43 protein-coding genes (1 of these 43 only partly in view) are annotated in these 45,792 nt (G+C 69.8%); 29 read left to right on the forward strand and 14 right to left on the reverse strand.

What is annotated here, in order from left to right; translation table 11 throughout:
- Nucleotides 1–625, reverse strand: the 5' portion of a protein-coding gene (locus MHN80_RS17235; protein ID WP_239402784.1) for an MFS transporter. 962 nt of this gene lie to the left of the window's left edge; the window shows 625 of its 1,587 coding nt (coding positions 1–625); it begins with the start codon at nt 623–625; the stop codon falls past the left edge of the window.
- Between the two features lie 95 nt (nt 626–720).
- A complete protein-coding gene (locus MHN80_RS17240; protein WP_239402759.1) occupies nt 721–2,142 on the reverse strand; it encodes a condensation domain-containing protein in 1,422 nt (473 codons plus the stop codon).
- Between the two features lie 300 nt (nt 2,143–2,442).
- On the opposite strand from MHN80_RS17240, the gene MHN80_RS17245 reads away from it, so the two are divergent.
- From MHN80_RS17245 to MHN80_RS17260, 4 genes are all read left to right on the forward strand, one after another.
- Nucleotides 2,443–3,474: an alpha/beta hydrolase family protein gene (locus tag MHN80_RS17245; protein ID WP_004572278.1), complete on the forward strand. Its 1,032-nt coding sequence runs from the start codon at nt 2,443–2,445 to the stop codon at nt 3,472–3,474.
- A gap of 101 nt (nt 3,475–3,575) precedes the next feature.
- A complete protein-coding gene (gene pyrH / locus MHN80_RS17250; RefSeq protein ID WP_004572277.1) occupies nt 3,576–4,310 on the forward strand; it encodes a UMP kinase in 735 nt (244 codons plus the stop codon).
- Between the two features lie 57 nt (nt 4,311–4,367).
- Nucleotides 4,368–4,925, forward strand: a complete 558-nt coding sequence (gene frr, locus MHN80_RS17255; protein ID WP_004572276.1) for a ribosome recycling factor — start codon at nt 4,368–4,370, stop codon at nt 4,923–4,925.
- Nucleotides 4,922–5,773 carry a phosphatidate cytidylyltransferase gene (locus MHN80_RS17260; protein ID WP_004572275.1) on the forward strand — a complete coding sequence of 284 codons (852 nt, stop codon included), beginning with the start codon at nt 4,922–4,924 and terminating at the stop codon, nt 5,771–5,773. The genes frr and MHN80_RS17260 overlap by 4 nt, the downstream gene beginning before the upstream one ends.
- Nucleotides 5,774–5,780: 7 nt before the next feature.
- On the opposite strand, the gene MHN80_RS17265 is transcribed toward MHN80_RS17260, so the two are convergent.
- Nucleotides 5,781–6,188: a lipopolysaccharide assembly LapA domain-containing protein gene (locus MHN80_RS17265; RefSeq protein ID WP_004572274.1), complete on the reverse strand. Its 408-nt coding sequence runs from the start codon at nt 6,186–6,188 to the stop codon at nt 5,781–5,783.
- 30 nt (nt 6,189–6,218) lie between these two features.
- Here MHN80_RS17265 and rlmN point away from each other — a divergent pair, with 30 nt between their 5' ends.
- Nucleotides 6,219–7,325, forward strand: coding sequence for a 23S rRNA (adenine(2503)-C(2))-methyltransferase RlmN (gene rlmN / locus MHN80_RS17270; RefSeq protein WP_064571074.1), 1,107 nt, complete (start codon nt 6,219–6,221; stop codon nt 7,323–7,325).
- A 77-nt stretch (nt 7,326–7,402) separates the two neighbouring features.
- On the opposite strand, the gene MHN80_RS17275 is transcribed toward rlmN, so the two are convergent.
- Nucleotides 7,403–7,705 (reverse strand): DUF2631 domain-containing protein, encoded by a 303-nt coding sequence (locus tag MHN80_RS17275; RefSeq protein ID WP_064571075.1) that lies wholly within the window; start codon nt 7,703–7,705, stop codon nt 7,403–7,405.
- Between the two features lie 125 nt (nt 7,706–7,830).
- Here MHN80_RS17275 and dxr point away from each other — a divergent pair, with 125 nt between their 5' ends.
- From dxr to MHN80_RS17300, 5 genes are all read left to right on the forward strand, one after another.
- Nucleotides 7,831–9,024, forward strand: coding sequence for a 1-deoxy-D-xylulose-5-phosphate reductoisomerase (dxr, locus tag MHN80_RS17280; RefSeq protein WP_033203492.1), 1,194 nt, complete (start codon nt 7,831–7,833; stop codon nt 9,022–9,024).
- A gap of 51 nt (nt 9,025–9,075) precedes the next feature.
- Nucleotides 9,076–10,302, forward strand: coding sequence for an RIP metalloprotease (locus tag MHN80_RS17285; protein WP_239402760.1), 1,227 nt, complete (start codon nt 9,076–9,078; stop codon nt 10,300–10,302).
- An 85-nt stretch (nt 10,303–10,387) separates the two neighbouring features.
- On the forward strand, nt 10,388–11,575 hold the full coding sequence (gene ispG, locus MHN80_RS17290; protein WP_239402761.1) for a flavodoxin-dependent (E)-4-hydroxy-3-methylbut-2-enyl-diphosphate synthase: 1,188 nt from the start codon (nt 10,388–10,390) through the stop codon (nt 11,573–11,575).
- Nucleotides 11,576–11,608: 33 nt separating this feature from the next.
- On the forward strand, nt 11,609–12,445 hold the full coding sequence (locus MHN80_RS17295) for a GNAT family N-acetyltransferase (RefSeq protein ID WP_004572268.1): 837 nt from the start codon (nt 11,609–11,611) through the stop codon (nt 12,443–12,445).
- Between the two features lie 57 nt (nt 12,446–12,502).
- On the forward strand, nt 12,503–14,344 hold the full coding sequence (locus tag MHN80_RS17300) for a penicillin-binding transpeptidase domain-containing protein (protein ID WP_239402762.1): 1,842 nt from the start codon (nt 12,503–12,505) through the stop codon (nt 14,342–14,344).
- On the opposite strand, the gene MHN80_RS17305 is transcribed toward MHN80_RS17300, so the two are convergent.
- The 3 genes from MHN80_RS17305 to MHN80_RS17315 are packed head-to-tail and all read right to left on the reverse strand — an operon-like array spanning nt 14,286 to nt 17,277.
- The gene (locus tag MHN80_RS17305) at nt 14,286–15,128 is read right to left on the reverse strand and encodes a heme ABC transporter ATP-binding protein (protein ID WP_239402763.1); all 843 of its coding nucleotides are present in this window, start codon (nt 15,126–15,128) and stop codon (nt 14,286–14,288) included. The two genes, MHN80_RS17300 and MHN80_RS17305, sit on opposite strands and share 59 nt — an antisense overlap.
- Nucleotides 15,122–16,258 carry an iron ABC transporter permease gene (locus MHN80_RS17310; protein WP_064571080.1) on the reverse strand — a complete coding sequence of 379 codons (1,137 nt, stop codon included), beginning with the start codon at nt 16,256–16,258 and terminating at the stop codon, nt 15,122–15,124. The genes MHN80_RS17305 and MHN80_RS17310 overlap by 7 nt, the downstream gene beginning before the upstream one ends.
- Nucleotides 16,255–17,277: an ABC transporter substrate-binding protein gene (locus tag MHN80_RS17315; RefSeq protein WP_239402764.1), complete on the reverse strand. Its 1,023-nt coding sequence runs from the start codon at nt 17,275–17,277 to the stop codon at nt 16,255–16,257. Before MHN80_RS17315 ends, MHN80_RS17310 begins: the two co-directional genes overlap by 4 nt.
- Nucleotides 17,278–17,399: 122 nt before the next feature.
- Here MHN80_RS17315 and map point away from each other — a divergent pair, with 122 nt between their 5' ends.
- On the forward strand, nt 17,400–18,263 hold the full coding sequence (gene map / locus MHN80_RS17320) for a type I methionyl aminopeptidase (RefSeq protein WP_033203484.1): 864 nt from the start codon (nt 17,400–17,402) through the stop codon (nt 18,261–18,263).
- A gap of 39 nt (nt 18,264–18,302) precedes the next feature.
- On the opposite strand, the gene MHN80_RS17325 is transcribed toward map, so the two are convergent.
- Complete coding sequence (locus MHN80_RS17325; RefSeq protein WP_374206382.1) at nt 18,303–20,576, reverse strand: protein kinase; 2,274 nt, start codon at nt 20,574–20,576, stop codon at nt 18,303–18,305.
- Between the two features lie 162 nt (nt 20,577–20,738).
- Between MHN80_RS17325 and MHN80_RS17330 the strand changes: the two genes are divergently transcribed.
- Entirely contained in the window at nt 20,739–22,286 is a 1,548-nt protein-coding gene (locus MHN80_RS17330; protein ID WP_239402766.1) for a cobyric acid synthase, read from the forward strand.
- 68 nt (nt 22,287–22,354) lie between these two features.
- Complete coding sequence (locus tag MHN80_RS17335; RefSeq protein WP_064571096.1) at nt 22,355–23,158, forward strand: alpha/beta fold hydrolase; 804 nt, start codon at nt 22,355–22,357, stop codon at nt 23,156–23,158.
- Between the two features lie 23 nt (nt 23,159–23,181).
- Here MHN80_RS17335 and mtr read toward each other — a convergent pair whose 3' ends face one another.
- Together mtr and MHN80_RS17345 are read right to left on the reverse strand one after the other, a co-directional pair.
- Nucleotides 23,182–24,579, reverse strand: a complete 1,398-nt coding sequence (mtr, locus tag MHN80_RS17340) for a mycothione reductase (protein WP_101818696.1) — start codon at nt 24,577–24,579, stop codon at nt 23,182–23,184.
- Entirely contained in the window at nt 24,576–25,604 is a 1,029-nt protein-coding gene (locus tag MHN80_RS17345) for an alpha/beta hydrolase (RefSeq protein ID WP_239402767.1), read from the reverse strand. Before MHN80_RS17345 ends, mtr begins: the two co-directional genes overlap by 4 nt.
- A gap of 198 nt (nt 25,605–25,802) precedes the next feature.
- On the opposite strand from MHN80_RS17345, the gene mqo reads away from it, so the two are divergent.
- From mqo to MHN80_RS17375, 6 genes are read left to right on the forward strand one after another with little or no spacing between them, the layout of a single operon-like run.
- Nucleotides 25,803–27,329, forward strand: a complete 1,527-nt coding sequence (gene mqo / locus MHN80_RS17350) for a malate dehydrogenase (quinone) (protein ID WP_064571083.1) — start codon at nt 25,803–25,805, stop codon at nt 27,327–27,329.
- A 47-nt stretch (nt 27,330–27,376) separates the two neighbouring features.
- Complete coding sequence (locus MHN80_RS17355) at nt 27,377–27,856, forward strand: GNAT family N-acetyltransferase (RefSeq protein WP_239402768.1); 480 nt, start codon at nt 27,377–27,379, stop codon at nt 27,854–27,856.
- On the forward strand, nt 27,853–29,841 hold the full coding sequence (locus MHN80_RS17360; RefSeq protein ID WP_239402769.1) for a VWA domain-containing protein: 1,989 nt from the start codon (nt 27,853–27,855) through the stop codon (nt 29,839–29,841). The genes MHN80_RS17355 and MHN80_RS17360 overlap by 4 nt, the downstream gene beginning before the upstream one ends.
- 42 nt (nt 29,842–29,883) lie before the next feature.
- Nucleotides 29,884–30,501: a cob(I)yrinic acid a,c-diamide adenosyltransferase gene (cobO, locus tag MHN80_RS17365; protein WP_064571085.1), complete on the forward strand. Its 618-nt coding sequence runs from the start codon at nt 29,884–29,886 to the stop codon at nt 30,499–30,501.
- On the forward strand, nt 30,495–31,976 hold the full coding sequence (locus MHN80_RS17370) for a cobyrinate a,c-diamide synthase (protein ID WP_239402770.1): 1,482 nt from the start codon (nt 30,495–30,497) through the stop codon (nt 31,974–31,976). Before cobO ends, MHN80_RS17370 begins: the two co-directional genes overlap by 7 nt.
- Nucleotides 31,976–33,589 (forward strand): GAF domain-containing protein, encoded by a 1,614-nt coding sequence (locus MHN80_RS17375; RefSeq protein ID WP_239402785.1) that lies wholly within the window; start codon nt 31,976–31,978, stop codon nt 33,587–33,589. The genes MHN80_RS17370 and MHN80_RS17375 overlap by 1 nt, the downstream gene beginning before the upstream one ends.
- 13 nt (nt 33,590–33,602) lie before the next feature.
- Here the strand turns inward: MHN80_RS17375 and MHN80_RS17380 are convergent, their stop codons facing one another.
- The gene (locus tag MHN80_RS17380; protein ID WP_004572251.1) at nt 33,603–34,298 is read right to left on the reverse strand and encodes a response regulator transcription factor; all 696 of its coding nucleotides are present in this window, start codon (nt 34,296–34,298) and stop codon (nt 33,603–33,605) included.
- A gap of 141 nt (nt 34,299–34,439) precedes the next feature.
- On the opposite strand from MHN80_RS17380, the gene MHN80_RS17385 reads away from it, so the two are divergent.
- From MHN80_RS17385 to MHN80_RS17405, 5 genes are all read left to right on the forward strand, one after another.
- On the forward strand, nt 34,440–35,447 hold the full coding sequence (locus MHN80_RS17385; protein ID WP_239402771.1) for an acyl-ACP desaturase: 1,008 nt from the start codon (nt 34,440–34,442) through the stop codon (nt 35,445–35,447).
- A 41-nt stretch (nt 35,448–35,488) separates the two neighbouring features.
- Nucleotides 35,489–35,755, forward strand: a complete 267-nt coding sequence (locus MHN80_RS17390; protein WP_239402786.1) for a hypothetical protein — start codon at nt 35,489–35,491, stop codon at nt 35,753–35,755.
- A gap of 28 nt (nt 35,756–35,783) precedes the next feature.
- Nucleotides 35,784–37,073: a uroporphyrinogen-III C-methyltransferase gene (gene cobA / locus MHN80_RS17395; protein WP_004572248.1), complete on the forward strand. Its 1,290-nt coding sequence runs from the start codon at nt 35,784–35,786 to the stop codon at nt 37,071–37,073.
- Between the two features lie 86 nt (nt 37,074–37,159).
- The gene (locus MHN80_RS17400) at nt 37,160–38,710 is read left to right on the forward strand and encodes a DHA2 family efflux MFS transporter permease subunit (protein WP_239402772.1); all 1,551 of its coding nucleotides are present in this window, start codon (nt 37,160–37,162) and stop codon (nt 38,708–38,710) included.
- 30 nt (nt 38,711–38,740) lie between these two features.
- Nucleotides 38,741–39,280 carry a pyridoxamine 5'-phosphate oxidase family protein gene (locus MHN80_RS17405; protein WP_239402773.1) on the forward strand — a complete coding sequence of 180 codons (540 nt, stop codon included), beginning with the start codon at nt 38,741–38,743 and terminating at the stop codon, nt 39,278–39,280.
- A gap of 18 nt (nt 39,281–39,298) precedes the next feature.
- On the opposite strand, the gene yaaA is transcribed toward MHN80_RS17405, so the two are convergent.
- Nucleotides 39,299–40,081, reverse strand: coding sequence for a peroxide stress protein YaaA (yaaA, locus tag MHN80_RS17410; RefSeq protein ID WP_180819256.1), 783 nt, complete (start codon nt 40,079–40,081; stop codon nt 39,299–39,301).
- Between yaaA and MHN80_RS17415 the strand changes: the two genes are divergently transcribed.
- Nucleotides 40,080–41,810 carry a proline--tRNA ligase gene (locus MHN80_RS17415; protein WP_064571101.1) on the forward strand — a complete coding sequence of 577 codons (1,731 nt, stop codon included), beginning with the start codon at nt 40,080–40,082 and terminating at the stop codon, nt 41,808–41,810. The genes yaaA and MHN80_RS17415 overlap by 2 nt on opposite strands.
- A gap of 7 nt (nt 41,811–41,817) precedes the next feature.
- Here MHN80_RS17415 and MHN80_RS17420 read toward each other — a convergent pair whose 3' ends face one another.
- Both MHN80_RS17420 and MHN80_RS17425 read right to left on the reverse strand, forming a co-directional pair.
- Complete coding sequence (locus tag MHN80_RS17420; protein ID WP_004572242.1) at nt 41,818–42,300, reverse strand: ferritin-like domain-containing protein; 483 nt, start codon at nt 42,298–42,300, stop codon at nt 41,818–41,820.
- On the reverse strand, nt 42,297–42,860 hold the full coding sequence (locus MHN80_RS17425) for a hypothetical protein (protein ID WP_308219785.1): 564 nt from the start codon (nt 42,858–42,860) through the stop codon (nt 42,297–42,299). Before MHN80_RS17425 ends, MHN80_RS17420 begins: the two co-directional genes overlap by 4 nt.
- A gap of 96 nt (nt 42,861–42,956) precedes the next feature.
- On the opposite strand from MHN80_RS17425, the gene rimP reads away from it, so the two are divergent.
- The 4 genes from rimP to MHN80_RS17445 all read left to right on the forward strand — a co-directional run.
- Nucleotides 42,957–43,553: a ribosome maturation factor RimP gene (gene rimP, locus MHN80_RS17430; protein ID WP_239402774.1), complete on the forward strand. Its 597-nt coding sequence runs from the start codon at nt 42,957–42,959 to the stop codon at nt 43,551–43,553.
- A gap of 16 nt (nt 43,554–43,569) precedes the next feature.
- Nucleotides 43,570–44,580: a transcription termination factor NusA gene (nusA, locus tag MHN80_RS17435; RefSeq protein ID WP_239402775.1), complete on the forward strand. Its 1,011-nt coding sequence runs from the start codon at nt 43,570–43,572 to the stop codon at nt 44,578–44,580.
- A gap of 103 nt (nt 44,581–44,683) precedes the next feature.
- A complete protein-coding gene (locus MHN80_RS17440) occupies nt 44,684–44,968 on the forward strand; it encodes a YlxR family protein (protein WP_308219786.1) in 285 nt (94 codons plus the stop codon).
- 99 nt (nt 44,969–45,067) lie between these two features.
- Nucleotides 45,068–45,792, forward strand: a 725-nt coding sequence (locus tag MHN80_RS17445) for a translation initiation factor IF-2 N-terminal domain-containing protein (RefSeq protein WP_239402777.1), incomplete at its 3' end; no start/stop codon positions are given.

Raw genomic sequence — 45,792 nt, forward strand, 5'->3', positions numbered from 1 at the left:
GGGGCCACCCCATCTCGCGTCCGAGGGCCAGTGGGTACAGCAGCAGGAACAGCGCCGTCGCCGACAGAACCACGCCCGGGACGTCCACGCGTCCCGGCGCCGGCTCGCGCGCGTCGGGTAGGCGGCGGTGGGCGAGCAGACAGGAGAGCAGGCCGAGCGGGACGTTGACGAAAAAGATCGCGCGCCAGCCCCATCCGAGGACGTCGGCGTCGACGAGCACGCCGCCGATCACCGGTCCGAGGATGGCGGCGAGACCGGCGACGGCCCCGTAGACGCCGAAGACGAGTCCGTGACGCCTCTTGTCGAACAGGGCCGCGATGAGCGCCAGGGTCTGTGCGGACATGAGTGCCGCACTGACGCCCTGTATCCCGCGGAGGGCGATGAGCTCACCAGGGCCGGTCGCCGCCCCGCACAGGACCGACGTCAGCGTGAAGGCCACCATCCCGGCGACGAACATCCGGCGGCGTCCGACTCGCGCCCCGAGCGTTGCCGCGGTCAGCAGGGTGCAGGCGAACGACAGTGTGTACACGGTCAGCACCAGGAGTTGCTGCGAGGTCGACGCGCCGAGATCCCGGGCGAGATCGGGCAGAGCGATGTTGACGATGGTGGTGTCCAGCATCTGCATGAACACACCGAGCAGGCATCCCGCGAGGGCCGCCCATGCGCCCGGACGATCGCGCAGAGCGCCGGCGGTCTCCCGGCCCGCCGCGGGACCGGCGGTCACGGAGCGAGAGCCGGCAGCGATGGTCGGTAATCGCCGAGGTCGGCGACCGCCGACATCACCGCGACGAATCGGTCGACGTACTGCGCCACGGAGTCGTGCGCGATCTCGGTGTCGGGGTACAGCAACGTGATCGAGGTCTGGCCGGAGAACCGGTTGACCCACATGTACACCTCTTCGCTGCTCCCGCGATTGCCGAAGAGGCACCCGTTCCCGGCCTCGAAGATCTCGACGCCGGGCAGTTTGCGGACGTCGATGTAGGACACCATCGGTACCGCCCAGCCGGACCGGACCGCGATCTCGTCACCGGGTTCCACGAGTTCGAGCACCCGGTGAAACGAGATGTCGGTCAGCTCTTTTCCGGATTCGTAGCTGCGCGCGGCCGCCGGCGCGAGGGAGCGGAACGTGGTGTCGTCGCCGACGGTGAGCGGAACGGGGATCAGGCTCGTGAACCAGCCGACCGACTTCAGTTCCGCGGCACCCGATCTCGTGCTCTTCGGGGTCATCCCGAAATACTCGGTCCGACCGGTGAACTCGGCATACACGAGGGCGGCCGCCGTCATGATCCCGGCGATCATGTTGGCGCCCAGATCGCGACAGTTCTGCTCGAAGCGCGCGGCCGTGGGCTCGTCGAACAGGGTCGAGTTCACGATTGCGCTGCGGGTGTAGGTCTGCGCGCCGGTGCCGAGCGGCAGCGGAAAGCCGGGCAGGTGCCCACCGTTGGCCTGCACCAGGTCGATCCAGCGTTGGACGTGCGGTGATCGACGGGTCAGCCGGCGCGACACGGCGCGCTCGCGCACGCAGTAGTCGAGGTAGCTGCCGACCGGGGGTAGCTCGGCGTCGCCGCCGAAGGCCTCGTTCATATAGAGCGTCAACAGGTCCACGCAGGTGATGGCCTGGGAGATCCCGTCGGTGTTGAGATGGTCGGCCGCGGCGTAGAGGGTGAACCCGCCCTCCCACTCGATGGCCCCGAAGGTGAAACAGTCCCAGTTGAACGGCCCGGAGGTCTCGTCCTGCACGTGCGTCCGCAGTTGCGACGCGTCGCGGTCGCCGTGTGCGACCGGAACCAGTTCGACGACCTCCGGGGGCACGAGATGGCGGAGGACCGAACCGTCGTCCTCCATCGAGAACCACGACCGAAAACTGTCGTGGCGCTTCACGAACTCGTTGACCGCCTTCGTCATCGCGGACACGTCGAGCGGTGCCGAGACGTCGAAGGCCATCAGGCAGAGCCGCGCGAAGCGGAACCCCGCGGACTCGTTGCGCCACGCCACCCGCAGGTACTCCTCCTGCTGGTGGGACGGCGGGGAGGGATGCACAGGAGCCCGATCGGCATTCGTCACCGAAGCGAGGGAGGCGACCCAGCTGGTCAGGTGACCGGGACGGGGCTCCCATTGCTCGATGAGGCCGAACTTCATCATGTGTGTTCCTCGATTCGCCTGTGGGAAAGTGGATCCGGCGACCGCTCGCTCGAGAGGCGTCCGAGGTCTCCCGGACGGAGCGGCCGACCGGGACGCACCCTACCGCACGGTAACCTCGACGGTCGGGGAAACGGGACAACCTCGATGCGATGAGACGGTGTATCGGTTCGTGTATCTCTGTGTCATCGAATGCCGTTGCGGTGCTGGACGATTGACCCATGTGGACATCGGGCGGTGCGTCGGGCACACTGCCGGGGTTGCGCGTGTGACGCCGGTCGCACCCGAATGAAGGCGAGGGGTATGGACGACGGGTCTGTCAACGAGGACCGACCACGGCACCGGCACACGCCGGTGCGACCGGCCGTGCTCGTGATCGCGCTGGTCGCTGCGACTCTCGGGCTGGCGGTGCCCGCCGCCGCGACACCCGCGCCCGCTCGCATCGTCGGCGAGACGGTTCAGCGCGGTGGTGAGATCGACGTCGCCGTCCGGTCGGCGGCGATGCGCCGGGTGGTCCCGGTCAAGGTGTGGCCCGCCCGCGGGAACCGGCCCGCGCCGACGCTCTATCTCCTCAACGGCGCGGCCGGCGGCGAAGGTGGGAGCAGTTGGTTCGACCGGACCGACATCCGGACCTTCTTCGCCGACGAGAACGTCAACGTCGTCGTCCCGATGGGCGGTGCGGCGAGCTACTTCACCGACTGGCACCGCCCCGATCCCGTGTTGGGGAGGCAGAAATGGGCGACCTTCCTCACCGAGGAACTGCCCGGGACGATCGACGACCGATTCGGCGGCACCGGGCGCAACGCGATCGCCGGGATCTCGATGGCGGGCACGTCGGTGTTTCAGTTGGCCTTGCACGCGCCGTCGGTGTACCGGGCGATCGGCTCGTTCAGCGGCTGCGCCCAGACCAGCGATCCGCTCGGCCAGGCTGTCGTCCGGATGGTCGTCGAGGGGCGTGGCGGCGCCAACACCCTGAACATGTGGGGACCCCCCGACGATCCCGCCTGGCGTGCCAACGACCCCTATCTGCATGCCGAGGCGTTCCGGGGGATGTCGATCTATGTCTCGAACGGGTCCGGGATGCCGGGACGGTACGACACCCTCGACGGCCCCGGCATCGACGGCAACGGCTCCAAGCTGTTCGACCAGATCGCGGTCGGGGCGGTGATCGAGACCGCCACGGCTCAGTGCACGCGGAATCTCCAGCGCCGGATGCGCGACATCGGGGTGCCTGCGACGTTCCACCTCTACGAGGGCGGCACGCATGCGTGGCCGTACTGGCAGGACGAACTGCATCGCGCCTGGCCGCAGTTCGAGGCGGCGCTGCGCGGCTGACCTCGCGCGAGGCGGTTTCCCGAGGCGCGCACGACGCGTGTCGCGGGTCGGTTCCGGTGACGACGTACGATAGTTCACCGAACCGACGAGTGAGGAAGCCGATGAGTGAAGCGTCCGACCCCATCCGGCGGGATGGATTCCGTAGGGTCTTGCTGAAGTTGGGCGGCGAGATGTTCGGTGGCGGCGAGGTCGGGCTCGATCCCGACGTCGTGGGCACCGTCGCCGACCAGATCGCCGACGTCGTCAATTCCGGTGTCCAGGTCGCTGTCGTGATCGGCGGCGGAAACTTCTTCCGCGGCGCCGAGCTGCAGCAACGAGGCCTCGACCGGAGCCGCTCGGACTACATGGGCATGCTCGGCACGGTCATGAATTGCCTTGCACTGCAGGACTTCCTGGAGAAGCGGGGAGTCTCGACCCGCGTGCAGACAGCCATCACGATGGGACAGGTCGCCGAGCCGTATCTGCCGCTGCGCGCGCAGCGGCATCTGGAGAAGGGGCGCGTGGTCATCTTCGGCGCCGGCATGGGCATGCCGTACTTCTCCACCGACACCACCGCCGCCCAGCGTGCGCTGGAGATCAAGGCCGAGGTGGTCCTGATGGCCAAGGCGGTCGACGGTGTGTACGACGCCGACCCGCGCACCAACCCCGATGCCACCCTCTTCACCGAGATCACCCATCGCGAGGTGCTCGACAAGGAACTCAAGGTCGCCGACGCGACGGCCTTCAGCCTGTGTATGGACAACAAGATGCCGATCTTGGTGTTCAATTTGCTCCAACAGGGCAATATCGCCCGTGCGGTCGCAGGCGATCGCATCGGCACCCTGGTCAGCACCTGACCCGGCGCCCCACCCCGAGATCGACGAGAACCCCGACCGAACGGAACAAGGACGAACATGATCGACGACGCGTTGCTCGACGCCGAGGAGAAGATGGAGAAGGCGGTCAACGTCGCCAAGGAGGACATGGGTTCGATCCGGACCGGGCGCGCCAACCCGGCCATGTTCAACAAGGTCAACATCGAGTACTACGGCTCGTTGACCCCCGTCACGCAGGTCGCCAGCATCAACACGCCCGAACCGCGCCTCGTCGTGATCAAGCCGTACGAGGCGTCCACGCTGCGCGACATCGAGACCGCGATCCGCAACTCCGACCTCGGGGTGAATCCGACCAACGACGGCACGATCATCCGGGTGGCCGTCCCGCAGCTCACCGAGGAGCGACGCCGCGACCTCGTCAAGCAGGCCAAGGGCAAGGGTGAGGACGCGAAGGTCGCGATCCGCAACGTGCGCCGCAAGGCCGCCGACGAGCTCAAGCGCATCCAGAAGGACGGCGAGGCCGGCGAGGACGAGGTCACCCGCGCCGAGAAGGAACTGGACAAGACCACGGCGACCTACGTGCATCAGATCGACGAGTTGGTCAAGCACAAAGAAGACGAATTGCTCGAGGTGTGAACGAGGTTCCGCAACGAGGCGGTGAGAAGAAGTCGCGCGCGGGGCGCGACCTGCCGGCCGCCATCGCGGTCGGCGGCACACTCGGCATCAGCATCATCGCGATACTGATCTTCGTACCGAAGGTCTGGTACGGCCTCGTGGCGGTTGCCTTCGCGATCGCCACCTGGGAGGTCGTCAAACGCCTCCGCACCGGGGGTTACGAGGTTGCGCTCTGGCCGCTGCTCATCGGCGGGCAGGCCATCATCTGGGCGAGCTGGCCCTGGGGTCCGACCGGCGCGCTCGTCGCGTTCGTCGCGACGGTCCTGGTGGCCATGGTGTGGAAGCTCCTCGGGCAGGGCATCAACCATGCGCCGGTCAACTACCTGCGCGACCTCGCGGTCACCGTCTTCGTGCTCGCGTGGCTGCCGCTGCTCGCCTCCTTCGGCGCACATCTGGTGGTGCAGGACGACGGAGCCGCGCGGGTCGCCACGCTGATGGTGGTCGTGGTGTGCTCCGATGTCGGCGGTTACGCCGCGGGCGTGCTGTTCGGCAAACACCCGATGGCACCGGCCATCAGCCCGAAGAAGTCCTGGGAAGGCATGGTGGGGTCGCTGGTCGTCGGCACGGTCGGTGCCGTCGGCTGCGTGGTGTATCTGCTCGGGAGCCACTGGTGGATCGGCATCATCCTCGGACCGGTCCTGGTTGTCTGTGCGACCCTCGGCGACCTGGTCGAGTCGCAGGTGAAGCGCGACCTCGGGATCAAGGACATGGGCACGCTGCTGCCCGGGCACGGCGGGATCATGGACCGGCTCGACAGCCTGCTGCCGTCGGCGTTCGTGGTGTGGGTCGTGCTGACCGGATTGCTCTGACCGGGCGCTACTTCGCGGCTTTCTTCAGCGCACGCCGCAGTTGCAACATGCGCAGGCCACCCACCAGTGCGACGATCAGCGCGCCGGCGATCGCCGCGATGAGCAGGCTCACCCCGAGTGGCAGATTCACCTCCCAGAACAGCAGCTCGATGGTCTGCGAGCCGAGGTTCTGGACGATGAAGACCAGCAGCAGGACGAGGATGATCGCACCGATCACCACTCCGAACCAGGTGGCTCTGGTGCGTGTGTGCTCCACGTCGGCGACCGTGCGACGGAGACGATCGCGGGGGTCGGGCTCGGGGGAGTGCTGCTCGGGGGTGTGCGGGTGGCCGGCCGCCGGGACCGGCGACCCGGCGGGTTGTTCGCCCCACGCTGGTACCGAACCCGTGTGCGGTCGGTCCTCGGGTGTCGTCATCGCTTCATCATGACATGCGACAATGGCGAAATGACCTCATTGCCACTTGTGTTCGACGCGCCCCGACGCGGGCGTCCGCCGACACACTTCGCCGACCTCGACGCCGCCGGTCGCGTCGCGGCGCTGGCCGAGCTGGGGCTGCCGAAGTTCCGGGCCGACCAGTTGGCCCGGCAGTACTACGCGCGTCTCAACGGGAACGTCGACGAGATGACGGACCTGCCGGCCACCTCTCGCGAAGCGGTGCGGGACAAGCTCTTCCCGCAACTGCTCACCCCGGTCCGGCACATCTCGTGCGACGACGACTCGACACGCAAGACGCTGTGGCGCCTGCACGACGGCACTCTCCTGGAGAGCGTCCTCATGCGCTACACCGAACGCAACACCCTGTGTATCTCGAGCCAGGCCGGGTGCGGCATGGCCTGCCCGTTCTGCGCGACCGGGCAGGGCGGGCTCGACCGCAACCTGTCGACCGCGGAGATCGTCGACCAGGTCCGGGCCGCGGCGCGCGCGCTGCGGGACGGCGAGCTCGGCGAACCAGGGCGCTTGTCGAATGTCGTGTTCATGGGCATGGGCGAGCCGCTGGCCAACTACAAGCGGGTCGTGAGCGCGGTCCGGCAGATCACCTCGCCCGCGCCGGACGGACTCGGCATCTCGGCGCGCTCGGTGACCGTCTCGACCGTCGGTCTCGCGCCGTCGATCCGTCGGCTCGCCGACGAGGGGCTCGCGGTCACGCTCGCCGTGTCGCTCCACACGCCCGACGACGAACTCCGCGACACCCTCGTCCCGGTCAACAACCGGTGGTCGGTCGCGGAGGTGCTCGAGGCGGCGCGGTACTACGCCGACACCACCGGGCGGCGCGTCTCGATCGAGTACGCCCTCATCCGGGACGTCAACGACCAGCCCTGGCGCGCCGATCTGCTGGGGGAGAAGCTGCACCGCGCGCTCGGATCGTTGGTGCACGTGAATCTCATCCCGCTGAATCCGACCCCGGGCTCGGAATGGGACGCCAGTCCCAAACCGGTCGAGCGCGAATTCGTCCGGCGGGTCCGCGAGCAGGGAGTCTCCTGCACCGTCCGCGATACGCGCGGTCAGGAGATCGCCGCCGCATGTGGCCAGCTCGCGGCCGAAGAGCGCTGAGTCTCGACGAGGCAGACACGAGAAACGCCGAGCGGATCACCGCTCGGCGTTTTCTTTGGGTCTGGCGAGGTGGTCGGTCAGGACCACTTTCCGCGGTTCATCCACCAACCGCGGACCGCGAAGAACAGCGTGCCCACGGCGAAGGCGATGAGGTAGAGGTCCTCGATGTGGCCGGTGTGGTTGCCGATGATCATCGCGAGCAGGAACAGCGCGAAGAAGATGGCCGCACCGTAGAAGGTCTTGGTCGCCGCGCCGTGCCAGCCGAACCGGGCGGACGGGGCATCGGCGGGCTCGCGGCGCCAGCCGGTGTCGATGACCTCGACTTCGCCATGCCCCCCATCGCCGTGCCCCACAGTGTGCTCCACATCGGTGCTTGCCACAGCCACTCCTCACAGCGCGGACGTCAGATGTCTGACGATCGGTAGTAGTTCTCCGAGCAGCATAGCGGCACGCCCCGCCCGCGGGTCGGTCCGGTGTCGCCGGCCACGGTGGGCCGCGCGACCCGATGGTCCAGAATGGGTGCGTGCCCACACGTGTGCTGATCCTCGGTTCCACCGGTTCCATCGGCGTCCAGGCGCTCGAGGTGATCGCCGAGCATCCCGACCTCTTCGAGGTCGCCGGTCTCGGTGCCGGCGGGTCGAACCCCGATCTCCTCGCCGACCAGGCCGCCGCGTTCGGCGTTCCGGCCGCGCGGATCGCCGTCGCGGACACCGCGCGGGCGCAGGAGCTCGCGGACCGTCTCGGCGGCCGGGTCCTCGGCGGACCCGACGCCATGTGCGACCTCATCGACGCGGTTGTCGCGGACACCGGTGTGGATGTGATCCTCAACGCGGTCGTCGGCTCGATCGGGCTCGCACCCAGTCTCGCCGCGCTCCGCTCGGGTGCCCGGCTCGCGCTGGCGAACAAGGAGTCGCTCGTCGCCGGCGGCGCCCTCGTCCTCGACGCCGCGGCGCCCGGGCAGATCGTGCCGGTCGATTCCGAACACTCCGCCATCGCCCAGTGCCTGCGCGCCGGGACGGCCGCCGAGGTCGACCGGCTGGTCCTCACCGCGTCGGGCGGCCCGTTCCGCGGGTGGTCCCGCGCACAGCTCGAGGACGTCACCCCCGAGCAGGCCGGCCGACACCCCACCTGGTCGATGGGTCCGATGATCACCCTCAACTCGGCGACCCTGGTCAACAAGGCTCTCGAGGTCATCGAGGCGCACCTGCTGTTCGACGTCGACTACGACCGCATCGACGTCACCGTCCATCCGCAGTCCATCGTCCACTCGATGGTGACCTTCGTCGACGGCGCGACGGTGGCGAAGGCCTCGCCGCCGTCGATGAAGCTGCCCATCGCGCTGGCGCTGGGCTGGCCGGACCGGGTGCCCGGTTCGTCGGCGGCGTGCGACTTCTCGACCGCGTCGTCGTGGACCTTCGAGCCGGTCGACGACGCGGTGTTCCCCGCGATCGATCTGGCGCGGCGCGCCGGCAGTGCGGGGGGCAGCCTGACGGCGGTCTACAACGCGGCCAACGAGGCCGCCGCGGCCGGGTTCTTCGCAGGTGCGATCCGGTTCCCGCGCATCGTCGAGGTGATCGAGGAGGTGCTCGGCGAGGCCGATCAGTGGCGCCGGACGCCAGGTACTGTGGAAGAGGTCTTCGCCGCCGATCGGTGGGCCCGGGATCGCGCCGCGCAGCTGGTCGCGGCGGCATCCCGCTGATCGGCGGCCCTCGTGAGCGGGTGCGTCCCGTGATCCGGATGGAGTAGGTACGTGAGTTTCGCGATCGGCGTCACGCTGTTCGCCGTGGCGCTGTTGCTGTCGGTCGCCTGGCATGAGTGTGGTCACATGTGGGCCGCCCAGGCGACGGGCATGAAGGTCCGACGCTACTTCGTCGGCTTCGGTCCCACGATCTGGTCCACCCGCCGCGGCGAGACCGAGTACGGGATCAAGGCGCTGCCGCTGGGCGGTTTCTGCGACATCGCGGGGATGACCCCGCACGAGGAGCTCGCCTGGGACGAGAAAGACCGGGCGATGTACAAGCAGAAGGCGTGGAAGCGCCTCGTCGTGCTGTTCGCCGGTCCGGCCCAGAACTTCATCCTCGGTTTCGTCCTCATCATCATCGTCGGATTGAGCTTCGGGCTGCCCGACCTCAGTCCGCCGCCGGTGCCCGCGCGGGTCGCCGAGACACAGTGCGTGTCGTCGACCATCACCATCGCCGGAAACGAACAGACCGACTCGCCCTGCACCGGCACCGGTCCCGCGGGCGCCGCCGGACTGCTCCCCGGTGACGACATCGTGGCGATCGACGGCCGGCCGGTCGGCCAGGCCTCGGACCTGACCCCGGTGATCCGCGAGTCCACCGGCCCGGTCGCCCTGACCGTCGACCGCGACGGTCGGCGACTCGACCTGACGATGACCCCCGAGCCGGTCACGGTCACGGCGACGCGTGCCGACGGCACCAGCGAGACCCAGACCTACAACATGGTCGGCATCGCCTACGACGTCCCGCCCGGGATCATCCAGTACGGCGTGACCGACATCGTGCCCGGCGCGTTCGCCTTCACCGGCGACCTGATCGTCGAGACCTGGAACGCGCTGCTGTCGCTGCCGTCGAAGATCGGTGACCTGTGGACGGCGGTCACCGGCGGGGAGCGCGCGCTCGACACCCCGGTCAGCGTGTACGGCGCGTCGGTGCTCGGCGGGCAGGCCGTCGAGCGCGGTCTCTGGGACATGTTCTGGATGCTGCTGATCAGCATCAACTTCTTCCTGGGCCTGTTCAACCTCGTGCCGCTGCTCCCGCTCGACGGCGGGCACATGGCCATCGTCGGCTACGAGAAGGGCCGCGACACGATCCGCCGCTGGTTCGGCCGCGCGCCCGGCGGAGCCGTCGACTACTACAAGCTGCTCCCGATCACCTACGCGGCGGTGGTGGTGATGGCGGGCTTCATGGTCCTCACGTTGACCGCCGACATCGTCAACCCGATCAACCCGTGGTGAACACATCCGAGGTGAGCCCGCATGACGAACACCTTGTGACCCAGCCCGAACACACCGACACTCCGATTCCCCAGAGGTGAACGAGATGAACGCCCCGACTTCCGCGAACGCCGTGCCGATCGGACTCGGCATGCCCGCCGGACCGCCGCCGGTGCTCGCTCCGCGCCGCAAGACCCGCCAGCTGTTCGTCGGCTCGGTCGGGGTCGGCAGCGACCACCCGATCTCGGTGCAGTCGATGACGACCACCAAGACCCACGACATCAACGCGACGCTGCAGCAGATCGCCGAGTTGACCGCCTCCGGCTGCGACATCGTGCGGGTCGCGTGCCCGCGTCCGGAGGACGCCGAGGCGCTGCCGATCATCGCCAAGAAGTCCAAGATCCCGGTGATCGCCGACATCCACTTCCAGCCGAAGTACATCTTCTCCGCGATCGACGCCGGCTGCGCCGCCGTGCGCGTCAACCCCGGCAACATCAAGGAGTTCGACGGACGCGTCAAAGAGGTCGCCAAGGCAGCCGGTGATGCGGGTATCCCGATCCGCATCGGCGTGAACGCCGGCTCCCTCGACAAGCGCATCCTGCAGAAGTACGGCAAGGCGACGCCCGAGGCGCTGGTCGAGTCGGCCCTGTGGGAGGCGAGCCTGTTCGAGGAACACGGCTTCGGCGACATCAAGATCTCGGTGAAGCACAACGACCCGGTGATCATGGTCGAGGCCTACCGGCAGCTCGCCGCCGCCAGCGACTACCCGCTGCATCTCGGCGTCACCGAGGCCGGCCCGGCATTCCAGGGCACCATCAAGTCCGCGGTCGCCTTCGGCGCGCTGCTGAGCGAGGGCATCGGCGACACCATCCGGGTCTCGCTCTCGGCGCCGCCCGCCGAGGAGATCAAGGTCGGCGACCAGATCCTGCAGTCGCTGAACCTCCGCCCGCGCAAGCTCGAGATCGTCTCGTGCCCGTCGTGCGGCCGCGCCCAGGTCGACGTCTACAAACTCGCCGACGAGGTCACCGCGGGACTCGAGGGCATGGAGGTCCCGCTGCGCGTCGCCGTGATGGGCTGCGTGGTCAACGGTCCCGGTGAGGCCCGGGAAGCCGACCTCGGGGTCGCGTCCGGCAACGGCAAGGGACAGATCTTCGTCAAGGGTGAGGTCATCAAGACCGTCCCCGAGGCGCAGATCGTGGAGACCTTGATCGAAGAAGCGCTGCGGATCGCCGAGGAATCAGGAGAAACTGGAGACAGTACTCAAGTGGGCCCACCCGTGGTGACCGTCTCGTAGGTCGGGCGCAAGGCTCGAGAGGGAGGAGCGGCGTTGCTGAAGCTTCTGGGCGACAAGCCGCTCGGTGCTCGTGATGCGGCTGTCGTCGAGCGCGTCCTCACCTCGGACCCGGTGGCGATGTGCATGGTCGCGGCCCGATTCGAGACGCACGGGATCAATCCGCGCCTGCTCGGTGGTGAACTGTGGACGGCGCACGACCCGGCGTCGTCGCTGTGTTTCTCCGGGGCCAACCTGATCCCGCTCAGCGGGTCGCCCGGAGACCTCGACTACTTCTCCGATCGCGCCATCGCCGGACCGCGAGCCTGTTCGTCGATCGTCGGCCGCGCCGAACTCGTGCTCCAGATGTGGGATCAGATCGAGCCGGTATGGGGTCCGGCGCGCGAGGTCAGACCGGTGCAGCCACTGCTCGCACTCACGACCTGCTCGGCGGTGCCTGTCGACCCGCTCGTGCGGCTGGTCACCCTCGACGACCTCGACGCGTACATGCCCGCGGCCGTCGACATGTTCATCGGGGAGGTCGGCGTCGATCCGACGGCCGGGGACGGCGGCCGGTCGTACCGGCGGCGTCTCGCCTCGCTCATCACCGCGCAGCGGGTGTTCGCGCGGTTCGACGGCCCCGACGTGGTGTTCAAGGCCGAGATCGGCTCACTGTCCCGTCGAGTCGGCCAGATCCAGGGTGTCTGGGTCGCCCCGGACCGGCGTGGTGAGGGGCTCGGGCTGGGCGGTACCGCGGCGGTCGCCGAGGCGGTGGCCGCGCACGGTCGCATCCCGAGTCTGTACGTGAACAGCTTCAACGTCACCGCACGCGCGGTGTACGACCGCATCGGGTTCACCGAGGTCGGCACCTTCGCCACCGTCCTCGTCGACTGAACGCCCCACCGCGTGGCGTCCCGGTAATCCGACCGCGCCACCCTAGACTCGACGTCGATGTGGCACATGCGAACTCGATGGACCCCGGCGGTGATCGTCGCGCTGTGTGCTGCCGTGACGGTGGCGACGGTCGGCTGTTCGGCCTCCGAGGACGACGGCCCGCGCCATGCCGCGGAACGTTTCCTCCAGGCCTACGCCGACCGTGAGATCGGATCCGCGGCCGCGTTGACCGACGCGCCCGCCGCCGCCGAGTCCGCGATGGACGCGGCCTGGTCCGGTCTGGGTGCCGAGGCACTCGAGTCGCAGGCCGGCCGCGTCCGCGTCACCGGCGACACCGCCGAGGTCGACGTCGACTACCGCTGGGCGCTGCCGCGCGGTCGCGACTGGGCCTACGACGCCACCCTGCGGATGGGCCGGTCCGACACCGGGTGGGCGGTGCGCTGGGCGTCGACGAACATCCACCCGAAACTCGGTGCGGATCAACGACTCTCGCTCCAGATCGTCGAGGCGCCGCGGGCCACGGTCAACGAGGCCGACGGCTCGGAGGTGATGGTCAACGGCAGCGTCGTCGGCATCAACTTCGATGCGTCCGCCGCCGCCGAACAGGGCGCGCCGATCGCGGAGTCGGTGACCGCTGCGGTGGCGGTGCTGCGTCGGTTCAGTCCGTCGCTCGACGAACAGACGATCACCGAGCAGGTCACCGCGAATCGGCAGCAGTACCCGCTCGCCCGGCTTTCGCATGAGCAGTTCGACCGCCTGCGCGATCAGCTGGCGATCCCCGGTGTGGTGACCAACGAACAGGCCGAACTGGTCCCCGAGGACCCGCAATTCGCGCCCGCCCTGCTCACCGAGGTCAAGAAGGTCGTCGACTCCGAGGTGTCGGGTCGGGCGGGCTGGCGCGTGGTGACGGTCAATCCCAACGGGCTCGACGCCGACGTGCTCGCCGACCACGACCCGGATCCGGCGCCGGCGGTCTCGCTGAGCCTGTCGCGGACGGTGCAGAACGCGGCCCAGCGAGCGGTCAACGCCACCAATCGTTTCCAGATCGCGCTGGTGGCCGTGCAACCGTCCACCGGACGCATACTCGCGGTCGCGCAGAACCCCGCCGCCGACCGACAGGGCCCGATCGCCACGACCGGTCTGTACCCGCCCGGTTCGACGTTCAAGATGGTGACCGCCGCGGCTGCCATCAGCCACCGGATGGCCACCCCCGACACCCCCGTCGGATGTCCGGGCGCGATCCAGATCGGGCCACGACTGATCCCGAACTACGACGGCTTCTCGTTGGGGACCGTGTCGATGCTCCGGGCGTTCGCGCAGTCCTGCAACACCACGTTCGCCAAGCTCGCCAGTGAGATGGGGCCGTCGGACCTTGCGCATGCTGCGGCCGCGATGGGCATCGGACAGCAGTACGAGATCGCCGGCCTCGACGCGGTGTCCGGCTCGGTACCGATCGAGAACGAGCTCGTTGCCCGCAGCGAGGACGGCTTCGGGCAGGGCAAGGTGCTCGTGTCTCCGCTGGGCCTCGCGCTGGTGGCGGCAACCGTCGCCAACGGCACGAAGGCGCCGGTGCCCCAACTCATCCTGGACAAGCCCACCAAGGTCGAGGGCCCGAGGCCCACCATGGCGCCCGAGGTCTACGACCAGCTTCGTCCGATGATGCGTGCGGTCATCACGAGCGGAACCGCGTCGGTGATCGACGGTCAGGGAGCGGTGTTCGGCAAGACCGGTGAGGCGGAGTTCGCCGGCGGTTCGCATGCCTGGTTCGCCGGGTACCGCGGCGATATCGCCTTCGCGACACTCGTCGTCGGTGGTGGTGACTCGAACAACGCGGTGGCCGTCACCCGGGATTTCTTCGGTGGTCTCGGACCGGGGTACGCGATTCGCTCGGCGTCCTGACCGGCAGGACCACGCGTCGACCGGCGTGTTCGATCACCTCGACGGGGTGATCGTAGGTGCGACTCAGTAGATCGACGGTCATCACCTCCGACGTCGGTCCGATCGCCAGCAACCGGCCGTCCTTCATCACTGCCACCCGGTCGGCGTAGGCGGCCGCGAGGGTCAGGTCGTGGACCACGAGCAGCACCGCGTTTCCCGCGTCGCGGTGAACCCGCAAGATGTCGAGGACCTGCTCCTGGTGGTGGATGTCGAGGGCGGCGGTCGGCTCGTCGAGCATCATCACCGGGGTGTCCTGGGCGAGTGCGCGTGCCAGGGAGACGCGTGCCTGCTGGCCGCCGGAGAGCTGCCCGAACGGGCTGTCGGCGATGGCGCCGAGTTCGCACAGAGCCATCGCGTCGGCGATGACGGCGGGGGAGTTCGCGGCGCGCGGTGTCCGCAGCCACGGGTACCGGCCCATCGCGACGACCTGGGCCACGGTGAAGGGCGTGTCCACGCGGTTCAGCTGCGTGACCAGCGAGCGGTGTCGGGCGAGTTCGCGCATCGAGGTCGAGGTGACGTCCCGACCGTCGACCTCGATGTGTCCCCGCTGTGGTGCGCGGGTGCCCGACAGTGCCGACAGCAGCGTCGACTTGCCGCACCCGTTGGGGCCGACCAGCGCGACGAGTTCGCCCGGACCGACGTCGAGGGAGACCCCGCGGACCACCTCGCGCCCGCCCAGGACGACCGAGACGTCCCGGGCGTGGATACCGAGGACCGTGGTCGCCGGCTTGTCGGCGGTCACCATCCGGCACCCGCATGACGGCTTCGACGCAGCAGGATGAAGAAGACCGGACCGCCGATGAGGGACGTGAACATCCCCAGCGGGAGGTCGGCGTCACCCAGCATCGTCCGGGCGGCCAGGTCGGCGCCGGTGATGACCAGTGCTCCGCCGATGACGCTGGTCGGCAGCAGGATCGCGTGGCGCGGCCCGACGATGAGACGCATCACGTGCGGCACCACCAGGCCGACGAACGCGATGATCCCGGCGAAGGCCACCGCGGCGGCGGTCAGCACCGCGGTCAGGACGATCGCTTGTCGGCGGACGGCCTCCACGTTCACGCCGAGAGAGGCGGCCTGGATGTCACCGAGGGCCAGCAGGTCGAGCTTGTGCACGAGGAACAGACAGGCGGCGACACCACCGATCACCAGTGGTGCCACGACCCAGATCTCGCTCCAGGTGCGGCCGGCGAGCGAACCGAGCTGCCAGAAGATGATCTGCTCGCGCGCCGCGGTGGTGGCGACGAAGGTGAGGAACGCGATGATCCCCGCGGCGAACGCGTTGACCGCGATACCCGTGAGGACCAGCATGATCGCCGACGACGAACCGTCTCGGAGCGACAGCAGGTACACGGCCGCGGCCGTGATGAGGCCGAACACGAAAGCGGCCCCGGCGAGAGCCCAATTGCCCGCGGCGCCACCGACTCCGGCGGTGCCGCCGGCCAGCACGATCATCAGACAGGCGCCGACCGCGGCGCCTGAAGAGACGCCGATGATGCCCGGTTCGGCCAGCGGATTCGCCAGCACCCCCTGGAGGAGGCAGCCCGCGGCGCCGAGTGCGGCACCGACGAACAGACCGAGCACGATGCGGGGGAATCGCACATTCCAGAGTGCGCCCTCGCCGTTCGGGTGTGACGGGAGTGGTCCCAGGTCGAGGTGGAAGTGGTGGGCGATGCTGCCGAGGACCTCGAGTGGCGGCACCGACACCTTGCCGGTACCGGCCGACACGATGACGAGAACGACGGTGGCGGCCAGCATCACCGCCACCACCGTGAGGTCGCGGACCCGGTGCGGTGTGCCGCCCGGGGGAGTGGCGACGGCCGACGAGGTCGTCGGCTCGGTCGTCGGCTCCGTCGTGGTCCGCGCGGGGTCGGTCATGCGTAGATCGACCTCGCGAGGGCGCCGAGCACCAGTCCGACCTCGGGTCCGAACGCCAGGATCTGACTCTCGTCCATCTGCACGACCCGTCCGTTGCGGCCGGCCTCGGTGTCGGCCACACCCGGCAGGGTCAGCACTCCCTCGGGCCCGCCGACGGTGGCGGCGCCCTGGGTCATCACGAGGATCACGTCCGGGTCGGCGGTGATCATGGCCTCGGCGCTGATCGCGGTGAACGCGCCGGTGAGATCGGCTGCCGCGCCGGCATCCCGGCCACCGAGCGCCTCGATCAGGTCGTCGGCGCCCGATCCGGGCCCGGCCAGCAGCAGCAGGTTGCGTCCGCGGATGTAGAGGAACGCCATCGTGGGGTCCCCGGACGGGTCCGGTACCAGTGCGCGTGCCTGCTCGATCTGGGCGTCGGTCCGCGCGACGAGCTTCTCGCCGGCGTCGGCGACGCCGAGAGAGGCCGCCACCGAGCGGATCAGGGTGTCGTTCGACTCCAGGTTGCGGGCGGCCGGGAACACGACGACCGCGACCCCGGAGTCGCGGATCTGGTCGACTGCGGCGGTCGGCACGGTGGACTCGCTGACCAGCAGGACGCTCGGGTCGAGTGCGAGAACCGATTCGGCGTTGAGACTGTGCCCGCGGTTGGTGACGACCGGGAGCGACCTCGCCGAGGGGAAGGCGGTGGACGTGTCACGCCCCACCACGTGAGACCCGAGTCCGAGGGCGTACACGATGTTGCCGAGGGTTCCGTTGATGTCGACGGCGATGATCCGGTCGGCGTCGTCGACGGTCACGTCGCCGTACCGCAGTGAGTCGACGGTTGCGGGCAGCCGGGGAGCAGGGTTCTCGACGACGGGAGTGACATCGGACTCCGCGAGCGTCGCGGTCTGCGGGCCGGTGCGCAGATGCGCACCCGGCGAGTGCCGGTCCTGCTCGATCGGGGTCACGAAGCATGCCGACAGGCTCAGTACGGCCAGCACCATCACGAGCGCCGCCCGCCACCCCCTGGTCCGCACTGCCTCACCTCCACCGTCGACCCCGATGGCCTCCCATCGGCTCCTCCCGGCGAGCTTAGTGGCGTTCGGTCCGGAGTCCGCCCACGGGCCTCGCCGCGACGGGCAGGGATAGTCTGGACCGCATGCCAGTTCGTAGTGCCCTCACGCCTGGGATCGTGTCGCCCGTCCGGTCCGTGCCCGACTCCATCGAACGTCCCGAGTACGTGTGGAAGCCCACGGTCAACGAGGGCCACGAGCCCTGGGTGCAGACCGCCGAGACCATCGAGAAGATGCGCATCGCGAGCAAGATCGCGGCCAACGCACTCGCCGAGGCGGGCCGGGCCGTCGCCCCGGGTGTGACCACCGACGAGCTCGACGCGATCGCGCACGAGTACATGATCGACCACGGTGCATACCCATCGACGCTGGGCTACAAGGACTTTCCGAAGTCGTGCTGCACGTCGCTCAACGAGGTGATCTGCCACGGCATCCCGGATTCGACGGTGATCGAGGACGGGGACATCGTCAACATCGACGTCACCGCCTACATCCACGGCGTGCACGGCGACACCAACGCGACGTTCCTCGCCGGCGACGTCGATCAGGAGGCTGTCGACCTCGTCGACCGGACCCGGATCGCCACCGAGCGGGCCATCAAGGCCGTCAAGCCGGGCCGCGAACTGAATGTCGTCGGTCGCGTCATCGAGTCCTACGCGAACCGCTTCGGCTACACGGTCGTGCGCGATTTCACCGGCCACGGCATCGGTGAGACCTTTCACAACGGGCTGATCGTGCTGCACTACGACGAACCGAATGTCGACACGGTCCTCGAACCCGGGATGGTGTTCACGATCGAGCCGATGATCAACCTCGGCGCGCTGCCGTGGGAGATGTGGGACGACGGCTGGACCGTGGTGACCGCCGACCGCCGGTGGACCGCCCAGTTCGAACACACCCTCGTCGTCACCGACGACGGCGCCGAGATCCTCACCGTGCCAGACAACTGAATCGGGCCGGACAACTGACACGGGCCAGACGACTGAGGGTCAGGCGGGGAACCGGACGGGTTGCGGTTCGCTGCTCGTCGTGGTGGTCCCGTTGCCGAGCTGCCCCTTCCCGTTGAGGCCCCAGCAGTACATCTCGTCGTCGGCGACGGCGCACACGTTCGCCGAACCGGTGGTGACCTCGGTGACCCCGGACAGTCCGTTGACCCGGTCGGGGCTCTTGTCGGGCTGGTCGCTGCGCGAACCCCAGCAGTAGGCGGAGCTGCCTGCCGCGGCACAGCCGCCGTAGGCCGCGGTCGACACCTCGGTGGCACCCCGGACGTCGATCCGGGTGGGCGTGCGCCGGTTCTGCTCGGTTCCGTCGCCGAGCTGACCGCTGGTGTTCTGTCCCCAGCAGAACACGCCACCGGAGCCGGCCACCGCGCACGTCGAGTACAGGCTCGTACTGATCGACGTGGGCGTGTCGAGTCCGAGAACGCGGGTCGGGGTCAGTCGGTCGATGGTGGTGCCGTCGCCGATCTGGCCCTCCCGGTTGTTCCCCCAGCAGTACGCGGAGCCGCCGGCGATCGCGCAACTCGTGGTGTGCGAGGTGGAGACGGCGGTGACGTTCGACAGGCCGGCGACACGGGTGGGCACCTCCACCGACCCGGTGCTGCCGTTGCCGACCTGTCCGCTCGCGTTGTTACGCCAGCAGTAGGCGTCGCCGTCGCTGATCGCGCAGATGGTCAAGCCGACCGACACCGACGTCACCCGGGACAGACCGGCCACCTTCGTGGGGAGCGGTACGTTCTGCCCCGGTTGGCCGACCCCGTATCCCCAGCAGTACAGGTCGCCCGAACTGATCGCGCACGTCGTGCCGAGGCCGCCCATGCTGACCGCCGACACGTCGGAGATGCCGGTGATCGCGACGGGCCGCGGCCGGTCGGTCGTGGTTCCGTCGCCGAGAGTGCCGCGCTCGTTGCCGCCCCAGCAGTACAGCCGACTCTCGCGCACCGCGCACGTACTGTCGCCGCTGGAGGCGATGGACTCGAAAGTGCCGCCGCCCGAAGATGATCCGCCCGAGGTGCTGGGCCCGGTCGTCGACGATCCGGCGACCGTCGTCCCGGGTTCCGACTCCGATCCGCTGAGCGCGATGGCGGCCCCGACGACGCCGACGACGAGGACGAGGACGCCGAGAACCGCGGCGATGATCCATGCGGTGCGTGAGCCCGATCCCCGGGGTCCCGGGCCGTGCCCCTGGGGTCCGCCGGGGCCGGTCGGGTATCCGGGAGGGGGGCCGGGGGGTGGCCCGGCCGGACCGTACGCCGGGAACTGGGTGTACCGGCCGCCGCCGGGCGGAGGCGGGTTGTGGGCGAGTGCCTGCTGGGTGGGCTGGTGCTGACCCGGCGACTGGTGGTGTGGGAACGACGGTGTGGGAGCCGGGGTGGTCGCGATCCATCCCTCGGGCATCATCGGAGACGGTTCCGGCCGCCTGGCGTGCGGACTCATCGGAGCGGTCTCGACAGCCCGCGCCAGCGTCGCCGCGAACTCCGAGCACGACGAGAACCGGTCGGCCGGGTTCTTGGCGAGGGCACGTGCGAACACCGGGTCGAGATGGCCGAGATCGGACCGACGCTCGGAAATCCGCGGCGCGGGTGAGTTGACGTGGCCGGAGATCAACGCCATGGGGGTCTGTCCGGGGAAGGGCTGGGTTCCGGTGAGCAGTTGGAACATGGTGCAGGCGAGCGCGTACTGGTCCGACGCCGGGATCGCCGCGTCGCCGGTGAGGATCTCGGGCGCGGCATAGGCGAGAGTGCCGACGAACAGATTGGTCGCGGTCATCTTCGCGCCGTCCATCAACCGCGCGATGCCGAAGTCGAGCACGGTGACGCGCGTGATCCGGCCATCGGGCCCGCGCGCGATCACGATGTTCGCGGGCTTGATGTCGCGGTGGATGACGCGTTGTGTGTGGGCGTAATCGAGGGCGTCGGCGACCTTGCCGGCGATCGTCACCACGTCCTCGATGGGCAGGACCGGTGCGGCGGTGAGGTCATCGCCCTCGAGATAGGTCATCGAGAACCACGGGCTCCCGTTCTCCACGCCATGCGTGTAGACGGTCACGATGCCGGGATGATCGAGTGCGGCCGCGGTGCGGGCCTCGTTGCGGAACCGCTCGGCGAAACTGGGGTCGGCGGGATTCGGTGAGATGATCTTGAGCGCCTCGCGCCGGCCCAGCGTCGGATGTTCGACGAGCCAGACCTGTCCCATGCCGCCGTGTCCGAGCAGCGAGAGAACGCGATACCCGGCGAACACGGATCCGGGCTTCACGACCTCCACGTCCGACGACCCCCCGTTGCTCGACGACAGGCTGTCCACCTGTTCGTTGGGGTCACTGTATCCAGCGCTGCCGGTTCGCGAGGCGAACGGTGTGTCGTGTGAACGACGCCACTGGGGTCGGCGCCATCCGGCGGTGTGTCTCGGGACCACTACGCTGTTCGGGTGGACGGACTCGGTGGCGCGCTGCTCGTGGGTGGTACCAGCAGCGATGCCGGCAAGAGCCTGATCGTCGCCGGGCTGTGCCGGGCGCTGAGCCGGATGGGCGTGCGTGTCGCGCCGTTCAAGGCGCAGAACATGTCGAACAACTCGGTGGTCACCCTCGACGGCGGCGAGATCGGGCGCGCGCAGGCGTTGCAAGCGTTCGCATGCGGGCTCGAACCGTCCACCCGGTTCAACCCCGTGCTGCTCAAACCGGGCAGTGACCGCCGCTCGCACGTCATCCTCCGGGGCCGGCCGGCCGGTGACGTCGGGGCCGCCGACTACCTGGCCTGGCGGGCGCGTCTGCGCGCCGTCGTCGCCGACGAATTGGCGGGTCTGCGTGCGGATTTCGACGTCGTCATCTGCGAGGGTGCGGGTTCGGTCGCCGAGATCAATCTGCGCGCCAACGACATCGCGAATCTCGGTCTCGCCCAGGCGGCGCGTCTCCCCGTGCTGCTGGTGACCGACATCGACCGGGGCGGATCGCTGGCCCACCTGTTCGGGACCACCGCCGTTCTCGACGACGCCGATCAGGCGCTGATCGCGGGTTTCGTGATCAACAAGTTCCGCGGCGACCCGTCGATCCTCGAACCCGGGCTTCGCCAGGTCGAGGCGATCACCGGACGGCCGACGCTCGGCGTGGTGCCGTTCGCCGACGACCTGTGGCTCGACGCCGAGGACTCCCTCGCCGCGCCGGTCGGGCGCCGCGTCGGGCCGCCACGGTCGTTCACCGAGTCCGGCGCCACCCCGGGCGTCCGGTTGCGGGTCGCGGCCATCCGCCTGCCGCGGATCTCGAACTCGACCGACGTCGAGGCGCTCGCCTGCGAACCGGGAGTCGACGTCACCTGGGTCGACGACCCGGCCGGGGTCGCGGCCGCCGACCTCGTGGTCGTGCCCGGCACCCGCGCCACCGTCGCCGATCTCGAGTGGGTGCGGGCGCGCGGCATCGGCGAGGCGCTGAGCGAACGCGCCGCTCGCGGCCGTCCGATCGTCGCCGTCTGCGGCGGTTTCCAGATGCTCGGGCGCACGCTCGACGACCGGGTGGAATCCGGTCGCGGGCGGGTGCCGGGACTGGGGCTGTTCGACCTCGACATCGAGTTCCACACCGACAAGACCGTGCGGCAGGTCACCGGCACCGGGGGCGGCCCGATCAGCGGTTACGAGATCCATCACGGCCGCGTGGTCCGGTCGGCGGAGGACACCTGGATCGTCGACGACAGGTACGGACCGGAGGGTGCGGTCCGCGGAGCCGTGCGGGGTACGCACTGGCACGGACTGCTGGCGTGCAACGATTTCCGTCGCCGTCTGCTCGCCGACGTCGCCGCCGAGGCCGGGGTGCGCGGATTCCGCGTGGCACCGGACACCGACGTCGACGCCGAACGTCGACGGCAGGTCGACCAGATGGCCGACCTCGTCACCGACCACCTCGACCTCGACGCCGTGACGCGCCTCATCGAACAAGGGCCGCCACACAATCCGCCGATCATCCGGCACCACCTCGAAGCCTTCTAGGCGTTGCGGCCACCGTCGACGGGTGGTGCCGGCCGGGTTATCGTGGCCCAATGACTGAAGCCACGCAGGTGACCGTGAACGGCCTCACCTTCGACGTCCGGATCGGGGGACCGGAGACCGGTCCGTGGGTTCTGCTGCTGCACGGCTTCCCGGTGAACGGAAGCTGCTACGACCAGGTCCTCCCGCGCCTGCACGAGTCGGGTCTGCGCACCCTGGTGATCGATCAGCGCGGATACAGCCCGGGCGCGCGACCCGCCGAGGTGGACGACTACCGCCTCACCCACCTCGTCTCCGATGTGATCGGTGTGCTCGACGCGCTGGGCATCGGCTACGCGATCCTGGTCGGACACGACTGGGGTGGCATCGTCGCGTGGCACCTCGCCGGGAAGTATCCCGACCGGTTCACCGGACTCGTCGTCGGGAGCACCGGGCACCCGTCGGCCATGCGCGACGCGCTCGTCGGCAGCGATCAGCGTGAACGGTCGTCGTACATCCTCGATTTCGTCGCCGACGGGGCCGAGGAGAAGTTGCTCGCCGACGACGGGGCGGAGCTGCGGGCCGTCGGGATCACCGCGGACGAGCTCGCCCCACTCCGGGAGCCGGGGGCGCTGACCGCGGCGCTGAACTGGTACCGCGCGAACTTCACCGGCGACATCAAGGCGACGATGGCATGCCCGCCCGTGGAGATCCCGACGACGCTGCTGTGGAGCGACGCCGACACCGCGCTGGGCCGCGAACAGGCGCAGGGTAGCGGCCGGTACGTCTACGGCGACTTCCGCTTCTGCGAACTCGCCGGCGTGGACCACTGGATCCCGCAGCACGCGGCTCCGGCCCTCGCCAGCGAGATCGCGCTGCGCTCAACGATCTTCTGAGCCGCCCGGCGATCGCCGCTCGGTCAGATCTCGAGCCCGAGCAGTGCGTTCTCGAGGACCTCGGGCATCGCCGGGTGGATCCAGTACTGCCCGCGCGCCAACTCGTGTGCGGTCTGTCCGAAGTGCATCGCCTGGATGACCGGCTGGATGACGGTCGGTGCCTGCGGGCCGATGAGGTGGGCGCCCAGCAGCCTCCCGGTGCCCCGCTCGGCGATCAGCTTGCAGAATCCGGTGGTGTCCTCCATGGCCCAGCCGTAGGCGACGTCGCCATAGGCCTGCACCTTGACGGCGATGTCGAGGCCGGCGTCGAGGGCTTCGGCCTCGGTCAGGCCCACCGACGCGATCTGCGGATGGGTGAAGACCGCGGCCGGGACGTACCGATGATCGAAGGTGTCCAGATCGGCTGCATCCCAACCTTTCAGGAGATTGGCCTGGACGACCCGCTGCTCGTGGTTGGCGACGTGCTTGAGCTGGTAGGGCGAGCTGACGTCGCCGAGCGTCCACACGCCGCGCGCGGCGGTGCGCCCGTGCTGATCGCACCGCACCCGGCCCTCGTCGTCGAGTTCGATGCCGACGGAGTCGAGGTTGAGCCGGTCGCCGTTCGGCTGCCTCCCCGTCGCGACCAGGAGCACATCGGCCTCGATCGTCGTGCCGTCGGAAAGCTCCACTCGCACACCGCCGTCGGGCAGGTTCTCGGCGTCGGTGATCGTGGTCTCGAGCCGGACGTCCCACTTCTCCCGGGCGACCTCGGTGAAGCGGTTGGAGATGTCGGCGTCCTGCTTGCGCAGCAGTGCCGGTCCGCGCGCGATGATCGACACATGTGAGCCCAGTGCGCCGAAGACGTGCGCGAACTCGGCGGCGATGTAACCGCTCCCGGCGATGATCAGGCGTTCGGGCAGCTCGGGCAGACGCATGACGTCGTTGTTGGTGTAGTAGGTGACACCCGAGTCGGCGATGACGTCGGGGATGACCGCGCGCGACCCGGCGGCGAGCACCACCTCGGCGGCGAGGACCGTGTCGCCGTCTCGCGTGACCAGTCGATAGCGGCCGTCGTCGTCGCGTCCGTCGAACTCGACGTGGGAGTCGTACACGGTGATGTTCTCGCACCGGTCGACGCGATACTCCTTGCCGCCCTGCGACAGTGGATCGATGCGGCCGAACACGCGCTCGACGATCCCCGGCCAGTCGACCGAGTCCACCTTCGCGTGGACGCCCAGGCGGGCGCCGTGGGTGGCGATCTCGGCCACCTCGGAGGCGTAGACGAACATCTTGGTCGGGATGCAGCCCACGTTGAGGCAGGTGCCGCCGTAGACGCCCTCCTCGAAAATCGCGAGGGTCTTGTCCGCGAACCGGTCGTCGGGGATCGCGTTGCCGCTCCCGGAGCCGATGATGGCCAGGTCGACGACCTGTGTGGCGGTCATAGGGGGTTCTCGCTTTCGGTTGAGAGGACGGCGGACAACCAGTGATCGACCTCGCGATACGCGTGTTCACGAGCGTGCCGGACGGACAGGAATACGTCATGCCGGGCGTCGGGGATCGGCACCGCGGTCACCCGGCCGCCGAGACAGCCGCTCCAGCGGGCGATGTGGGTGACGTCGAGGACGGCGTCGGCGTGATCGGTGGACGCGGAGTAGGTCCGGGCGAAATGCGTTTTGTCCGAACGTAACACGAGTGCAGGAACGCCGACGTCGATGCCGCGGTGCAGGCGCCGCTGCCCGGTGCGGACCGCGTCGAGGAACCCGAAGGTGACCGGGAAGCCGCCCAGCGGTTTCGCCGACAGGTCGTAGTTCCACTCGCCGTGGGCGCTGTCGTGCAGGCTCTCGCCGTAGGCCTGCGAGAGTTCCTTCGGGATCACCCTCGTCGGCGCGACGGCGGCGACCGCCTTGATGAGCATGGTCACCGGGAGCGTGCGCAGGATCGCATCGCCCTGCAGATCGAACCAGGGGGAGTTGAGCAGCAGCCCGTCGACCGCGGCGTGCAGGTCGGGCTCACGCTGTCGCAGCCGGTCGAGCCAGAGCGCGGTGATGAGACCGCCGGTCGAGTGGCCGGCCACCACGACCCGACAGTCGGGGCCGACCTCGTCGAGGATGATCCGGAGCGAGGCGTTGAGCTCCTCGTCGTACATCGCGAGGTCGGTGGTGAAGTGCGGGGTGTGGTGCGCCTGGCGTGACCGTCCGCATTTGCGGAGGTCCACGGCGTAGAACGCGTAACCGCGGTCGACGAAGAAGTCGGCGAGCGGCTCGTGGAAGAAGTAGTCGGTGAAGCCGTGGACGTAGAGCACCGCACCGCGTGCGGGTGACGTCTCGGCTCGGCGCACCAGGGTTGCGGTGACCGGCGACTCGCCGTCGGGGTCGGGGCCCAGCGGGAGCACGCGTTGCCGGTAGTCCTCGAGGAATCGGTCGGGCCGCCAGTCGGCGGCGTCGGATGCGCTCACGGCAGCCAGCATAGTGACAGGTCACCGACTGCTCAGGTGTCGTGCAGCACACAGTTGCACAGGTCGATTCTGTCGGGGGACATGCCATGCTGGACAATGGCGGTTGAGAAGGATCGGGCGAGAAGTGCCCGGTAGAAGAAGTTGCCATCCGGGACGACGTGCCGCGACGAACTCAGGTCACAGTGTCCCACCAGGTGAAGTGGAGTCCAGGTGTCGAAAACGGAGATCACGACCGACGTCGCGTTGGTGGGTGCGGGAATCATGAGCGCCACCCTCGGTGCACTGCTCCGGCAGTTGCAGCCCGACTGGTCGATCAGCCTGTTCGAGCAGCTCGACGCGGCAGCCGCGGAGAGCAGCGACCCGTGGAACAACGCCGGCACCGGCCACTCGGCGCTCTGCGAGCTCAACTACACGCCGAAGACCGCCGACGGTGACGTCAACATCGACAAGGCGCTCACCATCAACGAGCAGTTCCAGGTCTCGCGCCAGTTCTGGGCCCATGCGGTCGACAACGGCATCCTCGGCGACCCGTCGGAGTTCATCAACCCGATCCCGCACGTCGCGTTCACGCACGGTGCGGAGGGGCAGAAGTACCTGCGCAAGCGTTACGACAATCTCGCCACGCAGACCCTGTTCGAGGGCATGGAGTACATCGACGACCCGGCCGAGTTCACCGCGCGGCTGCCGCTGATGTCGCAGGGGCGCGACTTCGCCGACCCGGTCGCATTGAACTGGTTCGATCAGGGCACCGATGTCGACTTCGGCGCGCTCACCCAGCAACTCCTCAACTACGTCGCACAGGGCGCCGACATCTACTTCGGCCACTCGGTCACCAACCTGTCCAAGCAGTCCGACGGCAGCTGGATCGTCAAGGTCCGCAACGGGCGGACCGGGGAGAAGCTGTCCGTGCACGCGAAGTTCGTCTTCGTCGGTGCCGGTGGTGGCGCACTGCATCTGCTGCAGAAGTCGGGGATCAAGGAGGCCAAGGGATTCGGCGGGTTCCCGGTGTCCGGTGAGTTCTTCCGCTGCACCAATCCCGATCTCGTCGCCGAGCACCACGCGAAGGTCTACGGGCAGGCTGCCGTGGGTGCGCCGCCGATGTCGGTGCCTCACCTCGACACCCGGGTCATCAACCACAAGCCCGGCCTGCTGTTCGGTCCGTACGCCGGGTGGTCCCCGAAGTTCCTCAAGAGCGGCAAGATCACCGACCTGCCCGCGTCGATCAAGCCGGGCAACCTGCTCCCGATGGTGTCGATCGCACCCAAGGAGTTCGGACTCCTCAAGTACCTCATCAGCGAGCTCGCCGCCGGCCCCGCCGACCGGGTGAAGACGCTCTCGGAGTTCGTTCCCCGCGCGCTCGGCGCCGACTGGGAGCTCATCACCGCCGGCCAGCGCGTGCAGGTCATCCGCAAGACCGGCGTGGGTGGGCAGCTGGAGTTCGGCACCGCGGTCGTCGCCGCAGGCGACGGCACCATCGCCGGTCTGCTGGGTGCATCCCCCGGTGCCTCGACCGCCGTCCCGGCGATGATCTCGGTGCTCGAGCAGTGCTTCCCGAAGGAGTACGCGGGCTGGTCGTCGAAGCTGTCCGGGATCATCCCTTCCTTCGGCCAGAAGCTGAACGGCAACCGCGACCTGTACCGCCAGGTCTGGGACTGGACGAACAAGTCCCTGCAGCTGACCGAGCGGACCGAGACCCCGGCCGAGACGGGTCGGCTCGCCCCCGCCACCGCCGGCTGATCACTCGCGAGATGAAGTCCGGGCGCGTTGTGTGCTAACCACGACACATGATCTCCGAACCGCGGGTGCATCGCGCCCTGGCCGATGACATCGACGCAGCCACGCTGTATCGGATACTGCGGCTGCGGGTCGAGGTCTTCGTCGTCGAGCAGGCGTGTCCGTACCCCGAACTCGACGGACGGGATCTGGAACCGGCCACGCGACAGTTCTGGATCACCGACGAGAACGGGTCCGGCGAGGCGGGGTCGGTGCTGGCCACCCTGCGTCTGCTGGAGGAACCGCAGGCCGATGGCGGTCAGGTCTTCCGGATCGGGCGGATGTGCACCGAGCGAAACCATCGGGGCCACGGTCTCGTGTCAACCCTCATGACCGCGGCGCTCGACGAGGTCGGGGACCGGCCGTGCCGGATCGAGGCACAGGCCTACCTGACCGACATGTACGGCAAGTTCGGCTTCGCCCGCGACGGCGAGGACTACCTCGAGGACGGGATACCCCACGTGTCGATGCTCCGCGCCGGGTCGCGATGACCCCCTACGGTGAACCTCCCGCCCCTGCCGGTCCACCTGCTGAGGTGCGGTACCCCTTCAGCGCCGTCGTCGGCCAGGAGCAGCTGAAACTCGCGCTGATCCTCTCGGCCATCTCGCCGGGCATCGGAGGTGTCCTGATCCGCGGCGAGAAGGGCACCGCGAAGTCGACGATCGTCCGTGGACTCGGACCCTTGCTGAATTCCCCCGGGGCGGCGGACGAGTCCGCCGGCCGCGTCGTGGAGCTGCCGATCGGCGCGACCGAGGACCGGGTGATCGGCTCCCTCGACCTCACCTCGGTGCTGCGGGACGGCCGCGCGGAGTTCACTCCCGGTCTGCTCGCCCGTGCGCACCGCGGGGTCCTCTACATCGACGAGGTCAATCTGCTCGCCGATCATCTCGTGGACGTGCTGCTCGATGCGGCGGCGAGCGGGCGGGTCACGATCGAGCGCGACGGCGTGTCGCACACGCAGGCCGCCGATTTCGTGCTCGTCGGCACCATGAACCCGGAGGAGGGGGAGCTCCGTCCGCAGTTGCTCGACCGGTTCGGGCTCGCCGTCGACGTGGCGGCCGGTCGCGAGGTCGACGAACGCGTGGAGGTGGTGCGCCGGCGGATGGCCTACGACGCCGATCCGGCATCGTTCGTCGCCGCCCACGCCGACGCCGAACACGAACTGACGCAACGCATTGCGACCGCGCGGGCCGCAGTGGGCGCCGTCGGACTCCCGGACCGGGAGTTGCGGCGGATCGCCGGGATCTGTGCGCACCTCGACGTCGACGGCCTGCGCGGCGACATCGTGGTGGCGCGGACCGCGCTCGCGCACGCCGCCTGGCGCGGTGCCGACGTGGTCGAGGACGTCGATGTCCGCGCGGCCGTCGAGCTCGCGCTGCCACATCGCAGGCGTCGCAATCCCTTCGACGAATCCGGGCTCACCCAGGATCAGCTCGACGAGGCCATGTCGGCGGGCGACGAAGCAGCCGGACCCGAGACGCCCGACGACGACCCGGGACCACCCGAGACGCCACCGCCCAGTGGTGGAGGCGAGCCGCCGGCGGCACCCGAGGCCGGCACGGCACCCGATGCCGCACCCGAGGCCGCCGATGCACCCGACACCGACGACGCCCCGCAGCACGCACCCGGCCCCGCATTCGGCGCGGCGTCGGCCCCCACCGGTCGCCGGCTGAGGACCCTGCGCGTCGACGGCCTCGGCGACGGCGACCCGGGCCGCCGCTCGAAGGCCCGCAGCCGCCGCGGGCACACCACCCACGCCGTCGACTTCGACGCCGCCCGACCGGTCCACCTGTTCGGCACCGTCCTCGCCGCCGCCGGCCGGGCCGCCGGACGCGAGCAAGGGACCGGGCCCGGCAGTGTTCGGATCGCCGCCCCGGATCTGCGGTCCGCGCAGCGGATCGGTCAGGAGTCGAACCTGGTCGTGTTCGTGGTCGATCTCAGCGGTTCGATGACCGCCCGGCGGCGGCTGGCCGCGGTGTCCGAGCTGTGCGTGGAGATGCTGCGCGACTCCTACACCCGCCGCGACCGCGTCGCCGTCGTCGTCGCGCGGGGGTCCGCCGCGACACTCGCGGTGCCGCCCACGAAGTCGGTCGAGATCGCGGTGCGCCGACTGGAGGAGATCCGTACCGGTGGCCGGACGCCCCTCGGTGAGGGTCTGCAACTGGCGGCCGACGTCGTGCAGCGGTGTCGCCGCGCCGAACCCGACCGGCGGCCGCTGCTCGTGGTGCTCACCGACGGGCGGGCCACGTCCGGCCGTGACGCGTCGGGACGGAGCGCGATGACACGCGCACGGGAGGCCGCGGACGGCATCCGGCGGCGCGGCATCGGATCCGTGGTCGTCGACTGCGAGCAGGGAATGGTCCGGCTCGGGTTGGCCGGCGATCTCGCGGCCCACCTCGGCGCGAGCCTGATCCCCATGGACGAACTGTCGGCCACCGCCCTCACCGGACCGGCACCCGCACGCGGGGCGGCCTGACCCGCCACCGAACCGACCACTGACAGCGCGAGGAGAAGTCGAGTGCCCCAAGGAGTTCCGGTCAGCATCCCCGACGACGGGCTGACGACGCGACAGCGCCGCAATCAGCCTGTGCTCGCGGTGCACACCGGCGACGGCAAGGGCAAGTCGACCGCTGCCTTCGGCATGGCGATGCGCGCGTGGAACGCGGGCATGCGCGTCGCGGTGTTCCAGTTCGTCAAGAGCGCGAAGTGGAAGGTCGGGGAGGAGTCGACGATGCTCGCCCTCGATCGGGTCCACGCCGAGACCGGTGCCGGCGGTCCGGTCGAGTGGCACAAGATGGGCCAGGGCTGGTCGTGGCTGCGCGCCAACTCCGACCACGATGACGACCACGCCGCCGCCGCGCAGGCGGGGTGGGCCGAGATCGCCCGCCGTCTCGACGCAGGCGAACACGACTTCTACGTCCTCGACGAGTTCACCTACCCGCTGCACTGGGGATGGGTGGACACCACCGAGGTGGTCGAGACCCTCGCCCGACGTCCCGGACGCCAGCACGTGGTCATCACCGGCCGGCGCGCGCCGGCCGAACTCGTCGACGCCGCCGATCTGGTCACCGAGATGCGCAAGATCGCCCACCCGATGGACGCCGGCCGCAAGGGGCAGAAGGGGATCGAATGGTGACACCCACGGGGGCCACCACCGGGGCTCCGGCCGCCGGTTCGACGCCGGCCGTCGTGATCGCCGCGCCGTCGTCCGGCAGCGGCAAGACGACCGTGACCACCGGCCTCATCGGTGCCCTGCGGGCGGCCGGTCACCGGGTGGCGCCCTTCAAGGTCGGTCCGGACTACATCGATCCCGGGTACCACGCCGTCGCGGCCGGCCGGCCGGGGCGCAATCTCGACCCGAATCTGGTGGGCGCCGACCGTATCGCGCCGCTCTTCGCCCACGGCGCCGCGGGCGCCGACATCGCGGTCGTCGAGGGCGTGATGGGCCTGTTCGACGGCCGCATCGTCGACTCCGGCACCGCGGACGAGGACGGCTCCCTCGGTGTCGGGTCCACCGCGCACGTCGCGTCGATCATCGGCGCGCCGGTGATCCTCGTCGTGGACGCCGCGGGCCACAGCCAGTCGCTGGCCGCCGTGCTGCACGGATTCCTGTCCTACGACCCCTCGGTGTCGATCGCGGGCGTCATCCTGAACCGGGTCGGTTCGCCGCGTCACGAGATGGTGCTCAGGCAGGCGGCCGCGCGGGTGGGACTGCCGGTCCTCGGCGTGCTGCGCCGTCACCCGTCGCTGACGGTGCCCTCCCGCCACCTGGGCCTGATCCCGGCCGCCGAACGCAATGCCGATGCGGTCGCGGCGGTGGACGCGATGACCGAGCACCTGCGCGGTGCCCTCGATCTCCCGGCCATCGTCGCCGCCGCCCGCGGCCGGTCGACACCCGACGCGGCGCCGTGGTCGGCGGCGGAAGCCGTTGCGCCCCATCGCCCCACTGATCTGACCGGGTCTCCGGTGATCGCCGTCGCCGGGGGAGCGGCGTTCACCTTCGGCTACACCGAGCACGCCGAGATGCTGACGGCCGCCGGCGCGCGCGTCGTCGTGTTCGACCCGCTCGTGGACCGGCTGCCGGCCGACGCGGCCGGTGTCGTGATCGGCGGTGGCTTCCCGGAGGAACACGCCGAGGCGCTGGCCGCCAACGAGGTGCTGCGCGCCGACCTCCGCGCGCATGCCGCCGCGGGCCGACCGATCCACGCCGAATGCGCGGGTCTGCTGTACCTGTGCGAGCAGCTCGACGGGCACCCGATGAGCGGCGTCCTCGACATCCCCGGCCACTTCGGCCCCACTCTGACACTCGGTTATCGCGACGCCGTCGCCGTGAGCGACTCGGTCCTGTTCCGGACCGGCGAACGCGTGACCGGCCACGAATTCCACCGCAGCGGGGTCGGGGACGGGGCGCTCGCACCCGCCTGGGCGTGGCGGGACACGGCCGGCCGGGCTTCGACGCACGGGGTGACGACCTCCTCGGTGCACGCCTCCTACCTGCACCTGCACCCCGCGGCGATCCCGGAAGCGCTGTGTCGCTTCGTCTCCCGTGCCGCCGCGGTGGCCCCGGCGAGATCGGCGTCGCGGGCCGGGAACACCGCCGGGATGTCCTGATGCTCGACCATCGGCTCCGGGAGACGCTCGACGCGTTGGCCGACCACGGCGCCGACGACCCGGCGCTGCTCCGGGAACTGCTGGAGGCGGTCCTCGTCGTCGGGCAGGGCGTCGAACTCGACCGGGCGCTGCAGCGCATCGTCGAGGTCGCGGCGGGGCTGGTCGATGCCCAGTACGGCGCCCTCGGCGTGCGCGGTCCCGACGGCGGCCTGAGTGAGTTCGTGCACATCGGGATCACCGATGCCCAGCGGGCCACCATGGGGCACCTCCCCGTCGGACGCGGGGTGCTGGGCCTGCTCATCGACGACCCCCGCCTGCACCGCATCCACGACCTCGGCGCCCACCCGACCTCGGTCGGCTTCCCGCCGAACCACCCGCCGATGCACACGTTCCTCGGGGCGCCGATCATGGTGCGCGGGGAGGTCTTCGGCAGTATCTACCTGACCGAGAAGCGGTCCGCGGAGGACTTCTCCGAGGTCGACGAGACCGTCGTCGCGGTGCTCGCGGTCGCCGCGGGGATCGCCGTCGACAATGCGGGCCTGTTCGAGCGGGCCCGCACCCGGCACCGCTGGATGCAGGTCCTCGCCCGGCGCGGGTCGGAGCCGCTCGCCGGAATCGCGCTGTCGGACACCATGTCCCGCATGTGTGCCGACGTCGCCGATCTGGTCGGCGCCGTCGACGTGTACTTGTTCACCGAGCTGGCCGGACAGGTGGAACTGCGTGGTCACACCGGTGACCCGGTCGAGGTCGACACCTTCATCGCGCCGGACGTCACGGCCCTGCGGGTGCAGCGAGCCGGTCAGATCGCCGACTCGCTCATCCGCCACGGCGCGCGCTGGACCTCGGTGCAGCCGCTCCAGCGCGCCTCGGGGGCGTTCGGGTGGATGCTCATCACCCACCGCAAACGGCCGTACTGGGACGACGAGGAGATCGCCGGTCTCGCGGGTGTCGCCGAAGTCGCGTCACTGGCGGTGGTCTACGCCGAGCAGCAGCAGATCGCCCGCGATCTGGAGGTCCTCGAAGACCGGCACCGGATCGCCCGCGACCTGCACGATCACGTCATCCAGCGACTCTTCGCGGTGGGGATGTCGGTCCAGACGCTGCTGGCCGGGACCACCGACCCGGCTGCCGCGACCGCGCGCCTCGAACAGATCATGACCGATCTGGACCGCACGATCGCGCAGATCCGGACCTCGATCTTCGACCTGCAGACGGCGTATGGACCCGATGCCGATCCGACACTGCGACGGCGGGTCCTCGACATCGTCGCCGAATTGTCCGGGCACGCATCCATCTCCCCGAGCGTGGAGTTCGACGGCCCGGTCGACACGGTGGTGCCGGATTCCCTCGGACCGCACATCGACGCGGTCCTGCGGGAGGGGTTGAGCAACGCGCTGCGGCACGCGCGGGCCGAGCACATCGAGGTCTCGGTGACCGCCGACGACGTGCTGACGGTCGAGATCAGCGACGACGGCATCGGCATCGGCGCCGACGTGACCTATCGCGGACTGGAGAACCTGACACGGCGGGCCGAGGACTGCGACGGGACGTTCAGCGTCTTCACCCGCACGGGCGGGACGACGCTCACCTGGTCGGTGCCGCTCCTGGGATAGCTCGCCTCCCGGCTCAGTCCCTGCCGTCGCGGAGCTTGGTCGCCATCACCGCGACCTGGGTGCGTCGCTGCATGTCCAGCTTGCCCAGGATGCGCGACACATAGTTCTTGATCGTCTTCTCCGCCAAGAACATCCGCTCGGCGATCTGGCGGTTGGTCAGCCCCTCGCCGATGAGTGCGAACACCTCGCGCTCCTGGTGGGTCAGCTCGGCGAGCGGGTCCTTCTCGGTCTGCTTGCCGTCGCGCAACTTGGCCAGCAGCGCCGCCGTCGACCGGTCGTCGAGCAGCGAGCCGCCCCGGCCGACGGTCCGGACGGCGGCGACCAGGTTGTGGCCCAGGATCTGTTTGAGGACGAAACCCGACGCTCCGGCGAGAACCGCGGCGAGCAGCGCGTCGTCGTCGGCATAGCTCGTCAGCATCAGACATTGGATCCCGGGTTCGGCGGCACGGACGTCCCGGCACAGCTCCACCCCGCTGCCGTCGGGCAGGCGGACGTCGAGGACGGCGACGTCGGGCCTGGTCGCGAGGATGCCGACGAGGGCCTCGCCGACCGACGCCGCCTCACCGACCACCTCGATGTCGCCCGCGGTCCCGAGAAGGTCCCGCAGGCCGCGCCGGACGAGTTCGTGGTCGTCGACGAGGTAGGCGCGTACGGGGGTCGGTGACGCGGTCGGATCGGTGGTGGGCGAATCCGTCGTGACAGGGGCCATGGGTGTGAAAGTACCGGATGTCCGGCTCCGCCAACTCGCGACGTCGGACCCCATCCAGGCGGGACTTTTGCCTCACGAACACCACCCGTCCCGTCGCGCAGAGTGAACGGTACGACCCCCGGCCCGCGACCAGGAGAGCATGTGACAACCCTCATCGGACCCCCCGACACCGACCTCGGCAACCCCGGCATGACCGGCTCGGACCTGCTGCGCGAACTGCTGCCGGTGTGCGAGACCGAAGTCGAACGGCACATGAAGATGACCCGGGACTGGCACCCGCACGACTACGTGCCCTGGGACGACGGACGCAACTTCGCGGCCCTGGGCGGACACGACTGGGATCCGTCGCAATCCCGGCTCTCCGATGTCGCCAAGGCCGCGATGATCACCAACCTGCTGACCGAGGACAATCTGCCGTCGTATCACCGGGTGATCGCCGACAACTTCACCCTCGACGACGCCTGGGGCTGGTGGGTGGGCCGCTGGACCGCCGAGGAGAACCGCCACTCGATCGTCATGCGGGACTACCTGGTGGTGACCCGCGGCGTCGACCCGGTCGAACTCGAAGAGATCCGGATGGCGCACATGACGTCCGGGTTCAACCCGCTGCCCGACGACGACGGCCAGCGCGACCACAGTTTCGACATGCTCTTCGCGGTCGCCTACGTCAGCTTCCAGGAACTGGCCACCCGGGTGTCGCATCGCAACACCGGAAAGGCGTGCGGTGACCCGATCGCCGACCGCATGCTGCAACGTGTCGCGGCCGACGAGAACCTGCACATGCTCTTCTACCGCAACATCGTCGCGGGTGCCCTCGACCTCGTTCCCGATCAGACCATGGCGGCCATCCACGCGATCGTGACGAACTTCCAGATGCCCGGCGCGACCATGCCGAACTTCCGGCGCAACGCGGTGCTGATCGCCAAGGGCGGCATCTACGATCTGCCGCAACACATGTCGGATGTCGTCATGCCCGTCCTGCGCAAGTGGCGGATCTTCGAGCGCGACGACTTCGGCCCGATCGGCGAGCACTACCGCGAACTGCTCGCGGAGTTCCTGGAACAGATGGACATCAAGGTGCGCAAGTTCGAGGAGTCGCGCGAGCGCGCACTGGAACGACAGCGCGCTCGCGAGCAACGGACACAGTGACCGGCATGACAGTGATCGACTCGACGATGGCCGACCCGACCATGACCGATCCGACGATGACCGACCCGGGGCCCTCGGCCACCACACCCGCCGGGTTCACCACCGCGATCGCCATGGCCGAGGCCGCCGCGGATCGCAACCCGTTGTGGTGGAACGAGATCCGGGTGAACGCCGACGACTCGCTGGATGCCGCGTTCTGCACCTCGACCCTGCTCGGCGTGCTCCTGCAGTCCGCGGCCCATCGCCTCGGGGTCCCGGCGGCCGACGTGTGGGCGCACATCCGCTCCACGGGTGAGGTGCCGCTCTGACCCGGCCGTCCCGGTAGTGTCAGCTCCCATGTCCGAGCCTGACTCCGCCCTGTCGAATGTCCCGGGGTCGAATGTCCCAGGACCCCCGCACGCCCCCGGGCCCGACGCCTTCCCCTCCGGCGAGGGGCACTACCTGGTCGGCCTCGACCTCCGCGGACGGAAGGTCGTCGTGGTGGGTGGTGGGTCCGTCGCCCAGCGGCGCCTGCCCAACCTCGTGGCGGCCGGCGCCGACGTCCACGTCGTCGCGCTCGACCCGACGCCCGCCGTCGAGTCCTTCACCGGCATCACCGTCACCCAGCGTCGCTACGTCGACGGGGACCTCGAGGGTGCCTGGTACGCGATGGCCTGCACCGACGACCCGGCCGTCAACGAGGCGGTGGTCGCCGAGGCCGAGCGCAGGCACACGTTCTGCGTGCGCGCCGACGACGCCCGCCACGGCACCGCGGTCACACCGGCGTCCGGGCGCCACCGCGACGTGCAGTTCGGCGTCCTCGCCGGCGGCGATCACAAACTGTCGGCCGCGCTCCGCGCCGCGATCAGCCGCGCGCTGGCCGAGGGTTCGCTCAGCGTCGACGACGCCGCACCACATGCCGCAGGCGTGGCCCTCGTCGGCGGCGGTCCGGGTGACCCCGACCTCATCACCGTCCGCGGGCAGCGGCTCCTCGCCGAGGCGGACGTCGTGGTCGCCGACCGGCTCGCGCCGCCCGAACTGCTCGCCGAGCTAGGCCCGCAGGTCGAGATCATCGACGCCGCAAAGGTGCCGTACGGCCGCGCGATGAAGCAGGAGGCCATCAACGACGTCCTGGTCGAGAAGGCCAAGGAGGGCAAGTTCGTGGTCCGTCTCAAGGGCGGCGACCCCTACGTCTACGGACGGGGCTTCGAGGAACTGCAGGCCTGTGTGGCCGCCGGCGTCCCGGTGACCGTGGTCCCGGGGATCAGCAGCTCGATCGCCGCACCGGCGTCGGCGGGCATCCCGGTCACCCACCGCGGCGTCACCCACGAGATCGTCATCGCCTCGGGGCACGTGCCGCCCGGCCACCCCGACTCGCTGATCGACTGGTCGGCGATGGGCAGGCTACGGGGCACCCTCGTCCTGATGATGGCCGTCGAACGCGTCGACGTCTTCGCCGACGCACTGCTCGAGGGCGGCCGCCGACCCGACACCCCGGTCGCGATGATCGAGAACGGGTCGCTGCCGACCCAACGGCTGCTGCGTACCGATCTCGCCCACGCCGGCGAGGTCGCCGAGGCGGAGGGACTGCGCCCGCCCGCGATCGTGGTCATCGGCGACGTGGCCGCGTTCACCGAGGGCGCCTGACCGAACCGGCACCCGGCCGAAGCGGCGCCCGACCGAATCAACGGGGATTGGCATGTCCCGGCCGTCGGCCGGTACGGTCGTTCTCTATGTCGACTCCCGGACCTGTGAACACCGGAACCGTGAACACTGGAACGGTGAACAGGGAGCAGTTCCGTCCGGTCTTCGGCCTGCCGATCCTGGTGCTGTCCGGAATGCAACTGCTCGTCGTGCTCGACGGCACCGTCGCCGCGCTCGCGCTGCCGAGCATCCGGGACGCACTCGCCCTGTCGGAGTCGAGCGCCAACTGGGTCATCAGCAGCTATGTGCTGGCCTTCGGCGGGCTCATGCTCCTCGGCGGCCGACTTGGCGACACCTTCGGTCGCAAGCGGATGTTCATCGTCGGGGTCGTCGCCTTCACACTCACGTCATTGCTGTGTGGTCTGGCATGGAACGAGGCCAGTCTCCTCGCCGGGCGGGCTCTGCAGGGTGCGTCGGCCGCGATCGCGGCGCCGACCGCGATGGCCCTGGTCGCCACGACCTTCGCGCCCGGCAAACCGCGCAGCCAGGCCTTCGCGGTCTACGCGGCCATGACCGGTGTCGGCTCGGTGGCCGGGCTGATCCTCGGCGGGGTGCTGACCGAGTTGTCGTGGCGCCTGGTCTTCCTCATCAACGTGCCGATCGGTCTGATCGTCGTGGTCGGGGCGATCGTCGCGCTCCGGGAGTCCCAGGGCGAACGACTGCCCCTCGATGTCCCCGGCGCGGTCCTCGGCACGCTGGGCTGCACCCTGCTCGTACTCGCGGTGAACGAGGGACCGAACGGCTGGACCGCGCCGGTCGTCGTCGGGTCGTTCATCCTCGGCGCCCTCGCCCTGGCGGCGTTCATCGTGGTCGAACGTCGTGCCCGCAACCCGCTGCTGCCGTTCTCCCTCTTCGACAACAGCTCCCGCGTCGCCGCACTGCTCGCCATCCTGCTGGCCAGCATGATCATGATGTGCATGGCGGTCTTCATCTCGCTGTACCTGCAGGGCATCCTGCAGTACTCACCGATCCAGAGCGGGCTCGCGGTGGTGCCCTTCGCGTTCGGACTCGGCATCGCCGCGGCGATCGCGTCGAAGCTGGCGCTGATGATCCAGCCGCGCTGGCTCGTCCTGGTCGGCGGCGCGGTGATCCTCGTCGGCTGCCTGTACGCATCGTCGATCGCGACCGACTCGCCGGACTATTTCCCGAGCATCTTCATCCCGGTCGTCGTCATCGGCTTCGGCGTCGGTCTGGCGGTCATCCCGCTGACCCTGTCCGTGGTGGCCGGGGTGGGCACCACCGAGATCGGACCGCTGACCGCACTGGCCCAGGTGGCGCAGAACCTCGGCGGCGCCGTCGGCCTGGTCGTCGTCGGTGCGATGGTGACCTCGCGAGCACTGTCGAAGGGCGGCACCACCGCGCCCGTGGAGACGATGAATCCCGCTCAGCTCGCGGCGCAGGCCGAGGGCTACGGACTGGCCTTCGGAGCCTGCGCCGGCATCGCCGTCCTCGCCGCGATCGTCGTGCTGTTCATGCGGTTCACGCCCGAACAGGTGGCCGAGGGACAAGCCGCTCAGGAAGCCGCCGACGCAGGCGTCGACGCCGAGACGAGCACCCCGGGCCACGACGCCCAGCGATGAGTTGTGGCCGCCGGCGCGGTCGACCTCTGTATGGACGCCAAGAATCTCGCTGACCTCTACGACATCGACACCCTCGACTGGCAACCCGTCGCGGCGCGACTGGCGGCCGGGGTGTCCCAGGCACCCGGCACCGGCGGTCCCGACCGGCACACGTGGTGGATCGCCACGATCAACTCCGACGGCAGTCCGCACGTCACCGGCATCGGGGCGCTGTGGCATCGAGACGCGCTGTGGCTCGAGACCGGACCCTCGACCCGGAAGGCGCGCAATCTCGCGCGCGACCCGCGCTGCACCCTGTCGGTCGCCCTCGACGACGCCGATCTCGTCGTCGACGGGCACGCGCGCCGGATCACCGAACCCGACGTCGTCGCCGAACTCGCAGAGCTGTGGTCGAGTGACGGCTGGCCGTGTCGCGTCGACGAGTCCGGGATCGCGCTGACCGCCGACTTCAGTGCGCCGTCGGCCGGCCCGCCGCCGTGGCACGTCTACCGCGTCGCACCGAGGAGGGCGACCGTTCTGCAGACCGTCGAGCCCGGTGGCGCGACGCTGTTCGAGTTCGACGAGCGGTAGCGCCCCATCGAGTTGGGGTCAGTCGGTCAGCACGACGATGCGGTCGGGAGCCTCGATCTCCACCCGCTGCCCGGCGTCGGCGAGGACCGCGGCCAGTCCGTCGATGTCGCGGACGGTGCGGCGCGTGCGGACCAATTCGCGCGCCATGAGGCCCTTGTAGTGCTTGTTGAAGTGGCTCACCACTTTGCGCGATCCGTCGGCCTGCTCGGTCATGACCGTCGCCGTCACCGCGTCGCGTACCGGTCCGAGCTGGTGGTAGACACCCGACCGCAGGTCCACGACGAAGTCGTCGACCGCGTCCAGCGCGGGGGACAGGTCCGATTTCCACAGCGCTGCCAGGGTCGGCATGCCGGGCAGCTTGGACCCGCCCGAGAGGCGGTAGGCGGGAATCGGATCGGGTGCTCGCACCACGCCGAACAGCGCCGAGCCGATCGCCAGCCGGTCGGCCGCCTTCGTCTTGCCCGCCCGGGTCAGCGACCGGTGGTCGAGCGCGTCGTACAGGACGCCGGTGTAGCGCTCGAGCGCCGGCCGCGTGGGCGAGAGCCAGAGTTCGGCGTTGCGGTCGACCTCGTCGAGCTGGGTGGCCCCGAGACCGAGCGCGGTGCGGCTGGCGTCGAGGTCGGCGGACAGGGCGACGAGCGCCTCGGCGAGCTGTTTGCGGACGGGGTTCAACTCGGGGAAGGACAGCGTGTCGAGATCCAGGGGAGCCCCGCGGCCGCCGTCGGATTTCGTCTCTGAGGGAGGCAGGATGACGAGCACCGCAACACCATAACTAAGCTGGTTGGTCGTGATCACACGCATGTCGACCCTGTTCCTGCGGACCCTGCGCGACGACCCCGCCGACGCCGAGGTCCCCAGCCACAAGCTGCTGGTCAGAGCCGGTTACGTCCGCCGGGTCGCACCCGGCGTGTACTCGTGGCTGCCGCTGGGATTGCGCGTGCTCAAGGCGATCGAGAACGTCGTCCGCGAGGAGATGAACGCCATCGGCGGCCAGGAGATCCTCCTGCCGGCCCTGCTGCCGCGTGAGCCCTACGACACCACCAACCGCTGGACCGAATACGGGGACGCGCTGTTCCGCCTCAAGGACCGCAAGGGTGCCGACATGCTCCTCGGCCCGACGCATGAGGAGCTGTTCGCGACCCTGGTCAAGGGCGAGTACTCGTCCTACAAGGACATGCCGGTCATCCTCTACCAGATCCAGACCAAGTACCGCGACGAGGAACGGCCGCGCGCGGGCATCCTCCGCGGCCGCGAGTTCGTGATGAAGGACGCCTACTCCTTCGACCTCGACGACGACGGGCTCAAGGCCGCCTACAACGCGCACCGCGAGGCCTACCAGAAGATCTTCGAGCGCTTGCGGATCGAGTACGTCATCGTCGCCGCGACCTCCGGCGCGATGGGAGGCAGTGCGTCCGAGGAGTTCCTGGCGGAGTCCGCGGTCGGCGAGGACACGTTCGTGCGCTGCGTCGAGTCCGGCTACGCCGCCAACGTCGAGGCGGTCATCACCCGCGCGCCCGACCCGTTGCCGTACGACGACCTGCCCGCGGCGGTCGTCCACGACACACCCGGTACCCCGACGATCGACAGCCTCGTCGACTGGGCGAACGCGACGCTCGACGGGCAGTACAGCGGCGCCGACACACTCAAGAACGTCTTGGTCAAACTCCGTGCGCCGGGTGGTGATTGGGAGATCACCGGCATCGGCGTCCCGGGTGACCGCGAGGTCGACTTCAAGCGTCTCGAGGCCTCGGTCGAGCCGGCCGAGGTGGAGTTGCTCACCGATGCCGACTTCGCCGCGAACCCCTTCCTGGTCAAGGGATACATCGGACCGAAGGCGCTGGCCGCGAACGGGGTCCGCTACCTCGTCGATCCGCGCGTCGTCGACGGGACCGCGTGGATCACCGGTGCCGACGAGCCGGGCCGGCACTACGTCGGGCTCGTCGCGGGTCGCGACTTCACGCCCGACGGAACGGTCGAGGCGGCCGAGATCCGGGACGGCGATCCGTCGCCCGACGGCGCCGGACCCCTGGTGAGCGCCAAGGGTATCGAGATCGGGCACATCTTCCAGCTCGGCCAGAAGTACACCGACGCCTTCGAGGTCGACGTCCTCGGCGAGAACGGCAAACCGGTCCGCCTCACGCAGGGGTCGTACGGGGTCGGGGTGTCGCGTCTGGTCGCGGTCATCGCCGAGCAGTCCCACGATGACAAGGGTCTGCGCTGGCCGAAGTCGGTGGCGCCGTTCGCCGTTCACCTCGTCATCGCCAACAAGGACGAGGCCGCCGTCGCGGGCGCCGAACAGCTCGCCGCCGACCTCGACGCGGCCGGGCTCGAAGTGCTCCTCGACGACCGGAAAGCCTCTCCGGGTGTGAAGTTCAAGGATGCCGAACTCCTCGGCATGCCGACCGTCGTGGTCGTCGGACGGGGATATGCCAACGGCACCATCGAGATCCGGGATCGCTTCACCGGCGAGGCCGCCGAGGTCGCGGTCGACGCCGCGGTCGACACGGTGGTGGCGGCCGCCCGGGCCTGATCGCGGCTCAGCCCTGTGCGGGAGACCCGGGGAACGCCACCGTGACCGGGCTCTCCTGCAGCACCACCCGCCACCGGGCGGCGCGCACCGAACTCTCGGTCAGTCCGTCGACGCCGATCCGCCGGCCGGTCTCGTCGTCGGCCTGTTCCAGCAATGCGCGATAGGCGACCGTGCAGTCGATCTCGGCGGCGAGGGCCGCGCGGGCCGCGGTGGTCGGATCGGTGACCTCGACGGGAAGCGTGTAACCGGCGGCGGCCGGCGGCGGTGTGTTCCCCGCCGCCTCGATCGCCCGCTCGATCTCGTCGCGACGCGCCCGGTGCGCGTCGGCGTAGTCGGCGACGGTGCGTCGGCGCGATGCGGCGACGAACGCGGTGATGACGCCGTAGGTGAAGACGGCGGCGTTCTCCGCCTCGGCGGCGACGGCGAGCGGATCGTCGGAATCGGCCTGTGCGGCCGGGCTGTTCGGGGTCGTGCTCAGTGGTGAGGTCATGCCAGCTGCACCTCTCGCATCGATGTGACCGCGGCGGCGACGGAGCCGGTGAGCCCGGAGACATACCCGCCCGCGGCGAGGGCGATCGTACGGGCCTGCCCGGTCGCGGCATCGAGATCGGTGCGGAGCCGGGCCAACGACGGTGCGGCGGGGGGCGCGCCCGCAGCCGAGGTCGCGGCGGTCGAGGAGGTGGCCGGGCGATCGAGGGTCGCCGCCACGTCCTGGTCGAGGCGGATGATCTCCTCACGCAGCGCGCGGGCGTGCTGCGCGCGCTGATCGGCCACGACCCCGAGCGCGGTCGCGTAGGCGGGCTCGACGGCGACCAGGGCGCGCGCGGTGCTCTCGTCGGCGGTCGCCGACCGCACCAGAGGCACGAGGTCTTCGGCGAGGAGGGTCTCCGCGGAGGGTGACGAATCGCAACCGGTCAGTCCGACACCGGCCGCGCCGGCACCGATCACGGCGGCACCCGCGAGGAGTCCGCCGCGCAACGCCGTGCGCCGGTCGATCGGGTGCCGCACGGTCCGTCGCGCGATCGGGGGCATGCTCACCCGGGACATCATGCCAGCAGTTCTCCACCCGATCGATCCACTACGATGTTCGGAGCAACGTCGTGCGACACCCGGCACGGCCCGACAACTGAAGACGAGGGGAGTGGCATGCCGATCAGCCCGACGCACGTGAGCGAACTCGTCCAAAAGCTTGTCGCCGAACGGGGATTCGACCTCGAAGACGTCGCGGTACGCACCCGTGACGGCCAGGAGGAACTGTCGATCGTGGTCGACCGCGACGGCGGCAGCGACCTCGACGTCCTCGCCGGCCTCAGCACCGAGATCTCCGACCTCCTCGACGCCACCCCCGCTTTCGCCGACCTCGCATATGTGCTCGAGGTGACCTCGCGCGGCGTCGAGAGCCCACTGACCCTGCCCCGGCACTGGCGCCGCAACACCGGCCGCCGGGTGGTCGTCGAGCTGACGGGCGACCCCGACTCGCCCGCGCGCACGGTCACCGGCCGCATCGGCAGGCTGCTCGACGACCCGGCCCCGGCGGTCGAGGTGGTCGCGAACCACAAGGGACGGATAGCGGTGGAGACGGTCGAGCTCGGCTCGGTGACCACGGCCGTGGTGCAGGTCGACTTTTCCCAGCCCAGCGTCCGCGAACTGGAACTGTGCGGCCTCGAACCGCACGAGATCGAGGCGCGCCGCGCACCCGCCGCGGCACGCCGGCTGGACACGACAACCGAACACGACAAGTGAATAGGAGACCGACGACATGAACATCGACATCGCCGCCCTGCGAATGATCGAGTCCGACAAGGGCATCTCGATCGAGACCGTCATCACGGCGATCGAGACCGCGCTGCTGACCGCCTATCGGCACACCGACGGATTCGCGCCGCACGCCCGCGTCGACGTCAACCGCAAGTCCGGCGCCGTCCGTGTGATGGCACAGGAGGTCGACCAGGACGGAAATGTCGTCCACGAGTGGGACGACACCCCCGAGGGATTCGGACGCATCGCGGCGACGACCGCGCGGCAGGTCATCCTGCAACGTCTGCGCGACGCGGAGAACGAGAAGAACTTCGGCGACCTCGTGGCCCACGAGGGCGAGATCGTCGGTGGCGTCGTGCAGCAGGACTCACGCGCCAACGCCCGGGGCATGGTCGTCGTCCAGATCGGCAGCGACGCCAACTCCACCGAGGGGATCATCCCGCCCGCCGAGCAGGTGCCCGGCGAGGTCTACACCCACGGCGACCGGATCAAGTGCTACGTCGTCGGGGTCAGCCGTGGACCCCGCGGACCCCAGATCACCCTGTCCCGGACCCACCCGAACCTGGTGCGCAAACTGTTCTCGCTCGAGGTGCCCGAGATCGAGGACGGCAGCGTCGAGATCGTCGCCGTGGCGCGGGAGGCCGGACACCGGTCGAAGATCGCCGTACACACCGGGGTCTCCGGCCTCAACGCCAAGGGCGCGTGCATCGGGCCGATGGGTCAGCGCGTGCGCAACGTGATGAGCGAACTCGCCGGCGAGAAGATCGACATCATCGACTTCGACTCCGACCCGGCGGCCTTCGTCGGGAATGCACTGTCACCCGCGAAGGTTGTGTCGGTGACCGTTGTCGACGCCGAACTCAAGGCCGCGCGGGTCGTCGTGCCCGACTACCAGCTCTCGCTGGCCATCGGCAAAGAAGGCCAGAACGCCCGACTCGCGGCCCGGCTGACGGGGTGGCGGATCGACATCCGATCCGACGCCGCGCCGGCCGCCGAGGCGGGGCAGGAGTGACGCGCGCGACGGTCGATTGTCCTCCGCGCGTTCGCTCGCGCTAGACTGATCGATGGTTCAGCGATCCGCCCCACGGTCGCCCGCCGACGGCACACCCATCCGGATGTGCATCGGCTGTCGGCAGCGGGCAGAGGCCGTCGAGTTGGTTCGTGTCGTGGCGCAACTGCGCGTCGGCACCCCGACAGTCGTGGTCGATCCCGCGAAGACCATGCCGGGGCGAGGCGCGTGGCTGCACGCGCGGGCGGAGTGCATCTCCACCGCGACGCGACGCCGGGCCTTCGCCACGGCGCTCCGGACCCCCGGTCTGACCGTGGACCCGGACGATCTCACCGAACAGCTCGGCGCGATCACCCACCAGAGGAAGGCTCCCCGGAGCCAGAACAGGTAGCAGAAGACATGAGCACACCGTGAAGTCACGATGAGCATGTACCGGACTTAAATCGAGGCCGTAGCGGGTGAGCCGCTTGGCCTCCAAGTGAGGAGAGCAGTGGCAGGCAAAGCCCGCGTGCACGAACTGGCCAAGGAACTCGGCGTCACCAGCAAACAGGTGCTCGAGCGACTCAAGGAACAGGGCGAGTTCGTCAAATCGGCGTCGTCGACGGTAGAGGCCCCCGTGGCCCGTCGACTGCGTGAATCATTCCCCGGCAAGGACGGGGGAGCCAAGGACTTCAAGTCGTCCCCGGCCCCCGGCCCGCGTCAGAGCGCAAAGCCCGGACCCAAGCCGTCCGGCACCCCCAGTGCACCGAAGCCCGGTGCATCTGCGACCCCGGCGGCACCCGCCGCCGACCGCCCGAGTCCCGGTCCGCGTACCGGCGGCCCGAAGCCCGGCGCACCCAAGCCCGCACCCGCACCGGTGGAGACCCCGGCGCCGGCTGCGCCCGCACCGGCGGCGGAACGTCCCAGCCCGAAGCCCGCCCCCGCGGCACCCGCCCCGCAGGCCCCGGCCGCGTCGGCGGCACCTGCGGCCCCGGCACCGTCCCCGGGCGCGCGTCCCGGCCCGAAGCCGGGTCCGCGCACCCCGCGGGTGGGCAACAACCCGTACTCGTCGGCACCGGCGCCCGCGCCGCGTCCGGCTGCCCGTCCCGGTCCGGGACAGGGCGGCCCGCGTCCCGGCGGCGGTCGTCCCGGCCCGGCCGGCCAGGGTGGTCCGCGTCCCGGCGGCGGTCGTCCCGCTCCCGGTCAGGGCGGCCCCCGACCCAATCCCGGCAACAT

Source organism: Gordonia sp. McavH-238-E (assembly GCF_022348225.1).
In the GTDB taxonomy this organism is placed as follows: Bacteria; Actinomycetota; Actinomycetes; order Mycobacteriales; family Mycobacteriaceae; genus Gordonia; species Gordonia terrae.

Coding starts and splice junctions, on each gene's coding strand:
- MHN80_RS17240 (WP_239402759.1), bottom strand. CDS start 2,142: ATGATGAAGTTCGGCCTCATCGAGCAATGGGAGCCCCGTCCCGGTCAC.
- MHN80_RS17245 (WP_004572278.1), top strand. CDS start 2,443: ATGGACGACGGGTCTGTCAACGAGGACCGACCACGGCACCGGCACACG.
- pyrH (WP_004572277.1), top strand. CDS start 3,576: ATGAGTGAAGCGTCCGACCCCATCCGGCGGGATGGATTCCGTAGGGTC.
- frr (WP_004572276.1), top strand. CDS start 4,368: ATGATCGACGACGCGTTGCTCGACGCCGAGGAGAAGATGGAGAAGGCG.
- MHN80_RS17265 (WP_004572274.1), bottom strand. CDS start 6,188: ATGACGACACCCGAGGACCGACCGCACACGGGTTCGGTACCAGCGTGG.
- rlmN (WP_064571074.1), top strand. CDS start 6,219: ATGACCTCATTGCCACTTGTGTTCGACGCGCCCCGACGCGGGCGTCCG.
- dxr (WP_033203492.1), top strand. CDS start 7,831: ATGGTCCAGAATGGGTGCGTGCCCACACGTGTGCTGATCCTCGGTTCC.
- ispG (WP_239402761.1), top strand. CDS start 10,388: ATGAACGCCCCGACTTCCGCGAACGCCGTGCCGATCGGACTCGGCATG.
- MHN80_RS17300 (WP_239402762.1), top strand. CDS start 12,503: ATGTGGCACATGCGAACTCGATGGACCCCGGCGGTGATCGTCGCGCTG.
- MHN80_RS17305 (WP_239402763.1), bottom strand. CDS start 15,128: ATGGTGACCGCCGACAAGCCGGCGACCACGGTCCTCGGTATCCACGCC.
- MHN80_RS17310 (WP_064571080.1), bottom strand. CDS start 16,258: ATGACCGACCCCGCGCGGACCACGACGGAGCCGACGACCGAGCCGACG.
- map (WP_033203484.1), top strand. CDS start 17,400: ATGCCAGTTCGTAGTGCCCTCACGCCTGGGATCGTGTCGCCCGTCCGG.
- mtr (WP_101818696.1), bottom strand. CDS start 24,579: ATGACCGCCACACAGGTCGTCGACCTGGCCATCATCGGCTCCGGGAGC.
- MHN80_RS17345 (WP_239402767.1), bottom strand. CDS start 25,604: ATGCTGGCTGCCGTGAGCGCATCCGACGCCGCCGACTGGCGGCCCGAC.
- MHN80_RS17355 (WP_239402768.1), top strand. CDS start 27,377: ATGATCTCCGAACCGCGGGTGCATCGCGCCCTGGCCGATGACATCGAC.
- MHN80_RS17360 (WP_239402769.1), top strand. CDS start 27,853: ATGACCCCCTACGGTGAACCTCCCGCCCCTGCCGGTCCACCTGCTGAG.
- MHN80_RS17370 (WP_239402770.1), top strand. CDS start 30,495: ATGGTGACACCCACGGGGGCCACCACCGGGGCTCCGGCCGCCGGTTCG.
- MHN80_RS17375 (WP_239402785.1), top strand. CDS start 31,976: ATGCTCGACCATCGGCTCCGGGAGACGCTCGACGCGTTGGCCGACCAC.
- MHN80_RS17380 (WP_004572251.1), bottom strand. CDS start 34,298: ATGGCCCCTGTCACGACGGATTCGCCCACCACCGATCCGACCGCGTCA.
- MHN80_RS17390 (WP_239402786.1), top strand. CDS start 35,489: ATGACCGATCCGACGATGACCGACCCGGGGCCCTCGGCCACCACACCC.
- cobA (WP_004572248.1), top strand. CDS start 35,784: ATGTCCGAGCCTGACTCCGCCCTGTCGAATGTCCCGGGGTCGAATGTC.
- MHN80_RS17400 (WP_239402772.1), top strand. CDS start 37,160: ATGTCGACTCCCGGACCTGTGAACACCGGAACCGTGAACACTGGAACG.
- MHN80_RS17405 (WP_239402773.1), top strand. CDS start 38,741: ATGGACGCCAAGAATCTCGCTGACCTCTACGACATCGACACCCTCGAC.
- MHN80_RS17415 (WP_064571101.1), top strand. CDS start 40,080: ATGTCGACCCTGTTCCTGCGGACCCTGCGCGACGACCCCGCCGACGCC.
- yaaA (WP_180819256.1), bottom strand. CDS start 40,081: ATGCGTGTGATCACGACCAACCAGCTTAGTTATGGTGTTGCGGTGCTC.
- MHN80_RS17420 (WP_004572242.1), bottom strand. CDS start 42,300: ATGACCTCACCACTGAGCACGACCCCGAACAGCCCGGCCGCACAGGCC.
- MHN80_RS17425 (WP_308219785.1), bottom strand. CDS start 42,860: ATGATGTCCCGGGTGAGCATGCCCCCGATCGCGCGACGGACCGTGCGG.
- rimP (WP_239402774.1), top strand. CDS start 42,957: ATGCCGATCAGCCCGACGCACGTGAGCGAACTCGTCCAAAAGCTTGTC.
- nusA (WP_239402775.1), top strand. CDS start 43,570: ATGAACATCGACATCGCCGCCCTGCGAATGATCGAGTCCGACAAGGGC.
- MHN80_RS17440 (WP_308219786.1), top strand. CDS start 44,684: ATGTGCATCGGCTGTCGGCAGCGGGCAGAGGCCGTCGAGTTGGTTCGT.